This is a genomic window from Micromonospora sp. NPDC003816 (assembly GCF_042874705.1).
Lineage (GTDB): Bacteria > Actinomycetota > Actinomycetes > Mycobacteriales > Micromonosporaceae > Micromonospora.
In genome coordinates, this window is the sequence record NZ_JBIANP010000013.1 from 1 (window position 1) to 57,671 (window position 57,671).

Consider the following 57,671-nt stretch of genomic DNA (forward strand, 5'->3'; position numbering starts at 1 on the left):
GCACCGGACCAGCGGTGGTGCGGCGACATCACCTACCTGCGTGTCGGGGCCGGCTGGTTGTTCCTGGCGACGGTCATCGACATCGCCACCCGCCGTCTGATCGGCTGGTCGATCAACACCCACATGCGCACCGGCCTGGTCATCGACGCTCTCGACGCCGCAGTCGCCGCCCGTGGCGGCCGGGTCGACGGGGTGATCTTCCACGCGGACAGAGGTGCCCAATACCGCAGTGGCGCCTTCGCTGATACCTGCCGCCGTCACGGCGTGCGCCGCTCGATGGGGCGGATCGGCTCGTCGTATGACAACGCCTTGGCAGAGGCGTTCTTCGCCACTCTCAAACGTGAACTCGACGTCGACCGACGTCGCTGGGCCACCGAGACCGACGCCCGCCGCGACGTGTTCCGGTGGATCGCCTTCTACAACCACCGCCGACGCCACTCCGCGTTGAACTATCTCAGCCCTGCCGACTACGAACAGACACTCGCACCGACTACGCTGCACCAGATCGCGGCATAACCCGGTGTCCACATCCCGGGGGGAACCTCAGAAGGGCCCCTTTCTAACGCCTGCGGTAGAGAAGGGGTCCCCTATTAACACCCGGGTGCACCCGCGGCCACGACCGTGGGCGCGACCGCAGTGCCCCGCCTGGCGCCGGTAGCCTGGCGGGATGCCCGAGATGCCGAGCAAGCTGGCGGAGATCGTCGACGAGTTCGCCTCCGCACCCCGTGACGTGGTGCTGGAGATGCTGCTGGAGTACTCCGACGCGGTGCCGCCGCTGCCCGCCGACCAGACCGGGCACGAGGGCATGGAGCAGGTGCCGGAGTGCCAGACGTCGTTCTTCCTCCGCGCCGAGGTGACGCCCGAGGGCACCGTGCGCACCCTGTTCGACTGCCCGCCGGAGGCGCCCACCACCCGCGCGTTCGCCGGCATCCTCGCCGAGGGGCTGGCCGGTGCGAGCCCGGAGCAGGTGCTCGCCGTCCCGGACGACCTGTACCAGCGGATGGGTCTGGCGCAGGCGATCAGCCCGCTGCGCGTACGCGGCGGCAACGCCATCCTCGCCCGACTCAAGCGGCAGGTCCGCGAGCAGGTCGGCTGACCTGCCCTGCTCCCACGGCAGGTCCAGGCGCGGGCCGGATCACTCCATCGGCAGGTACGGGAACAGATCGGCGTACCGGCGGGTTGTCTCCGGTCATGGAGATCGACATCTACGCCGACGTGGTCTGTCCCTGGTGCTGGATCGGCCTGCGTCGCCTGGAGGAGGCCCTCGCCTCGTACGACGGTGAGGTCACCGTCCGGCATCGCCCCTTCCAACTCGACCCGTCCCCGGTGACCGCGCCGGTGCCGCTGCTCGACGCGCTGGCCGCCAAGTTCGGCGGCCCGGAGCAGGCCCAGCAGATGGCCGCCCAGGTCACCGAGATCGGTGCGAGCGTCGGGTTGGAGCTGAACTTCTCGCGGGCGATCGCGGCCAACACGTTCGAGGCGCACCGACTGATCGACTGGGCGTCCGAGCGGGGTCGCGGCACCGAGACGGTGAACGCTCTGCACAAGGCCCACTTCACCGACGGCGTGGACATCGGCGACCGGTCGGCGCTCGCCGAGATCGCCACCGGTGTCGGGCTGGACGGCGCGGAAGCCCGCCGTTTCCTCGACTCCGACGAGGGCGTCCCCGCCCTCGACGAGGAGCTGACCGAGGCGCGGCAGCTCGGCATCACCAGCGTGCCGACCTTCGTGTTCGCCGGGAAGTACGCCGTCTCCGGCGCCCAGGACCCGGCCACCCTGCTCGCCGCCCTCAGCGAGGTCGCGGAACGTGAGGCCGCCGGCTCCTGATCCATTGGCGGCGGCGATGTTTCACGTGCAACCACATCGACGTCGATCGAGGATCAGGCCAGCCTGGCCAGGTCCTCCACCACTCGCGCACCGGGCAACACGGCCAGCGCCGAGCCCGGTAGGGCGATCTTGCTGTGCCGCACACCCGATCCGATGATCACGTACGGTGCGGCCACCACCCGGGCGTCGACCAGGATCGGCCATTCCGGCGGCAACCCGATCGGGGTGATGCCGCCGTACTCCATGCCGGTCGACTCGACCGCGTCGGCCATCGGGGCGAAGCTCGCCTTGCGGACGTCGAGCGCACGCCGGGCCACGCCGTTCACGTCGGCCCGGGTGGTGGCCAGCACCACGCAGGCCGCGTACCGGACGACGCCCTCCCGCTTGCCGGCGACCACCACGCAGTTGGCCGATTCGTCGAGCCCCACCTGGTACGCGGCGCAGAATGCGGCGGTGTCGGCGAGCTCGGCGTCGATCGGCGCGACCAGCACCGCGTCGACGTCCACCGGCGCGTCGGCGGGCCACTGCGCCAGCGCGTCGGCGACCGGTGCGGCCAGCAGGTCGGGGCGATTACGGGCGGGCTCGGTGCGCAACGTTCCCATCACGGAAGCGATCGTCGCACCCGCGACGCGTGCGCTGGTCACCGAGGGCCCCGGCCAGCCGTGGAGCGACCGGCAACAGGACACGCCGGTCCCGTCGCCGGTCAGCCGTTGGTCAGGAAACCGTGCTCCTGGAGCAACGCCCGGTCCCGGGCGACGGCCATCTCCTCCGCCCGCTCCGCCTGCACGCGGCGCGCCTCGATGTCCTCCAGTGCGTGCCGGACCGCGAGCCGGATCACCCCGTAGAGGAAGACGAAGCCGCAGACGTACAGGAGACAGGTGACGACGAACGTGAGCATGAGCCGACGGTAGGACGAACGCGAACGAGAGCGACTGTCATCTTGTCGCCGTTCCCCCGTACGTGTCGGCCAGGTACTCCGCCCAGGTGCGACGACCGGTCGGGCGGGCCTCGGTGACCAGTCCACCGTCGCGCAGCTCGCGACCGAGGCGGCCGGGAAAACGCACCGGCAGCATCGGGCGGCGGGAGTTCCGCGCCTGCCGCCAGGTGCGTACCGCGTCGTCGAACCGCAGCACCTCGGGGCCGCCGTACTCCACGATGCCGTCGCGCGGACCGGCGCGCAGCAGCTCGATCAGCTTTTCCGCCACCTCACCCGGATCGATCGGCTGGGCCACCACGGCCCGGTCGGCGATCACCGGGCCGAGCTTGCTGGACATCTGCAGCAGCTCGTCGAGAAACTGCGGGAACTGGGTGGCCCGCAGCACCGTCCACGGCACCCCACCGGCGGCCACCACCTGCTCGGCGGCGAGCTTGTGCCGGTAGTACGCGTAGGGCACCCGGTCCACGCCCACGATCGATATGTAGACCAGGTGGGCCACGCCCGCTCCGGCCGCCGCGGCGATCAACCGGCCGGTGCCCCGCACGTCGATCTCGTGGGTACGCCGGGTCGGCGAGGACGCCAGGTGCAGGATCGCGTCCACCCCGGCCACCGCCGCCGCGACGCCCTCGCCGGTCGCCAGGTCCGCCACCACCCATTCGACACCCGATCCGGTACGCGTCCGCCGGCTGGTGGCCCGCACCTGGAACCCCTCGGCGACCAGCCGGGGCAGCACCGCCCCGCCGAGCCGGCCGCCCGCTCCGGTGACCAGTACCCGCATCTCAGCCTCCTTCGTCGACTACCGGGACGACGGGTCGAGACCGGCGCGACGTGACAGCTGTGGGCCACCTCACCGGATCAGATCCAGCACGGTGAGTACGACGAAGAAGGCGATCACCGCCTCGCTGACCAGCCAGGCGTGACTGTCGGCCCAGTCCCGGATCCGGGGCAGCACCGCTGCCGCCCGACGGCCGAGCAGCAGCAACGCCAGCAGCGGCAACGCCAGCAGGGTGAGGGTGAGCAGCATGAACGGCAGCAGGTGCCACCACGGCAGGCCCTGCCGGGCTGCGCTGGCACCGACCGTGAGCATGGTCAGGTCGTCGGCCGGCATGGCGAGGAAGAGCAGCAGGCCGACGCGGAGCGCGTACCGGGGAGTGGCGTGTTGGAGCCGACCCATCCAGGCGGGCGGCCCGGAGTGCCGGCGCAGGAACACCACCACCGCCAGGACGGCCAACAGCGCCAGGACGATCCAGTCGACGACCCGTTCGAACCGGCCGTCCCCGGTGTCGAGGCTGATCCGGAACAGGCGGGTGACCAGCCAGGCCAGGGTCGTACCGCCGCACACCACGATGGCCGCGCCGGCCAGGTAGCCCAGCGACGCGGCCCGGGGCCGGTCGGAGGAGGCGAAGAAGACCGCCGCCACCAACTGGGTCCCGGCGACCATGACCACGGCCAGCGGTAGGAGAGTCAGGAAGTTCATCGCGTGCCCATCCTCCCGGCTGCCTCCGCCCCGCACCTCGGATTCGGCGGATGCGCACACCCGCCGGGCTCAGGCCGCCGCGACCCGTACGCCGGGCACCACCCGACCGGCGAGCAGCGCGCCGACCAGCGCCAACCCGGCTGCCGCCGCGAGGGTCACCGCGTAACTGCCCGGGCCGGGTGCCGCGCCCGCCGCCAGCACCGCGCCCGTCAGCGCCAGCACGGCGGCTGCGGCGAGCGAGTCGCACAACTGCAACGACGAACTGTTGCGTCCCTGCTCGCCCGGGGCCGACAACTCCAGGGTCAGCACCGACAGCGACGGATACAGCAGGCCCATGCCGATCCCGGCCGCCGCCCAGCCGCACACGCCCACCCCGACCGGCACGGCGGGCAGCACCGTGAGGCCCACCACCGCGACACCGAGGGTGATGCAGGTCAGCCCGGCTCTCGGCAGGGTGGCCCGGCTGCGGGGCGCGCGGACCCGGCCCTGTAGCCACGACCCGAACGACCACGCGACCGCCCCGGTGGTCAGCACCAGGCCGGCTGCGGTGGGCGAGAATCCGCGTTCGCGGGACAGCATCAGCGGGATCACCACCTCCGCGCCGACGAACGCGCCGGAGGCCAACCCGCGCAGGCCGACCACGGTGGGTAGGCCCCGTCCGGCCCGGAGGAATCCGCCGGGCAGCAGTCGCGGAGCGCAGACCAGCAGACCGACCATGGCCGACCCGACCAACGCCACGGCGGTGACGCCGCGCTGCTGACCCCCGATGTGCAGCAGTGCGGCGCTCACCCCCGCCCCGCACGCCCAGCCGATCCGCCTCAGCGGACCGAACGCGTCGCGCGGCGACCGCACCGGCCCGTCGACGCCGGTAACCGGCCCGTCCGGTGACGGGCCCGCTTTGGTCGACGGCCCCGCTTTGGTCGACGGGCCCGCGCCGATCGACCGCAGGCCGGGATGGACCAGCAGCACCGCCGGCACCGCCACCACCGGCACCGCCAGGAAGACCCACCGCCAGCCGACGTACTCCACCACCAGGCCCGCCAGCAACGGCCCCACCAGCGACGGCACCACCCACGCGGCGGCGAACGCGGCGAAGATCCGCCGGTGCAGGTGCTCCGGGTACGCCTTCGCGACGATCACGTACAACGCGACCGACAGCAGACCGGAGCCGAATCCCTGCACGATCCGGCCCACCACCAGCGTGCCCATCGTGATCGCGCTCCCGGCGAGCAGCAGCCCGACGACGAAGCCGCCGAGACCGGACCACATCGGCAGGCGTGGTCCCCGGGCATCGCACCAGATGCCGGAGATCACCATCGCCACCACGCCCGCCGCGAACGGGCCGCCGAAGGCGATCCCGTACAGGGCCAGGCCGTCCAGGGCACGGGCCACGGTCGGCATGGCGGTGCCCACCGCCAGCGCCTCGAAGGCCAGCAACGAGACCAGCGCCACGCTGCCCACAGTCATCGCCCGCAGCCGAGCGGCGAAGATCGTTTCGTCCCTCGCCGAAGCTGGAGCCGGGGTCACATCCGGCGTCGAGGCGATGGCGGTCACCGGACGTCCTCATGGCAGGCCGGGACACCGACGGAACGCCGGAGCGACACGATGGGCATGTCGGTGAGCATGCGACCTAGACCCAGGTTCAGGTCAAGGGTGACGCCGCTTACCGTCAGGCCGACTCCAGTGCCTCCCCGATGCCCTTCGCCAGCCCTGACAGGTGCTGATCAGCAAGCAGGTGCCCGGCGGTGATCACCAACGCCAACGGCCACTCGATCACCTGGAGCGCGGTGAGCACCCCGATTCCCGCGTAGTAGGCGAGCTTGTCCGGCGGTGGTACGGCCACCATGCCGAGCCACGGGATCTCCACCCGGTGGGTGAACGCCCGCAGCGTCTCCTCCGTCCCGCTGAGTTCTCGTGTCAACGCACTCATCTCGGCCTCCCCGTGGACGACGACGCGCACCCCGGATTCCACCGTCGAGGCCGTCCATGCCCGCCGAGCCGAGAAACTTCCCCGCCCCGACGGGCATAAGGGACGCCCGGCCGGGAAGCCAGGCCGCCGGGCCCGACCGGTAGGAGGCTAGATGCGGCGACCCGTGTCCGTACCGCCGCTGGTGGGCGACGCCTCACGTAGCGTCGGTGCCGCCGCCACCCGGCTGGCCCGGGCCGTCGGGCTGTCCAGCCGTCGGGTGTGGTCCCGGCCGGGACGCCACCACATCGAGGTGCACGGCGTCTGTCAGGACGGCGGCGACACGCTGGCCCGGCAGGTCGAGGCGGCCCTGGAACGGATGCCCGGCGTGCTCTGGGCCCGGGTCAACGCCCCCTCCGGACGGGTGGTCGTCGCCGTCGACGCACCCGGGCCGAAGGTACGCCACCTGATCGCCGCCGTCGCCCGCGTCGAACGCACCTGCCCGCACGAGCCCGATCCGGAGATCCCGCCCCCGCACCCGCCCGAGGAAGGACCGCGTACCGCCCGTACCCTCGGGGCGCTCGCCTCCGACGCGCTCGGCCTGACCATCTCCGCGGCCACCCGGATCCTGCCCGTGACACCGGTGCCCGCCGAGGTGTCCGGCCTGCTCAGTGCCATCGACCTGCACCCGAAGCTGCACGCCCTCGCCGGTTTCGGCCTGCGCCGCGACCCCCGGGCCGAGGTCATCTTCCCGCTCGCCGAAGCGGTGGTGCAGGGCCTCACCGGCGGCTGGACGGGCATCGTGCTGGACGGCGCCCAACGCATCGTGCAGTGGGGCGAAGGGCTCGCCCAACTGCACGCCTGGGAGAAGGCCGAACCCCGCCTCACCGGAGAGCCGGACCGGGCGGTGGCCCGCTCACCCGTCGGCGAACGTCCCTGCCCGAAACCGGACGGCGCCCCGGAGCGGTACGTCACCCGGATGCTCGGCACCGGCGCGGCGGCCTTCGCCGCCGCCACACCCGTCGTCGGTCCGAAACGCGCCGCCGCGCTGGGGCTCTCCGCGCTACCCAAGGCACCCGGCAGCGGTCGCGAGGGGTACGCCGCCCAACTCGGCCGCATCCTCGCCAGGCGGGGCGTCATCGCGATGGACCGCAGCGTGCTGCGCGAACTCGACCGGATCGACACGCTGGTCCTCGACGCCCGGGTGCTCGGCTCCGACCGGGGCGTCCTGGCCGACCTGGCCCCGCTACCCGGCGCCGACACCTCCCAGGTCGCGGCACGGGCCTTCGCCCTGTTCACGCCGACAGCGCCGACCGACGTCCGCCGACTCGACGGATGGCGACTCGGCCCGCTCGACCGCCTCGACGTCCACGATCCCGGCGACACCGACGACAGCCGCCGACTCCGCGAACGCGGCGGCACCCTGCTCGGGCTGGCCCAGGGCGACACCCTCGCGTCCGTACTGCGGGTGGAACCGGAACCCGCGCCCGGCGTCGACACCCTGCCCACCGTCACCCGACAGGCCGGCCTGCGGCTCGTGGTGGCCGGTGACGACACCGAACGGTACGCCTCCGCCGACGCGCTCCTGCCCGGCGGCGACCGGCTGGCCGAATCGATCCGCACCCTGCAACGCGAGGGAGCGGTGGTGATGCTCGTCTCCGGCGACCGCGCGGCGCTCGCCGCGGCGGACTGCGGCCTGGGCGTCGCCGACCCGGAAGCCACCCCGCCCTGGGGAGCACACCTGCTGGTCGGCACCGACCTGCGATCGGTCGCACTGATCATCGAGGCAGCCGGGGTGGCCCGCCGGATGACCAGCCAGAACATGCGCATCGGGCTGGCCGGCAGCGGGCTCGGCGCACTCGCGGCCTTCACCGCCGACCCCGCGCTGCTGCCCGGCCGCAGCCTCGCCTCGGTCAACGGAGCGGCGGCACTGGCCTTCGCGCACGGCATGTGGCGCGCCGGCCGCCTCTCCGCCCGCACCGAGTCGACGGCCCCGGCGCTCACCGCCTGGCACCTGATGCCGGTGCCGACCGTCCTCGACCAGCTCGGAAGCGAACGCGGCGGACTGACCGACACCGAGGCCGAGCGTCGACGCGCCGCCGGGCCGGGCGAGACCTCCGGTCCCGGCGGGCTGCTGCGGGCCTTCGTCGACGAGCTGGCCAACCCGCTCACGCCGGTGCTCGCCGCCGGGGCGGTCCTCTCCGCCAGTTTCGGCTCGCTCGTCGACGCCGCTCTGGTCGGTGGCGTGGTCGGTGCGTCCGCGCTGGTCGGCGCCGTGCACCAGCGCAACACCGAGAAGTCGTTGGCCGCGCTGCTGTCCCGCGCGGCCGTCACCGCCCGGGTCCGCCGCGACGGCACGGACCGGGTGATCCCGGCCGAGGACCTCGTGGCGGGCGACGTGATCGTGCTCGAATCCGGCGACGCCGTACCCGCCGACTGCCGGGTGCTGGACAGCGTCGGGCTGGAGACCGACGAGTCCTCGCTGACCGGTGAGTCGCTGCCGGTCGCCAAGACCGACCAGCCGGTGGTGGCCGCCGCCGTCGCCGACCGCCGGTCGATGCTCTACGAGGGCACCACCATCGCCGCCGGACGTGGCGTCGCCGTCGTGGTCGCCACCGGCACCGACACCGAGGCCGGGCGCAGTCTCGCCCTCGCCCGACAGGCCCCACCCGCCAGCGGCGTCGAGGCCCGGCTCGGACGACTGACCCGGGCCGCGATCCCGCTGGCCGCCGGGTCGGCCGTGGCCGTCGTCGGTGCCGGGTTGCTGCGCGGCGTACCCCTGGCACAGACCGCCGCCACCGCCGCGAACCTGGCCGTCGCCTCCGTGCCGGAAGGACTGCCCTTCCTGGTCAGCGCCGCCCAACTGGCCGCCGCCCGGCGGCTCGCCGAGCACGGCGCGTTGGTCCGCAACCCGCGCACCATCGAGGCGCTCGGCCGGGTCGACGTCCTCTGCTTCGACAAGACCGGCACCCTCACCGAGGGCCACCTGCTGCTCGCGGGCGTCGGAGACGCCGACGGGTACGCCCCGGCGGACCAGATCGACGACCGGCTCCGGCAGATCCTCGCCACCGCGCTGCGCGCCACCCCCGCCGCCGACGACCCCGAGGAGCTGTCCATGCAGACCGACCGCGCGGTCCTGCGCGGTGCCACCTCCGCCGGCGTCCCCGAGCAGTACGCGGCACCGGGCTGGCGAGCCGTCGGCGGCCTTCCCTTCGAGCCGTCCCGGGGCTACCACGCCACGGTCGGCGAGACCGAGGGGCGGATGCTGCTCAGCGTGAAGGGCGCGCCGGAGAGCGTGCTGCCCCGCTGCGCCGCCCGCCGCACCGACGGCCGCGACGAACCGCTCGACGACGCGGGCCGGGCCCACCTGCACCGCCTGCTCGGCGAGCGCGCCGGAGCCGGACACCGCATCCTGGCCGTCGCCGAATGCGTGGTCGACGACCCCGACCTCACCGACGACGACGTACGCGGCCTGGTCTTCACCGGATTCCTAGCGATCGCCGACGGGGTCCGCGACAGCGCCGCCCCCGCCGTGCGCCGGATCCGGCAGGCCGGTGTGCACACCATCATGATCACCGGTGACCATCCGGCGACCGCCGAGGCCATCGCCGCCACCATCAGCGCGGGCGACGCCCAGCGGGTGGTCACCGCAACCGAACTCGACGCCCTCGACGACGACGCCCTCACCGCCCGGCTCGCCGCCACCGACGTGGTGGCCCGCTGCACCCCCGCCCACAAGGTGCGGATCATCCAGGCGTTGCAGAAGTGCGGCCGGACCGTCGCGATGACCGGCGACGGCGCCAACGACGCACCCGCCATCCGGCTGGCCGACGTCGGCATCGCCCTCGGCCAACGGGGCACCCCGGCGGCCCGCGCCGCCGCCGACCTGGTGGTCACCGACGACCGGCTGGAGACCATCATCGCCACCCTGGTCGAGGGCCGGGCGATGTGGTCATCGGTCCGCCACGCGCTGAGCATCCTGGTCGGCGGCAACCTCGGCGAGATCGCGTTCAGCGTGCTGACCGCCGCCGCCACCGGTCAGGCCGCGCTCAACGGACGCCAACTGCTGCTGGTCAACCTGCTCACCGACATGGCACCCGCCCTGGCCATCGCCGTCCGCCCACCCGGCGACGGCGACCACACCGACGGTCTGCTCCGCGAGGGCCCCGACAGCTCCCTCGGCGAGACCATGACCCGCGAGATCGGGCTGCGTGCCGCCGCCACCACCCTCGGCGCGACCGCCGGCTGGACGCTGGCCCGCTACACCGGCAGCCGCCGGCGCGCCGGCACCGTCGCCCTGGTCTCCCTGGTCGGCACCCAACTCGGTCAGACCGTCCTGGCCGGTGGCACCAGCCCGTCCGTACTCGCCTCCACCGCCGCCTCGGTCGGCGTCCTGGCCGTCGTGGTGCAGACCCCCGGCGTCAGCCAGTTCTTCGGGTGCACCCCGCTCGGACCGGTCGGCTGGGCCATCGCGACCGGCTCCGCACTCGGCGCCACCTTCGCCAACGGCGCCCTCACCAAGCTGGTCGCCCGCCTACCCCAGGCCGACGGCGCTCACGCTCAGGCCGGTGGCTCTCACGCTGAGGCCGGTGGCTCTCACGCTGAGGCCGACGGCGGGCGGGCCGACGGCGCTAAGACTGACAGCGCGCGGGCCGACGGTTCGTCACCGAGCCCGGCGTCGGCGGACGGTCGGGCCGCCCGGGTCGGTTCCGGCCCGCAGGAGTCGTGACCGTCAGCCGGCGGGATGCCAGGTGGCGGCGGCGCGACGCAGTCGGTCGTTGACCGCCCGCCCCACCCCGCGCTCCGGCACCGGCTCGGCGACGATCTCGGTGACCCCGGCGGCGTCCAACCGGTGCAGTGCCTCGAAGAGCCGCGCCGCCGCCTCGGTCAGGTCACCGGCGGTCGAGAGCACCTCCACCGCCGCCCAGCCGCCCGCCGGCCGATCCCGGAACGCCAGGTAGCCACGCCGAACCCCGTCCTCGACAGGCGGTGCCCCCACGTCCCGCAGACGCAGCGGCGTACGCGGCGCGTAGTGCGCGGCCAACGTGCCCGGCGCGACCGGCTGCCCCGAACTGCCCTGACGCACCGTCACCGGGCCGGTGAACCTCTCCACCTCCTCGACCGGCAACGCGCCCAGACGCAGCACCACCGGACGGTCCCCGCGAGCGTCCACGATCGTCGACTCGATCCCGCACCGGGTCGGCCCACCGTCGAGCACCACGTCCACCGCGCCACCCAGTCCGCGTACCACGTGCTCCGCCCGGGTCGGACTGAGCTGCCCGAACCGGTTGGCACTCGGCGCCGCCACCGGCACCCCCGCCGTGGCGATCAGCTGGCGCGCGTACTCGTTGTCCGGCACCCGCACCGCCATCGTCGCCAACCCGGAGGTGACGATCGGCGGGATCGCCTCCGGGCGGTCCACGATCAGCGTCAACGGCCCCGGCCAGAACCGCTCCGCCAACGCCGCCACGCCCGCCGGGACCACCCCCACCAGCGCCTCCAGGTCAGCGGCGTCGGCAAGGTGGGTGATCAACGGATCGAAGCTGGGCCGCGCCTTCGCCTCGAAGATCCGGGCCGCCGCCCGCGCGTCCAACGCGTTCGCCCCCAGGCCGTAGACGGTCTCGGTGGGAAAGGCCACCAATCCGCCGGTACGCAGCACCGAGGCGGCCTCGGTCAGGTCACCCTCGGCGGGCAGGACGCGCGGAGATCCAGTGCTCACACCGTCGACGCTAGCCTGCGCCCGACGCCTGCCCCGACATGCCCCGACTCCCCCCCGAGAAATCCGCAACGTACGCAGTGAGCGGCACCGCCCCCGGTCCCGTACCGCCGACCAAGGCGGAGTGCGCGGAGCGTCTATCGCTGGGCCGCGTGTTGCGGGATCGGGTGGTCGCGCCGTTGCTGTTCCACGCGGGTGCGGTTCGAGCCTGTCACCGACGCCGAGCGCCGGGGTATCACTGCTACCCAAAGTGCGACAATATCGTGTAGCGTTGATAACATGAGCGACAGTCCTTCGACCCGAGCGGTCGAGAGTGATGTCCGCACGAGGCTGATGCGTGCCGCAGAGCTTCTGCTGGCCTCGTCGAAAGATGGCCAGATCTCCACGCGCGAGATCTGCGCGCGAGCGGGCGTCACCGCCCCGACTCTTTACCATCATTTCGCGGACAAGGACGCGCTGCTGGATGCGGCGGTGTTGGAGGGTTTCAACGCCTATCTCGCAAGAAAGCATGCCGTCGGGTGGAGCGGTGATGTGCTCGATGACTTCCGTGCGGGATGGGACATGCATGTGTCCTTTGGCTGCGAGCATCCTGCCCACTACCGGTTGATGTTCGGCAATCCCCAGGCTGAGCAGACCGTTCCCGCGGCGTTGGTGGCGCAGGAAGAGCTCGCCCGCCAGGTCACCGAATGGGGTGTGGGCGGTTATCTCAAGGTCCCCGTCGAGGTCGCGACGCAGACGATGTCGGCTGCCGCGATCGGGGTGGTGTTGAAGCTGATCGCGCTACAGGCCGACAGCACGCACCCGATCTCGACGAACGTTCGCGACACCGTCGCCCACGCACTGTTCCATCCTCAGAACGCGCGCGACGAGGTCGCCGCAGGCACGTCACGGCACGCCCGCCTTCTCCTCGACGCGTTGCCGCCGGATTTCCTGGGGCCCTTGCGTGCGACGGAAGTCGCGCTGCTGCGCGAATGGCTCACCTCCCTCACAGACAACCCGCCACAGCGAAGGACACACACATGACCGAGAGAGCCGACGGCGGAAGATCACAGAGGTACGAGGGCAAGCAAGCGATAGTCACCGGAGGTACCCGTGGCATTGGAGAGGCCGCCGTCCGCCGACTCGCCGCCGCGGGGATGAGCGTGGTCATGGTCGGCCGTAGCGACGCGACGCTGCGACAGGCCGCCGACAGGATCCGGGCGACGGTTCCGGACGCCGACCTTCGCCTGGAGAGCGCGGACCTGTCGCTGATCCGGGAGGTCCGCGCACTGGCCGACCGACTCGCTGACAGCACGTCACCAAGTGTGGTGATCAACAACGCCGCAATAACCGCCGACATCGGCACTCGCACCGACGAGGGCATCCAACTCACCCTGGCCACCAACCACCTGGCGCCCTACGTGCTGATGCGAACCCTCGTCGAGTCCGTCAAGGAGCGCCCCGCCCGGTTCGTCGTGGTCGGCGCAAGCCCCACCGTGCTGAGGTCCTACCCGGTGGACCTGGATGATCTGCACGCACAGAACGCCCGGGCGCTCGGTCGCTTCTCCAGCTTTCGCCCCTTCGCCGCCTATGCACGCACCAAGAACATGAACACGATGTTCGTCTACAGCCTGGCGAGACGGGTGGCGGACAGTGGCATCACCGTCAACGGAGCCCACCCCGGGATCATCGCCCAGACCGGCCTCTCCCGTGACGCGCGCGGACTGGGCAAGATGCTGGACACGATGGTGAACCTCAACCCCTTGCGGAAGACACCCGACCAGGGAGCCGACAACCCGGTATGGGTCGCCACCGATCCCGGCCTGGACGGTGTGAACGGACGCTTCTTCGTGGACCGCAAACAGGTCACCACGCCCGACCACACGCGCTCCGTCGAACGCTGCGAGGCCCTCTGGGAGCGCAGCGCGGAACTGGTCGGCATGCAGCCATAGACATGGTGCTGACAGCCGACAACCACCGCGTACAGAACCCCCGGTTGAAGTGTCGACCGCGGTCGACGTCAACCGGGGTTCTTCGTCGCCCACCGGAAGGGCCTGACGACTCGTTACAGGGGCTTGGCCGTACGAATGGTGACTCGGACTGACATCAACCAAGGAAAGTGCTGGTGGAGCCCAGGGGACTCGAACCCCTAACCCCTGCCTTGCAAAGGCAGTGCTCTGCCAGTTGAGCTAGGGCCCCGTACGCGGGCTGAGGCGCCCGCCGATCGGAACGGTGACGATCAGCGCAGGTCCGGGGAGGTGGTGGCCTCGTGCCAGAGCGCGCGCTCGTCGTTCGCTTCCTTGATCTTCTTGGCCACCACGGCGGCCACACCGACGACGCCGGCCAGGATCAACAGCTTCTTGAACATGGGGCCTGCCCCTTACGCTCGACGCACCGTCGGACCATTGCGGTGGGGCTAGCTGGAATCGAACCAGCGACCTCAGAGTTATCAGCTCTGCGCTCTAACCGACTGAGCTATAGCCCCGCGTAGCGACGAGCAAGGTTAACCCATCCGCTCACGCCGCCCCAAATCGGGGTGGACCCTCGGGACTGCCCGACACCGTCGTCCTCGAAACTACCCGAGAGCCGGTGGTGAGCCCACCGAGATACCCCGGACGCCCCGGGTCGGGGCCGGAAACGGCGACCGGGCCGGCCGCGAGGAGCGGCCGGCCCGGAGGCGATGTTCCCGAGGTGTCAGTCGCGCTCGGCGAGCGTCAACTCGATGCCACCGACCAGGTCGGCGCAGACGTTGTAGACGAACGCCCCGAGCGTGGCCAGCGCGGTGAACAGGACGACGTTGACCAGACCGATCAGCGCCGAACTGAAGATCACGCCACGTGCGGTGATCTGGAAACCGCTGGTGCCCTGCCCACCACCCGCGTTGACCAGGTCACCCAGGCTGTCGTTCACGCTGGTGAAGACTCCCATCGCGTCCAGCGCGAGGTAGAGCACCGAGGTCGCGACAACGATGACGATGAACAGCACCACCGACACGGCGAACGCGAACTTCATCACGGACCAGGGGTCGATCCGCTTGAGGTTCAGCCGGGCCCGACGCGGTCCGCGCGACGCGGCCGAACTGACCGAGGTACGCGCGGCGCGTACCGCCTCACCCACCCGCGCGGCACCGACGGCCGACGAGCCGACTCCCGGGGGCAGGCCACCTCCGTTAGCCGGGCGACCCGCACCGAGCGGACGGTTGGCGTCCGGCTTCGGGCCGAGGCCGGTGATCCGTGGCTGGGTACCTGTCGTGCCGGTACTCATCGCCGGCAGCACGCCGGTGGTGCCCGGCGAGGGCTGACCTGGGCGAGGTCCGCTCTTCGTCGGGGTGGACGGCTTGCCGGCGGCGCTGGCGGCAGCTGTCGGTGTGCCCGGGGAGACGGCGGCCTCGGCACCCGGCTTGTCGCCGGACGCCTCGGCGTCCTTCTCGTCTGTGGGCTTGTCGGGCGGCGGAGCCATACCGGGTGCCCGGGTGAACTTCGGGGCAGGCGCGTCGGCGGGAACGGTCGCCCGGCCCACGGCCGCGCGGCCGGTCGCTGGCGTGCCGGTCTTCGCGGCATCCTCGTCGACCGGGTTGGCCGAGGTCCCCGCGTTCCCCGACTTCGCCTGTGTCTCCGTCATTCAACTAGTCCTGTTCGTCAGGCTCGTCGGCATTGCGAGCAATCGCCACGATAGTCACGCCATCCGGGAGGTCCATCAGCTTGACCCCCATTGTGTTCCGGTCGCGTGTACGGCGTACAGGCTTCACCGGAGTCCGGATAACGCCACCGTTGCTGGTGATGGCAAACAGCTCGTCGTCCGGGTCGATCACGACGGCACCGACCAGACCACCGCGCCGTTCGGTGATCTTCGCAGTCAGTACGCCCTTACCTCCCCGGCCCTGGACCGGGTATTCCTCGATCGGGGTACGTTTCGCGTATCCCCCGTTCGTGGCGACGAGTACGTCCAGCCCCTCGCGGACCACCTCCATGGCCAGCAGCTCGTCCTCGTCGCTGAAGCGCATGCCGATCACACCCGACGTGGCCCGGCCCATCGGCCGCAGCGCGTCGTCCGTCGCGTTGAACCGGATGGCCTGGGCGTTCTTGGAGACCAGCAGCAGATCCTCGCCGGGGTCGACCAGCGCAGCACCGACCAGCTCGTCCTCATCGCGCAGGTTGATCGCGATGATGCCGCCGGACCGGTTGGAGTCGAACTCCTCAAGCCGCGTCTTCTTCACCAGGCCGTTCTTCGTCGCCAGGACCAGGTAGGGCGCCACCTGGTAATTCGGAATCTCGATGATCTGTGCGATCTGCTCGTCTGGTTGGAACGCCAGCAAGTTGGCCACGTGCTGGCCCTTGGCCACCCTACTGGCCTCCGGAAGCTCGTACGCCTTGGCCCGGTACACGCGCCCCTTGTTGGTGAAGAACAGCATCCAGTCGTGCGTCGAGCATACGAAGAAGTGGCTGACGATGTCGTCCTGCCGCAACGTGGCACCGCTGACACCCTTGCCGCCGCGCCGCTGCGAGCGGTAGAGATCCACCTTCGTCCGCTTGGCGTACCCGGTGCGGGTGATGGTGACCACCACGTCCTCGCGGGCGATGAGGTCCTCCATCGAGACCTCGCCGTCGAAGGGGATGATCTGGGTACGCCGGTCGTCGCCCCACTTCGCGACGATCTCGCCCAGCTCCTCCGAGACGATCCGCCGCTGCCGCTCCGGCTTGGCCAGGATGTCCTTGAGGTCGGCGATCTCCAGTTCCAGCTTGGCCAGGTCATCGAGGATCCGCTGCCGCTCCAGCGCGGCGAGGCGGCGCAGCTGCATGTCCAGGATCGCGGTCGCCTGGATCTCGTCGATCTCCAGCAGCCGGATCAGGCCCTGCCGGGCGTCCTCGACCGTGGGCGAACGCCGGATCAGGGCGATCACCTCGTCCAGGGCGTCCAGCGCCTTGGAGAGACCCCGCAGGATGTGCGCCCGCTCCTCGGCCTTGCGCAGCCGGAATGCCGTCCGTCGCCGGATCACCTCGATCTGGTGCTCGACGTAGTAGCGGATGAACTGCGCCAGGTTCAGCGTGCGCGGCACCCCGTCGACCAGCGCCAGCATGTTCGCGCCGAAGGTCTCCTGGAGCTGGGTGTGCTTGTAGAGGTTGTTCAGCACCACCTTCGCGACCGCGTCGCGCTTGAGCACCAGCACGATCCGCATACCGGTACGCCCGGAGGACTCGTCCCGGATGTCGGCGATCCCGCCGAGCTTGCCCTCCTTGATCAGCTCGGCGATCCGCTCGGCCAGGTTGTCCGGGTTCACCTGGTACGGCAGCTCGCTGACCACCAGCGCCGGCCGACCGCGCTTGTCCTCCTCGACCTCGACCACCGCGCGCATCCGGATCGAGCCCCGACCGGTGCGGTACGCGTCCTGGATGGCGGACTGGCCGACGATCAGACCGTGGGTGGGGAAGTCCGGACCCTTGACGATCTCCAGCAGCGCTTCCAGCGTGGTGGCCTCGTCCGCCTCCGGGTTCTCCAGGCACCACTGCACCGCCGCACCGATCTCCCGCAGGTTGTGCGGCGGGATCTTCGTGGCCATGCCGACCGCGATGCCCTCGGAGCCGTTGATCAGCAGGTTCGGGATCCGCGACGGCAGGATGGTGGGCTCCTTGGCCCGGCCGTCGTAGTTGTCCTGGAGGTCGACGGTGTCCTCGTCGATGTCCCGCAGCATCTCCATGGCGAGCGGGTCGAGCTTGCACTCGGTATTGTGGCTGACGAACCCGTCGGAGACGAACGAGTGGTCGTCGGTGTCCACCCGGATGCTGTAGACCGGCTGCACACCCGCGTCGGTGACCCCGGCCACCTCGGCGTAGTAGAAGCGACCGTCCACCAACGGCTCGACCACGTCGAGCACCTCGGACTCGGTGATCCGGGCGGCGATCTCGTCGCGATCGCGCTCCCAGCGCTCGATCCGGTCCACGTTGTGCCGGCGCAGCCAGTCCCGCTCGGTCCAGCGGCTGGCGCCGTGCTCCCGGATGAAGTCACCGACCAGCGGCACGTGGTCGCTGGAGAGCGCCGTGCTGCTCGCCGGGACCGAGGCCAACTCCGACTCCAGCTTGGCCTGCTTGCGGCCGAGGAAGCCGACCTGGGCGGCGAAGATCCGCGCGTCCCGGCGGTTGGTCACCACGACCTTGGTCTCGCCATTGTCGTACCGGCACTGGCGGCTGACGACGCCGAACTCCAGCAGCAACTGCTGCACCTCGCGGGCGAGCCGCTCGCTGCGCGTGGAGTACGAGATCTGGATGGTGTTGCGCGGCAGCAGCGAGGAGGAACCGTCGCCCTCGAACAGCGCCTGGAGGAAGGCCCGCTTGATTGCCGCTGGCCCCTGCCAGACGAACTCCGGCACGAGCTTCGCCGCACTGCGCGCACCAACCAGCTCGCCGAGGACGCTGGCCCGGAGCGCGGAGAGGTCCTGGATGTCGAGTTCGTGCAGGACGCTCCCGGACGCGATCACCCGCTCGCTGACGTACCGACGACCGCCGACAGCGAGGTCGTACGCCGCCAGGACGCGGACGAAGAACTCGCGGTCGACGTTGTTGAAGCCCGCGCGGGTTTCGGAGACCCAGCCCTCGCTGACGAAGGCACCCGCGAGGACGGCGGCCTCGACGTGCTCCAGCATCGGGTAGCCGATCTCGTCCGGCACACTGCGCTGAAGGACCACCCGGTCGCCTTGCGAGATCTCGGCGAGCAGCTTCCAGAGCAGGGTCGGCACGCCGGCCACGTCCACCAGGCAGAGCACCGGGTGGTTGTGGGTGCCGGTCAGCTCGTACCCCTCGCGGGTGCGCAGCCGTAGCGTCGGGTGCTCGCCGGAGTGGAAGAACGCCGAGGCGCGGACCAGGTCGCCGTTGCGGTCGCGGACCTTGAGGTCGATGTCGCTCTCGCTGCTCGACGCCGCGCCCGGCACCACGTCACCGATCCGCACGCTGCCACTGGCGGCACGAATACGGACATCTGCGGTCAGACAATAACGCATAGCCGCAGCAGGGTCGTTTCCGGGCGAACCGAAGTTGCCGTTGCCGTCCACCAGCGGGTAGCGCAGCGACCAGGGCTGGGCCATCCGGACCAGGGCGTCGTAGATGGCCGAGTCCCCGTGCGGGTGGAACTGGCCCATCACGTCGCCGACGACGCGCGAACACTTGACGTAACCACGGTCCGGTCGGTAGCCCGAGTCGAACATGGCGTAGAGGATCTTGCGGTGGACCGGCTTGAGCCCGTCCCGGACGTCCGGCAGCGCCCGCCCGACGATGACGCTCATCGCGTAGTCGAGGTAGGAGCGCTGCATCTCCACCTCGAGCCCGACCGGCTCGATGCGGTCGTGGGCGACCACGGCAGCCGGCGCCTCGGGGACCTCGGGCTCGTTCGGTGTGGACTCGGGGGAATCGGTCACTGTTAACCCTTATCAGACTGAGAGTCGTTTTTGTGCCTGTGGATAACTGCTGTGGATAGCGGCCAAGTTGTGGATAACTCTGTGGACCGGCCTGCCGGACCGGAGTCCCGACCCGGCAGGCGCGCCCGTCAGATGTCCAGGAAGCGGACGTCCTTGGCGTTGCGCTGGATGAACGAACGGCGTGCCTCGACGTCCTCACCCATCAGGACGCTGAACAGCTCGTCGGCGGTGGCGGCGTCGTCCAGGGTGACCTGACGCAGCGTCCGGGTCGCCGGGTTCATCGTGGTCTCCCACAGCTCCGGGTAGTTCATCTCGCCGAGGCCCTTGAACCGCTGGATGTCGTCCGGCTTGGCGTTCGGCTTCTTCTGCTGACGCAGCGCGATCAGCCCGTCGCGCTCCCGGTCGGAGTACGCGTACTGCGCGTCGTCGCCCTTCTTGTTCCACTTGATCTTGTAGAGCGGCGGGGCGGCGAGGTAGACGTGACCGAGCTCGACCAGTGGCCGCATGAAGCGGAACAGGAGAGTGAGCAGCAGCGTCTGGATGTGCTGACCGTCGACGTCGGCGTCGGCCATCAGCACCACCTTGTGGTAGCGCAGCTTCTCCATGTCGAAGTCGTCGTGGATGCCGGTGCCCAGCGCGGTGATCAGCGCCTGCACCTCGTTGTTCTTGAGCACCCGGTCGATCCGGGCCTTCTCCACGTTGAGGATCTTGCCGCGGATCGGCAGGATCGCCTGGGTACGCGGGTCACGGCCCTGCTTGGCCGAGCCGCCCGCCGAGTCACCCTCGACGATGAACACCTCGGACTCGCGCGGGTCGGTCGACTGGCAGTCGGCCAGCTTGCCCGGCATCGAGCCGGACTCCAGCAACGACTTGCGACGGGCCAGCTTGCGCGCCTGCTGGGCGGCGATCCGGGCGCGGGCGGCCTGGGACGCCTTGGTGATGATGATCTTCGCTTCGGCCGGGTTGCGGTCCAGCCAGTCGACCAACCGGTCGTTGCAGACCCGCTGGACGAAGCTCTTCACCGGCGTGTTGCCGAGCTTGGTCTTGGTCTGACCCTCGAACTGCGGGTTGGTCAGCTTGACCGAGATGATCGCCGCGAGGCCCTCGCGGATGTCCTCGCCGGAGAGCTTCTCGTCGCCCTTGAGCAGCTTCTTGTCCGCGCCGTAGCGGTTGACCACGCTGGTCAGCGCGGCCCGGAAGCCCTCCTCGTGGGTGCCGCCCTCGTGGGTGTTGATGTTGTTGGCGAAGGTGTAGACCGATTCGCCGTACGACTCGTTCCACTGCATGGCGATCTCGAGCGACATGCCCTCTTCCTCGGCACCGAACTCGATCACCGTCTTATGCATCGGGCTCTTCGAGGCGTTAAGGTGCCGGACGAAGTCGGCGATGCCGCCCTCGTACTGGAAGGTCACCTCGCGGAGCTTGCCCTCCTCGCCCTCGGCGACCCGCTCGTCGAGCAGATGGATCTTGAGGCCACGGGTCAGGAAGGCCATCTCCTGGAGGCGGCGGTAGATGGTCTGGAAGTCGAAGTCGACCGTCTCGAAGACGTCGGGGTCGGGCCAGAAGGAGACCGCCGAGCCGGTGGTGTCGGTCGGCTCGCCCTTCTCCAGGGTGGTGGGCTTGGAGTGGTGGTACTCCTGACGCCAGACGAAGCCGTCCTTGTGGATCTCCACCGCCATCTTGGTGGAGAGGGCGTTGACGACCGAGACGCCGACGCCGTGCAGGCCGCCGGAGACCGCGTACGCCTTGCCGTCGAACTTGCCGCCGGCGTGCAGCACGGTCAGCGCCACCTCGACGCCCGGCTTCTTCAGTTTGGGGTGCAGGTCGACCGGGAAGCCACGCCCGTTGTCGGTGACCCGTACGCCTCCGTCGGCGAGCAGCACCACGTCGATCGTGTCGCAGTGACCGGCCAGCGCCTCGTCCACCGCGTTGTCGACGACCTCCCACACCAGGTGGTGCAGGCCCCGCTCGCCGGTGGACCCGATGTACATACCGGGCCGCTTACGGACCGCCTCCAGACCTTCGAGGACGGTGATCGACTCGGCGCCGTACTGCTGATTGTCCTGCGCTGCCACCCTCGGCCACTTTCTCGCGCCGTCCGCGCCGTCAGGCACGTCCGGCGCAGGTTCGGCGGACAGGACGCGACGTCGGCACGCAGACCGGCACCGGGAACAATTCCGGGTTACGGGTCGAACGCGCCGGTCGCCGCGGGTGCCCGCGGATCGCGATCGGCTCGACCCGAGTCGGACAATGATCGCGGGCCCGTGTCGGACCCGTGACCCGTCGCTCCGCACCGGGTCTTCGTCTCACACCAATCTTACTGTGCGCGGGCGACAGAACCACCACTCGGCACCCCTTCGCGGCGGCTGAGATTAACGCAGCGGGCCGAACCGCGCTGTCTGCTACTCCCCCTACACGCAAGGGCATGATCGCCGGATCCGTCGCGTGACGGCGACACGACCCGGGTGACGGCCCCGACGGTGCTACTGGCCGGTATCGCCCACCATTGGCGTTGCCGCCCTTCAGGTGGCGGGCCGGCCTTGATCTTTCACGGCCGGAACCGGACGATCGACCCGATTGACCCACCGTGCCCGTTGAGAGGTGACACCAAGATGGGGCTGGACAACGTCGCGGTCCAGTGGCCGCGGACCGGCCAGTTCTACGATCCGGTCGCGCCGGCCGACTTCGTCGACTTCGGCGAGATCGTCGACGTACCGGGGATCTCGGCGCCGACCGCCGCGCTCGCCGAACTGATCGCGAAGACAGGTACGGTCCGGGCCACCGCGTACACAGAGGTGGTCGATCTGATCCTCGGACTCGACGGTGTGCTCTACGCCACAGACGCGGCGGCGGAGGACGAGGACCCGGTCATCGACCCGGACGGGTGCGCCTGGATCGCGGGCGGCATCGAACGCTTCGTCATCACGCACCGGCCGCACGGCGAGGCGGTCACGTTCGAGTCGGTCGGCACCGTGCTGCGGTCGCTGCTCGCCGACGGTCGCCTGGCCGAGCAGCAGTTGCGGTGGCTGGACAGCCGACTGGACGCCCTGCTGGACGAGAGCGGCGCACCCCCGCAGTGGACCTTCACCTGCGCCGAGTTGAGCGTGGTGGCTGCCTTCTACCGGCGTTGCGCCGAGCGGGGCTTCGCCGTCTACGCCGAGTCGGCGGCGCCGCGCCGGGCCGCACAGTCCTGACGCGCAGGCGTACGCCGCACCTTCCGGGGTGCGGCGTACGCCACACGCATTCCGTCAGCCGTACGTGTCCCGGGGGCCACGGCCGCGTACCCGCCGTGGCCCGCGAGACCAGGATGGCGCGGCCGGGCCGTGGATGTGCAGCTTGCGCACCACGTTGTGGCCGACCTCCCGGCCGATCTGTTGCAGCAGCGACCCGGCGAGCAGGCGGAGCTGGGTGGCCCAGGCGGTGGACCTGGCCTCCACGGTCAGCTCGCCGTTCTCCAGCTTGACCGGGCGGCTGTGCTGGGCCACCTCCGGCCCGACTACCCGCTCCCAGGCACCGAAGACGGTCGCCTCGGCGGCCGGCTGCTGCCATCCGCGCGCCTTCACCAGCCGCGCCAGCACCGTGCCGAGCAGTTGCGGATCACGCGGGTCGGGCCCCGGGCCGGAGTAGCCGCGCAACCGCCGCTCGCCCGTACCCGCTCCGGCGACGCCGCGTCGGCGCGGCTTGGCGGCCTCCCGACGGGCCTTCGCCGCGTCCAGCACCGCCCGAGCGAGCTGCGGCCCGGACGCGCCGTCGTCACCGGCCGGCGGGCTTCCCGCGCCCGCCGGGCCACCGTCGGTGGCGGATCGGCCGGAGTCGTTCGAGGGCGACGCACCGGCCTCGTCGCCGCCCGTAGGGGCGGCCTTGCCCGCCGCGCCGCGCGTCGTCCGGCTCCGGGTCGCACGTCGGGGCGTTGCGGCGCCGTCGTCGGTCCCTCGGGCGCGGGAAGGTGCCGCGTCCGGACGCGGGCGCTCCGGTTCATCCGACACGACGCACCGTCCCTTCGGCCACCTCGAAGCGGACGCCGCGCAGTGCCGGCGGTACGTCGTCGGCGACCGCGCAGGTCACCAGCAACTGGCTGGCACCGTCGACCAGGCCGGCCAGCCGTTCCCGCCGTCCGGAGTCCAACTCGGCGAAGACGTCGTCGAGCACCAGGACCGGTTCGATCCCGTCGCCGCGCAGCAGGTCGTAGCCGGCGAGCCGGAGCGCGAGCGCGAACGACCACGACTCGCCGTGGCTGGCGTACCCCTTCACCGGCAGCGGGCCGAGGGTGAGGGCGAGTTCGTCGCGGTGCGGACCGACCAGGGTGGTGCCCCGCTCGATCTCGGCGGACCGGGACTCCGTGAGCGCGGCGGCCAGGATCTCGGCCAGTGCCTCCCGGTCGGTGGTCGGCTCGGCGAGTTCCACCGACGGTCGGTACGCGATGCCCGCCGCGCCGCGTCCGGCGGCCACCGCGTCGTACGCCTTGGCCACGTGCGGCGCCAGCGCGGCGACCAGTTCCAGCCGGCCGGCGAGCAGCTCGGCGCCGTGCCGGGTCAGGTGGGTGTCCCAGACGGCCAGGGTGGAGAGGTCACCGCCCCGCGAGCCACCGGTCTTGCGGGCCAGGTACGCCGTCCGCAGCAGTGCGTTGCGTTGCTTGACCACCCGCTCGTAGTCGGCGCGCACCCCCGCGTACCGGGGCTGGCGCGACACCAGCAGGTCGTCGAGGTAGCGGCGGCGTTCCGCCGGGTCGCCCCGGACGAGTTCGAGATCCTCGGGGGCGAACAGCACCAGCCGCAGCGCGCCGAGCACGTCCCGGGCGCGGCGGGCCGGTGAACGGCCGAGCCGGGCCCGGTTGGCCTTGCCCGGCACGATCTCCAGCTCGACCAGCAGTTCCCGGCCCTCGTGCACCACCGCGCAGCGGATCACCGCGGCGGTGGCACCGGCACGCACCAGCGGCGCGTCGGTGGCGACCCGGTGCGAGTCGAGCGTCGCCACGTAACCGAGCGCCTCGACCAGGTTGGTCTTGCCGACGCCGTTGGCGCCGATCAGCACGTTCGGCCCCGGTTCGAGGTCGACGCCGACCCGCTCGTACGAGCGGAAGTCGACCAGTTCGATCCGGCGGACGTACACGGGGCCGGGCGCCGGTCAGCGCTTACGGACGGCGTGCCCGCCGAACTGCTGGCGCAGTGCGGAGACGGCCTTCAGCGCCGGTGACTCGTCCTGCCGGGAGGCGAACCGGGCGTAGAGCGACGCGGTGATGACGTGGAGGGGTACGGCGAGCCGGACCGCCTCGTCGACCGTCCAGCGTCCCTCGCCGGTGTCCTCGGTGTAGTCGCTGAGCTGGTTCAGCTCCGGGTCCTCGTCCAGCGCCCGGTCGAGCAGGTCCAGCAGCCAGGAGCGCACCACGGTGCCCTCGCGCCAGGACTTGATGACGCCCGGTACGTCGGTGACCAGCTCCGAGGCGGCCATCAGCTCGAAGCCCTCGGCGTAGGCGTGCATCAGGCCGTACTCGATGCCGTTGTGCACCATCTTGGCGTAGTGGCCGGCGCCGACCGGGCCGGCGTGCACGAAACCGAACTCGCCCTCGGGCTTGAGCGATTCGAAGATCGGCTTCAGCCGCTCGACGTGCTCCTCGGCACCGCCGACCATCAGGCCGTAGCCGTTCTCCCGGCCCCAGACCCCGCCGGAGACCCCGACGTCGACGTAGCCGATGCCGCGCTCGTTGAGGCGCTCGGCGCGCAGGGCGTCGTCGCTGAACCGCGAGTTGCCGCCGTCGATGATCAGGTCGCCCTCGCCGAGGACCTCGGCCAGTTCGTCGATCGTGGCGTCGGTGACGGCGGCGGGCACCATCACCCAGACCGCTCGGGGCGCATCCAACTTCTCCGCCAGCTCGGCCAGGCTGGTGACGTCACTCAGCTCCAAGTTGTGGTCGAGACCGACCACCTCGTGACCGGCAGCGCGCAACCGCTCGCGCATGTTGCCGCCCATCCGGCCGAGTCCTACCAGGCCGAGCTGCATCGGTTCTTACCTTTCGTGGGTTTCGGGTGTGCTCTGCCGATCAGCGGGACACGCGGATCGGCATGATGAGGTACCGGTACCCAGGGATGAGCTCGCCATCCTCACCGGCGGGGGAAATCACCGCCGGCTTGAAGGCGTCGACGAACTGCAACACGGCGAACTGGGACCCGAGGTTTGCCAGTCCGTCGATCAGGTACTGCGGGTTGAAGCCGATGGTGAGCGGCTCGCCGGTGAAGGTGGCCTCCATGGCCTCGCTGGCCCGGGCCTCCTCGGTGCCGCCGGCCTCGACGACCAGCCCGTCGGTGCTGAAGCTGAGCAGCACCGGGGTGGTCCGCTCGGCGACCAGCGCGACCCGCTTGACGACCTCGATGAGCGTGCTGACGGCCACCCGGGCGTCGGCGTTGTGGGTGGCCGGGAAGAGGGACCGCACCGGCGGGTAGTTCGCGCCGTCCAGCAGGCGACTGGTGGTCCGCCGGGTGCCACCGGAGAAACCGATCATGCCTTCGCCGGCAGCGCCCTGGGAGAGGGCGAGGACGACGTGGCCGCCGAGCGGCCCGAGGGTCTTGGCGGTGTCGTTGAGGGTCCGCGCCGGCACCAGCGCGTTGATGCTGATGTCCGCGTCGTCCGGGTTCCACTCCATCTCACGCAACGCCAGCCGGTAGCGGTCGGTGGCGAGCATGGCCAGCGTGCCGCCGGAGAGCTCGACGCGTACGCCGGTCATCATCGGCAGCGTCTCGTCCCGGCTGGCGGCGACCGCCACCTGGGCGACCGCGGCGGCGAAGGCGGCGGCGTCGACGGTGCCGGCGCTCTCCGGCATCTCCGGCAGGGTCGGGTAGTCCTCCACCGGCATGGTGGGCAGGGTGAACCGGGCGCTGCCGCAGACCAGTTCGAGGTGGGCCCCGACCGCGGCGATGTCCACCGGCTTGGCCGGCAGTGCCTTCGTGATCTCGGCGAGCAGGCGACCGGAGACCAACGCGGCGCCGTCGGCGTCGCCCTGCACCTCCACCGTCACCTGGCTGGAGACCTCGTAGTCGAAGCCGGAGACCTGCAGGCTGCCCTCGGTCACCCGGAGCAGCACCCCGGCCAGCACCGGTACGGACGGCCGGTTGGGCAGGCTCTTCGCGGTCCAGGCCACGGCCTCGGCGAGCGCGTCGCGCTCCACTCGGAACTTCATCAATGCCTCCGCGTCGACGTCGACGTCGTCAACTCTCTCATGCCGGCCGCTACCCGCCGACCCACCTGGCGTGCGGGTACCCATCGAACCTTAGGGCGCGAGGGTATCGGCTGTGCGCCCGACCCCGGCGATCGAGTCGATGCTGACGGGTGCCCCCGGCAGCTTCGGCCCGATCCACAGGAAGTCCAACGGTGATGATTGGTTTTCGTTCTTTTAGAAGAGATAACCCATCGTCTTCATCGCACCTGTGCAAACTGTGGAGAACTCGCGTCGACGCAGGTCAGAGTGGTTATCCACCGGTGGGTTAGCTGTGGAGAACCTGGGGTACAACCGGCCTGTCGGTCCACAGGCCCCCGTCGTGCACCGCGTTGTCCACCGTCGTCCACCGGTTGTCCACCGGTAATCCACCGACTTTCTCCCCAGTCCTGTGGACAACGGAGACGGCCTCGGACCCCGTCATCCCCAGAACCTTCAACAGGGCGTCCACAGGCGGGCCGTCGTCGGTGGACAGAGCGACGAGTTGTCCCCAGTCGCCCACAGGCGTCCACAGGGTTGTCCCCAGGGTTTCTCCACAGCCTGTGGGTAACTGGGTGCCGACCGTCCGTGGTTATCCACCGGCGGTGGACAACGAGCTGTGGACAACGAGCGCGAGCCGGAGCGGACACGCCTCCGAGGGTGTGGTCTACACCTCGTCGAGGGTCCACGGTCGATACCGAAAAGAGACCCGGCCGAGGCTCCGGCCGGGTCGTGGAAACCGCTGTGGGACGCGCGTACGCCTCAGGTGTTCTGCTTGATCCGGTTGGTCAGCTCGGCGATCTGGTTGTAGAGCGAACGCCGCTCGGCCATCTGCTGACGGATCTTGCGGTCGGCGTGCATGACGGTGGTGTGGTCCCGGCCGCCGAACGCCTGCCCGATACGGGGCAGCGACAGGTCGGTCAGCTCCCGACACAGGTACATGGCCACCTGGCGGGCGTTGACCAGTACCCGGGAACGGGAGTGCCCGCGCAGGTCCTCCAGGCTGACGCCGAAGTAGTCGGCGGTGGCGACCATGATCTGGTCGGCGGTGATCTCCGGGCCGGCACCGTCCGGGATGAAGTCCCGCAGCACCTCCTCGGCCAGCGACAGCTCCACGCTCGACCGGGTCAGGCTGGCGAAGGCGGTGACCCGGATCAGGGCACCCTCCAGTTCCCGGATCGAGTTCGAGACCCGGGAGGCGATGAACTCCAACACGTCCGGCGGGGCGTACAGCCGCTCCTGGGCCGCCTTCTTCTGCAGGATCGCGATCCGCGTCTCCAGGTCCGGCGGCTGGATGTCGGCGAGCAGGCCCCACTCGAACCGGGTCCGCAGCCGGTCCTCCAGCGTCGCCAACTGCTTCGGCGAGCGGTCGGAGGTGATCACGATCTGCTTGTTGGCGTTGTGCAGCGTGTTGAACGTGTGGAAGAACTCCTCCTGGGTGCGCTCGCGGTTCTCCAGGAACTGGATGTCGTCGATCAGGAGGATGTCGACGTCGCGGTAGCGGCGCTGGAACGCACTGGTCTTGTCGTCCCGCAGCGAGTTGATGAAGTCGTTGGTGAACTCCTCGGTCGAGACGTACCGGACCGAGCGGGCGTTGCCCAGCGTGGTGGCGTAGTGCCCGATGGCGTGCAGCAGGTGGGTCTTGCCCAACCCCGAACTGCCGTAGATGAACAGCGGGTTGTACGCCTTCGCGGGCGACTCGGCCACCGCCACGCTCGCCGCGTGCGCGAACCGGTTCGAGGAACCGATGACGAACGTCTCGAACATGTACTTCGGGTTGAGCCGGTTGCCGCCGCTGTCCGCGCCGGTCGGCAGCCGGCGGTCGTCACGTCCGACCGGGCGGTGGTCGGGACTGCCTCGACCGGGCCCGCTGTCGGTGCCGCCGTCGTTCGGCATGGCCCGGATCACGTGCTGGTCACGGGGGGAGACGCCGTGGTCCTCGCCGTACCGGCCGGCGAAGCCGCGTGGGCCGTTCGGCGGCGGGTCCAGACGACCGGTCTGCTCGGTGAAGCCGAGTCGGTCGGCGGGCCGTCGGGGCACCTCGGTCGGCCGGTCGTGCTGCCGGTCGTGCTGTCGGGTCGGCTCACCGAAGGCGTGGCCGAAGAGCGCCTCCTGGCCGTCGACCATCGCGGGACCGGTACGTCCGCCGCCGTCCGCCGGTGGCACCTCCGCCACGGGCCGGTCGAACCGGCCGGGCTGTGGCTGTTCCGGGATCAGGGGGAGCTGTTGCCGACCGGTGTCACCGGCGGGGCCTCCGTCCGGTCCGCGAGCGTCGTAGTCGACTGGGCCGTCCGGGACGCCGATGCCGGACTCCGGGACACTGCGGTAGACGGTGCCGGTGGGATGTCCGTCCTCGGGTACGCGGACGGTCACGGCGACCTGGATCGGTCGACCCAGCCGTCGGGTGAGCGCCTCGGTGATGGCCGGGCGCAGCCGGGACTCGATCACGTCGCGGGTGAACGCGTCCGGCACCGAGAGCAGCACGGTGTCCTCGACGATGGCCCGCAACCGGGTCAGCCGCAGGTACGCCCGCTGCTGCGCGGAGATGATCTCGTCGGCGAGCTCGTCCGTGGTCGCCGTCCACACCGCGGCAAGGTCGGTCGTACCGGCCACCGTCGTGCCACCCCCTCGCCTCTGCTCCCCGGACGCCGCCGTCTCCCGGCTGTCCGGATGCCGGGTACCGAGCGGTGTGACCTCTCACCCACCCGGACGCCGAACCGGTCGTCCTCCACAAGTTATCCACAGCCTGTGTACCGACCGATTGTGGCCGCCCGCCGGGCGCGGGTCGGACCTGCCCCCTGCCGTGGCCGGGGGCTGAAGCGGGTTCACCGTGCCGAACGATTGACTACCGTGTCCGGTCTTGCCTGGCGGCGACATCCCGGAACTGGAGACGCTGACCGCAATCGGGCACGGTAACAGCGATGTCGCCGCATCATCAACCGTCGACGGGCCTGGCGCGTTGTCGGCATCAGCGAAATCCCCCGCTTTCGGGCGGTTGTCGCCGCAGGTGAAGGCCCGACTACGCCGGTTTGACGGTGATTGCCCCCCGCCCTAGGGTGGAGGGGCTGCTCTTACGCCCTCTGCTAGGGTGATGGGTGCTTGCTGCCCATGGTCGCGCCCCGTAACGCCGGGGTGACAAGCCACTCGGGCAGCGCCGATCGGGGCCACCGCAGCGGCGGCCTGGACCACCACGACCCGGACGATCCATGTGTCCGGGCGTCCGACAACGGAGAGCCTGACGTGAGCAAGCGCACCTACCAGCCGAACAACCGCCGGCGCGCGAAGACCCACGGCTTCCGGCTGCGCATGCGCACCCGGGCCGGCCGCGCCATTCTTTCGACCCGTCGCGCCAAGGGCCGCACCCGCCTGTCGGCCTGAGGCCGACAGGGTCCGCTCCGGGGACGGCAGTCGTGCTGGCGGCCGCGCAACGACTGCGGCGCAGCATCGACTTCGCCGCAGCGGTTCGCGGTGGCCGACGAGCCGGTCGGGGCACGCTCGTCGTGCACCTGACCCTGCCGGTCACACCCGGAGCCGCAGACGTAGCGCCGGAGCCGGCGCGGGGCGGTGCGGAGTCTTCCTCCGCACCGGTGTCCCGCGCCGGCTTCGTGGTTTCCAAGGCGGTCGGGCCCGCGGTGGTCCGTAACCGGGTCCGTCGCCGACTGCGGCATCTGACCCGGGAACGGCTCGCCGCCCTGCCGGCCGGGAGCACCCTCGTCGTACGCGCTCTGCCGGCCGCCGCCGACGTGACGTACCAACGGCTCGGTGCGGACCTGGACGCGGCGCTCGCCGCCGCCCGGGCCGGCCGGGAACGGCGGCCACGGTGAGCTCAGAGCCCAGGTCGCCGCGCCCGGCTACCACCGGTGCCCGGGTGCTGACCCTGCCCGTCATCGCGTACCGTCGGTGGATAAGTCCGGCGTTGCCGGCCCGCTGTCGGTTCTACCCGTCGTGCAGTGCGTACGCCCTGGAGGCGATTGCCCGGCACGGCGCGCTGCGGGGAGCCGGTCTGACGGTCCGGCGACTGTCGCGCTGCCACCCATTCCATCCTGGTGGATACGACCCGGTACCGGAGCCGGGTAGCCGCCGACCTGCCGACGTGACTGGAGCCGAGAATTGAGTCTCGACTGGATCTACTACGCGATCTCGTGGATCCTGCTGGCCTGGCATTCGGCCTGGGAGGCCATCGGGATTCCCGACGCCACGGTCCTCGGCACGAACTGGGCCTGGATTCTGGCCATCGTCTTCCTGGTGGTCACCGTCCGGGTGATCCTGTTCCCGGTCTTCGTCAAGCAGATCAAGTCGCAGCGGGCCATGCAGGCGCTCCAGCCGCAGGTGAAGGCGCTGCAGGAGAAGCACAAGGGTGACCGGGAGACGCTCCAGAAGGAGATGATGGAGCTCTATCGGAAGGAAAAGGCCAACCCGTTGATGGGCTGCCTTCCGATGTTCCTCCAGATCCCCGTCTTCCTCGGCCTGTTCCACGTCCTGCGTCGCCTCAACCCGGACCCGGCGAAGAACAACAAGGACATCTACGGCTGGACGGTCGACCAGTTCAACAGCGCCTCGGACGCGACCCTCTTCACCGCGCCGATCGCCAGCAAGTTCGGCTCCACCGCAGCGGAGTTGGCGCAGCTCGGTGCCAACGGCACCGTCGTGAAGATCATGGCCGGTGTCCTGGTGCTGGTGATGATGGGCACCACCTACCTCACCAGCCGCCAGATGATCCTCAAGACCGGCTGGGCCGAGGACCCGCAGCAGCGCATGATCCAGCGTCTGATGCTCTACGGCATCCCGCTGTCGCTGCTCATCTCCGGCGCCATCTTCCCGATCGGTGTGATCATCTATTGGGTCACCAACAACCTCTTCACCCTCGGCCAGCAGCAGTGGGTACTGCGGAAGTTCCCGCCGCCGGTGACCGCCACCAGCAAGCCGGCCACCACGACCGCCGCCGCGCGGAACGGCGCGCAGCCGGCCAAGAACCGTGGTCTGTTCGGCCGCAGCAAGCCGGCCGAGGCGCCGCCCGCGCCGGCCGCTCCGAAGGTCGCCGGCCCGAAGCCGGGTGCGAAGCCGGCCAACCCGAAGAAGAGTCGCCCCGCCAAACGGCAGGGCTGAAACGTCCGGGCCGCCGTCGGGAGACCGACGGCGGCCCGTTGCGCGACGTGCTGCCGCCGAGAGGCTGGCGCCGGAGCGTGGAAGCGCCGCCTACGACGTGGCGAACGGGCGACACTGCCCTACAGACGTGCCCGTGGGCACCGGCGACGTCCCGCCGGCCGCGGGAAACCAGCGGACCCGAGGTCCGGCCGAGTGAGTACGGAGATGACACCGTGACCGACACCAGCATCCCCCGCGCCGACCAGCCCCTGGACGACGAGGAGCCGACGGCGGCGGCTCCGGTCGACGGCGAGCCGGAGGAGACCGACGCCGAGAAGGCGCCGAGCAAGGCCGCCGGTGAGAGCGACCTCTTCCGGCAGAGCGAGATCGCAGCCGACTACGTCGAAGGGCTGCTCGACATCCTCGACTACGACGGCGACATCGACGAGCTGGTGTCGGGCGGCCGTCCGGTGGTGGAGGTCGTCGGCGGCCGGCTGCAGAACCTGGTCGGCCAGCGCGGCGCCACCCTGGAGGCACTCCAGGAACTGGCCCGGCTCGCCGTCTTCCGGCAGACCGGCTCGCCCAGCCGGCTGCTGCTCGACGTCGGCGGCTACCGGGCCAACCGGCGCAAGGAACTCGCCGCAGTGGCGCGCAACGCGGTCGAGAAGGTCAAGGAGCACGGCGAAGCGGTACGCCTGGAGCCCATGTCGGCCTTCGAGCGAAAGTGCGTCCACGACGTGGTGAACGCGATCGACGGTGTGGAGAGCGAGTCCGAGGGCGTCGAGCCCAGCCGTCGCATCGTCGTCCGGCCCGCGGGCTGACGAGTGACCGCAGACGACGCCAGGGGCGTTACCCCGTCCGGCCCGGGTGGTACGCCGCCCGGGCCGGCGGCTGTCCCGCCCCGGCTGGACCTGTCCCCGGGGTCCGCCGCCGACCGTCCCGACCCCACTACGGCGGTGCTGCCGCCCGACCTGGCCGAGGCGGCCCGGCGTCTCTTCGGTGACCGGCTCGACCTCGCCGCCGCCTACGCCGAACTGTTGGCCACCGACGGCGTGGTACGCGGTCTGATCGGCCCTCGGGAGACGCCCAGGCTCTGGGACCGCCACCTGTTGAACTGCGCCGTGGTCGGCGAACTGATCCCGCAGGGTGCGACGGTCGTCGACGTCGGATCGGGGGCCGGCCTGCCCGGTCTGGTGCTCGCCATCGCCCGGCCGGACCTCACGGTGACGCTCGTCGAACCACTGGCTCGGCGGGTCGTCTTCCTCGACGAGGCCGTGGAGTCGCTCGGTCTGACCACCTCGGTGCGCGTGTTCCTTGGGCGAGCCGAGGAGGCAGTCGCCGAACCGGAGTTGCCGCCCAGTGACGTGGTCACCGCCCGGGCGGTAGCGCCACTGGACCGACTCGCCGGCTGGTGCCTTCCGCTGGCTGCGCCCGGCGGACGCCTGATCGCACTCAAGGGCGCCTCAGCCGCCGACGAGATCGCCGAGCACGCCGAGGCGGTGCACCGCCTCGGCGGCGGGGAGCCGGTGCTGCGCCACTGCGGCGAGGGCGTCATCACGCCACCGACCACTGTGGTCGATATCGTCCGTGAACGGGTGGTCGCTCCGCCCGCCAAAACGACCCCCAAGAAGTCCCGCTCCCGCCGCCGCTAACCGCCTGCGGGTAAGGAAGGGCCCCTTTCTAACGCCTGGTGCATAGGAAGGGTCCCTTCCTAACCCTCCAGCCGCCGGAGGGCGGTGCCGGGCGCTCGGCGGGCGACAGCCAGTGGCGAAGAAGCGGGTCGGACAGTGCTGTCCGGTGCCTCCGTCAATCCGCCACCTGTCCCGGGTTGTGTCATCGTGATCGGCGGGTTGCGAACCCGACGTGGACCCGCCACGCCTCTGCGCCGTAGGCTGACCGCGCGTCGATAGTGTGGAGCGGGCGGCGATGGTCTCCTCCGTGGGCCGGCCGCTCCCGCCGGGCGGTACCTCTGCGAGGACAACGCGAAGGGCCCGGGTGACGGGTGCAGACCGACCATCCGAAGCGGGCAGGGATGACAGGTGCATGACGACGGCAGGTACGACGATCCGCGCGTGACCGGGTCAGCGGGCGACCCTGTTTCACGTGAAACCGACTACCCGAACTGGCGCTCCCACGGAGGCGCGCAGGACCCGCCGGAGTCCATGCGGGACATGCCGACGTCTGGCGTACCGTGGTCCCCGAGCCCGGAATTCTCGTCCGGTCGGGACGCGTCGGACGGGGCCGGTCGACCCGTCAACGCCACCCCTGACGCCCGCGTGATCCCGATCCGCCGCAACACCTCGGCCGCCGCGCGGTTCGAGGCGGCGACATATCAAGCGGCTCCTGGAGTGGTGCCCGACCCCCGTCCGGCCCCCGACACGCCCACCCCGTCGGCCGGGCCCTACGAGCCGGCCGATACCGAGGCCGCGTACGTTTCACGTGAAACTCCGACGCGCGAAGAGGATGATCCACCGTTGGCAATGGAGGCGATGCGCGCCGTGCAGATCCTGAACCCCAGTGGCGAGGTGACCATGCCTCGGCCGGAGCGGACCCGGGTCATGTGCGTCGCGAACCAGAAGGGCGGCGTCGGGAAGACCACGACGACGGTGAACCTTGCGGTGGCCTTGGCCCTGCACGGCAACCGGGTGCTCGTGGTCGATCTCGATCCGCAGGGCAATGCCTCCACGGGGCTGAACGTGCCGCACCACACCGGCGTACCGGACGTCTACGACTGTCTGATCAACTCCGTCCCGCTGGCGGACGTGGCTCAGGCGGTCGAGGGCATCCCCAACCTCTGGTGCGTACCGGCCACCATCGATCTTGCGGGCGCGGAGATCGAGTTGGTCTCGGTGGTGGCCCGTGAGTCGCGGCTCTCCCGCGCGATCGAGGCCTACCCCGGTCACTTCGACTACGTCTTCATCGACTGCCCGCCGTCGCTCGGCCTGTTGACCGTGAACGCGTTGGTCGCGGCCCAGGAGGTGCTCATCCCGATCCAGTGCGAGTACTACGCGCTCGAAGGGCTGAACCAGCTCATCAACAACATCAACCTGGTACGCCAGCACCTCAACCCGCGCCTTGAGGTCTCCACGATCCTGCTCACCATGTACGACCGGCGTACCCGACTGGCGGACGCGGTCGAGCAGGACGTGCGGAACCACTTCGGCGACAAGGTGCTCCAGGCGGTGATCCCGCGCAACGTACGCGTTTCCGAGGCGCCCAGCTACGGCCAGTCGGTGGTGACCTACGATCCCGGATCACGGGGGGCGACGAGTTACTTCGAGGCCGCCCAGGAGATCGCCGAGCGTGGGGTCAAGGAGCCGGTGAGCCGGAATGCGTAGTGCGGTAGAGGCGCTGGGAGGCGTGGCATGAAGAACCGTCCTCGGGGCGGTCTGGGTCGGGGCCTGGGGGCACTCATCCCGACCGGGCCGGTACAGGAGCCGGAGGCTGCCGGCGTCGGCGCCATCGCGAACGGGGTGGTCGGAGCGCCGGAGGCATCCGCGCCGCCCGTACCCGAGAAAGCGCCGCTTCCCGTAGTAGCGCCGGATCCGGTCCCGGTCCTCAGCCCGGTGCCCGGCGCCCGGTTCGCCGAGATCTCGGTCGACTCGATCGTGCCCAACCCGAAGCAACCCCGGCAGGTCTTCGACGAGGAGGCGCTGGAGGAGCTGAAGACCTCGATCCAGGAGGTGGGTTTCCTCCAGCCCATCGTGGTGCGGCAGCTCGACGACGAGAAGTTCGAGCTTGTCATGGGCGAGCGGCGGTGGCGGGCCGCCCAGGCAGTCGGCCGCGAGAACATCCCGGCAATCGTCCGCGACACCCGCGACGACGCGATGCTGCGGGACGCCCTGCTGGAGAACATCCACCGGGCCAACCTCAACCCGTTGGAAGAGGCCGCCGCCTACCAGCAGCTCCTGGAGGAGTTCGGGGCTACCCACGAAGAGCTGGCGCGCCGCATCGGACGCAGCCGCCCGCAGATCTCGAACACCATCCGCCTGCTCAATCTCCCCGCCCAGGTGCAACGGCGAGTGGCCGCCGGAGTGCTCTCCGCCGGTCATGCCCGGGCACTGCTCAGCCTTGAGGACGCGGAGACGCAGGAAAAGCTCGCGTTGCGCATCGTGGCAGAGGGGCTGTCGGTCCGCGCCACCGAGGAGATCGTCGCGCTGACCCTCAGCGAAGGCCCGAGCAAGACGGAAGCGGCCAAGCGCCGGCCGAAGCCCGTCGCTCCTGCCCTGAACGACCTCGCAGACCGGCTCTCCGATCGGTTCGACACCCGAGTGAAGGTCGACATCGGGCGGAGCAAGGGCAAGATCACGATCGAGTTCGCCACGGTCGACGACCTGGAGCGGATCGTCGGCATCATCGGGGTCGAGGGCGAGGAAGCACAGAACTGAGCCACTCTCGTCCGACCGACGGCCGCGCCCCGAGGGGGTGCGGCCGTTCTTCTATGGCCGCCGGGGTGATCGAGGCCAGCCGGTGCCGCCAGGACCTCAAGCCCCACGACACCGCCCCTCACGGCCCGTCTGAGGCCAGCGAGGCCGTTGCGGGTACGCTCGCCGCGTCTCAGCCCAGCCAAGAGCCGTTGAGCGCCGGACGAGAAGGCCGAGGGAGCCCGACCATCGGGTTCAGGCCGACGGAGTGGCGCCAAGGCGAGGAACCGTCACCGGACAGGTGGAGGTTCGGAGCGGAGGCTTGGTCGTGGAGAGGCTCGTGGCGGTCCGCCGGATGTTCTCGGGCGATGACAAGCCTCGGGTACGGGCGGACGAACGAATGAACCTCCACGGACCAGGCTCGGCGCAATCGCCTCGACCACAGACGTGCCGGTGGTCGTTTCACGTGGAACAAGGTCGTAGTGGGGAGTAGGCGGGCGGACGAGGCGCTCGACGCACAAGCGGGCATTCAGAGTCCGCTACATGCTCGACGGCCGTGCACCGCCAAGTCGGCGCAAGCCTTTCGTGCCCTTGGGAAAGAGGGAGGCAAGAGGCCAACTCGTTCTCCGGAGGCGGCGCGAACGTCTCGGCGTGCAGTCACGGTCCTGCTCTCCGGTCACCGCGCTGTTCGGTCGTGAGGAGCTGACCGCTAGCTTTTCTGTCATCGCTGTCGGCCCGTCCGGGCGAGTTTCGCCCTCCTGGTTCGTGCATGGTCGCGGGAGTGCAGGGGCTCCGGCGTCGGCTGAAGATCGCACGTGACTCCGCGCGCGCCAAGACCGTTTCACGTGAAACGGGCTGCTGGCGCCTGCCGGGCGGTTCGCGGGGCTATGGCGACGGTCTTCGCGTTGGCTGCGGACCGGGTGCCGGCGCCTTGGTGCTGCGGCCAAGTGCTCATGACTCGATACACCGCAGATGACAGGAGGTTGTGATCTGCGTCCGTGATGACTAGCGGCGGGCCGGAGCACGTGGGCCCGGGCATCGCTGAAGACTTCGGCCGCCCGGTTCGCAGCGGCGGGTGGCCGAGACCAAAGTGACCTCGGAGCCGAAGCGGGTAGCGCCGTCCAAGGGGAAGGGGGCACCCCTGCCCACCGAAGGAAGCCGCCCGGCCTTCGCGCACCCATCAAAGCGATCCCGTCAGGCTGCGTCCGAGAAACTGAATGAGGGGCCGATCCGCAAGCGTCTTGCCCATCGGATCGGCTGCCGACTGCTGGCCAGACTCGCGCCTGCTTGGCGAATGACGTCGCCCGGTCCGCCCGCCCCATCCGCGTCCTGTCGGACCGCCAACCCGGCCCCGGCTCGCCCGTCGGCGTGCCCATCTGCCCGTCTGTCGACCGCCTGCTGGCTCGCCGGCCCGCCCGTGCTTCCGCCGGCCCCGCCGGCTGGCCCCGCCGGCTGGCCCGGCCCGCTGGCCCGGCCCGCCGGACAGGTCCACCCGGGCGACTGGGCGTTGCTGTCGGACAGACCACTGGGCGCGCCCGCCCGGCTCGTCGATTGACATGTGCCCACCGGCTCGGTCCTCGCCCACACGCCAGACCGCTTGGCTCACAAATCGGCTCGCCACCGCTCGGCTCGCCACCGCTCGGCTCGCCACCGCTCGGCTCGCCAGCGCGCCCACTCACGGGAGAACGGAGACAGGGGTAGCCGTGCCACGAAGGGCCGACGAAGGACTCTGTTGCGTGGGGCATGCGGCTTCAGAAGCTCCGGCGACATCGACCCACTGAGGCCAGGGACCGCCCTGCGACCTCCGATGGCATCGCCGTTTCACGTGAAACGGGCGACAGCAGGAACGGCCGGAAGCGGCTTGAAAGTTATCCACACCGGTTTTCCACAGGCCGGCGCCGTTTCACGTGAAACCGAGGGTCAAAACCCTTGCCGAACTGGGGATGACGACAGTTGCAGGCCGACGTGCAAGCCTGTGGATAACTCTGGGGAAAGTGGGAGTGTGTGCTGCTGTCGCGATCCGAGCCGCTGCGGAATCGAACATGCTTCGGGTAGGGACACTGGTGCCGTACTCGGTTAGGGTCAGCCTCGTGCACGACACCCCTCCCTCAGTCCCGGACTTCACCCAGTGGCCGTCTTTCCCCTTCGAAGGTGACCTGCAAGTCAAGCGACTCGACGAGCCGGTCGCGGTGGAGCCGCCCCGCAAGGGCGAGGCGCACCGTGAATGCACCGCATGTCAGGCGCCCGACGAGGCGTACATCTGGGTGGGTGAGAGGTGGCGCGTACGAGCGATGGACCGTCCCACCGGCCTGCCGATGGTGCTCATCCTGGAGTCCCGGTCGCACCTCGATCTCGGCGACCTGCCCAACCTGCTCGCGGCCGAGTTGGGGGTGATGACGGTACGGCTGGAGCGCGCCATCCGCTCGCTCGACGGGGTGGCCCGGGTACACGTCAACAGGTGGGGCGACGGATCGGCGCACCTGCACCTCTGGTTCCTTGCCCGACCGTACGGGCGGCTGCAACTACGCGGGACGTTTCTTTCCCTCTGGGATTCGATCCTGCCGCCGATCTCCGAGGACCAGTGGCGGGAGAACCTGGCTCTGGTAGCCGCCTGGCTCGCGGAGTTCGGCGGCCGACCGTTGGCCGAGCCGCCCCGCATCCAGTGGCAGGCGCCGTCCAGCCTCGCCGCCCAGGCGGCACCCGCTGCGGAGAGTCGCCAGCCGAGCGAGGGTGGGTCGCTCCTGGACGTCATCGGCGAGACGGCCGAGCCGCCGGACGTGCTCCAGGTCGACGACGACTCTCCCACCGATCGGACGAGCGGTCCGTCCGGCACCACGCTTCCCGAGCAGGCCGTCGAGGAACAGGCCGAGGAAGCACCGGCCGGGAAGCCCGCGGACGCCGAGTACGAGGACGTCGAGTACGAGGACGTCGAGGGCAGGAACGTCGAGGGCAAGGACGCCGGGTCGACCGCCGCGGCCGACGATCCGGCCGCAGCCCGCCCGGCGCCCGATCAGAAGCCCCACGACAGGGGTGCTGGGACGCCGCCGGTGGAGTCGGCCACCAGCGCAGGAACGGCAGCGCCGGCCCCTGGCCGGGAAGGTACCCGCCCGGCCCAGTGATCCCGCCCGCGCGAAGGGCTCGTCCAGGTGGGCCAGGACGTCAGCAGGCCGGAACACCAGGCAGGCAGTGACCACAACCAGGCAGGCAAAGGGAGATCGCGGCACCCCGGCAGCGGCGCTCAGCGTGGCGCTGAGGGGACGTACGGCTGATCAGCAGTCCCGAGGGTGCCGGCGGATCGGCGGAGCCGTCAGGAGGCTCTCAGCGGGTGGCGGCTCGGGCGACCAGGTCGGCGATCACCTGGCCGAAGTCCAGCCCGGCCGCCTGGACCGCGAGCGGCAGCAGCGACGTCTCGGTCATCCCCGGGGAGACGTTGACCTCCAGCACGTGCGGCTGACCGGCCGGGTCGACGATCAGGTCGACCCGGCTGAGGTCCCGTAGGCCGAGTGCGGTGTGGGCGGCCAGCGCCACTTCCGCCACCGCGTCGGCCACCGCCGCGTCCAGCCGGGCCGGCGTGTGCCAGGTCGTCCGGCCTGCGGTGTAGCGGGCGGCGTAGTCGTAGACGCCGTTGCGGGGCACGATCTCGACCGGCGGCAGAGCCTGCGGGCCGTCGCCCAGGTCGATGACGGAGACCGCGACGTCCATGCCGGCCACGTACCGCTCGACGAGCGCGGTCGAGTCGTACGCGAAACAACCGACCATGGCGGCCGGCAGGGACGCGGCGTCCCGGACCACGGCGGCGCCCAGACCGGAGCCGCCCTGCGCGGGCTTCACCATCAGCGGCAGTCCGAGCCGGGCGACGATGCGGTCGAGTACGGCCACCGCGCCCAACTCGCTGAACCGGTCGTGCGGCAGGGCCACCCAGTCCGGGGTGGCGATACCGGCTTCGCGTAGCACCGTCTTGGCCGACGGCTTGTCCCAGGCGAGCCGTGAGGCACGGGCGTCGCACCCGACGTACGGCACGCCGCAGAGGTCGAGAACGCCACGGAGTGAGCCGTCCTCGCCGGTGGCGCCGTGCAGGGCGATCACCACGGCGTCCGGCGGATCGGAGTCCAGCGCCGGCAGCAGGGCCACGTCCGCGTCACGCAGCTCGGCCTCCATGCCGACGGACCGCAGCGCGTCGAGCACCCGGCGGCCGGAACGCAGCGACACGTCCCGTTCGTACGACAGGCCACCGGCGAGCACGAGGACGTGGAGGTCGGTGGTGGCGGGACCGGACACGACGGTTTCTCTGGCAGCGGTGGCACCCATGCCGGGCATCATGCCAAGTCGGGACCCGGGGTGTCGGAGCCGGCCCGACCTCGCCGCGCGTCCGGCGCGCCGACCGCCCCGAACACCCGTCGCATGGCGATGTCCTGCTCCATCACGCTGGCCAGTCGACGGACCCCCTCGCGGATCCGCTCCGGGGGCGGGAACGAGAAGTTGAGCCGCATGTGACCGTTGCCGGTGCCGTCGGCGTAGAAGCCGGTGCCGGGCACGTACGCCACCCGGGCGGCGATGGCCCGGGGCATCATCGCCTTCGAGTCCAGGCCCTCGGGCAGCGTGGCCCAGACGAAGAGACCGCCGGCGGGAACGGTCCAGCTCGTCCCGGTCGGCATCAGGTCCGCCAGGGCGGTCAGCATCGCGTCCCGCCGTTCGCGGTAGACCTCCCGGTAGACCTTCAACTGCTCCCGCCACGGCATGGTGCTCAGGTAGGTGCTGACGGCGGCCTGTGCGTACGCGCTGGGGCAGAGGATCTGCGCCTCGCTGGCGATGACCAGCTTGTCGCGGACCGCGTGCGGGGCGAGGATCCACCCGACCCGCAACCCGGGGGCGAACGTCTTGGAGAACGTGCTGAGGTAGAAGACCCCGTCTCGGCGGCGGGCGCGCAGCGGTGCCGGCGCCTCGCTCTCGAAACCCAGCTGGCCGTACGGGTCGTCCTCGATCACGAGCAGGCCCGCGCGCTCGCAGATGTCGAGGACCCGCTCCCGGCGTTCCTCGCTCAGCGTCACACCGGCCGGGTTCTGGTAGGTGGGGATGGTGTAGAGGAACTTGACCCGCCGCCCGGTCCGGGCCTGCTCGGCGATGGCGATCTCCAACGCCTCGGGGATGAGGCCGTCGTCGTCCATGGGGACGTGGACGACCTGTGCCTGGGCGGCCTGGAACACTCCGAGCGCGCCGACGTAGGTCGGTCCCTCGGCGAGCACCACGTCACCCGGGTCGAGGAAGAGCCGGGCCACCAGGTCGAGCGCCTGCTGGCCGCCGACCGTCACGACCACGTCCTCGGGCGAGGCGCCGCAGGCGGCGTCGATGCCGGAGAGGGCCATTACCTCGCAGATCCGTTCGCGCAACTCCAGCGTGCCCTGGCCGATGCCGTACTGGAGGCTGGTGGTGCCGTGCTCGGCGGCGAGTCGGCCGAGCATCTCGCCGACGGCGTCCAGCGGGAGCGCGGCGATGTAGGGTGCGCCGCCGGCGAGCGAGACCACCTCCGGACGGCTGGCGACCGCGAACAGTGCGCGGATCTCCGAGGCGGTCATGCCCCGCACCCGGCGGGCGTACCGGTCGGTGTAGTCGTCGAGTGTCGTGCCGGTCATGACATCACCTCGATGCTGCTCGGACAGCTCCCGTCCCGGGATACCCAGGACACCGGCGACCATGGCGACACGGCGCGCCGAGTGTCGATGGTAGCTGCCATACACCGCCACGAGCGCCCTCGATTACGCGCGTCCACATGCCGGACCGGTGTCGACCGTGCCTGAGGAGGGCATTTGCGCGTCCCCTCCCGCGTCGCCGATCGGCGGCGTACGATCGCTCGTCGGGGGCAGGGGATGCGGCGGTGCCGTCCGGGCCGGTCCCGAGTCTGAGCCTAGTGTGGGGAAGCGCCAATGTCGCGACGTCTGGTCAGTCTGACCCTGGACACGCTGGAGGACCTGCCCCGTCCGTGCCGGCAGTGCGTCTACTGGGAGCTTGATCCGGTTTCCGCCGATCGCGCCTGCGCCGCCGGCGACCCGGGGTTGGAGAAGGAAGCCTGGGTCTCGCAGACCCTGCTGGAGTGGGGTTCCTGCGGCAAGCTGATCTACGTCGACGGCATGCCCGCCGGTTTCGTCATGTACGCCCCGCCCGCCTACGTGCCGCGCTCGATGGCTTTCCCGACCTCTCCCGTGTCGGCCGACGCGGCGCTGCTGACCACCGCCAACGTGGTGCCGGCGTTCGCCGGTGGCGGGTTGGGCCGGATGCTGGTGCAGGGGGTCGCCCGCGACCTGACCAAGCGGGGCATCAAGGCGATCGAGGCGTTCGGTGACGCCAAGTTCGGTGACGCCGCCGATCCGGCGGGGGCCTGTGTCGCTCCCGCCGACTTCTTCCTCTCGGTGGGGTTCAAGACCGTGCGGCCGCACCCCCGTTACCCGCGCCTGCGGCTGGAACTGCGGACGGCGTTGAGTTGGAAGTCCGACGTCGAGTACGCGCTGGAGAAGCTGCTCGGCTCGATGAGCCCGGAGTCGCTGCTGCGGCCGGTCCGGCCCGCCCCGGCGACCCGATCCACGGCGGGCTGACGGCCGCACCCGGCCGCTCAGTCGACCACGGTGCCCGCGGCGACCGCCGCCCGCAGCTCGCTGACGTCGATCGAGCCGGTCGGCACGTCCCGCTCGATCGGCAGGTACATCCGTTGCACCGCCGCCACGATCGCCTCGACCAGCCGGTCCCGGAACCGGGGATCGATCAGCCGGGCCCGGTCGGCCGGCGAGGTGAGGTAGCAGACCTCGACGCGTACCGCAGGCATCCGGGTGATTCGCAGCAGGTCCCACGCCTTCGCGTGGGTACGGCAGTCCCGCAGCCCGGTACGCGCGACGATCTCCCGCTGGACCAGCCCGGCCAGCCGCTCGCCGGTCGCCGACGTCACTCCGTTGTCGGTGCCGTAGTGGTAGGTGGCGACGCCTTCGGCCTCCGGGTTGGCGTGCCCGTCGACGTGCAGCGAGACGAACACGTCCGCACCGAGCGAGTTGGCCAGTTGCGCCCGGTCGATGTCGGGCAGGCAGGTCTCCGACGCGGGTCCCCGGGTGAGCTGCACGCGTACGCCCGACGCGGCGAGTCGACCTTCGAGCCGGCTGGCCAGGTCGTGCACCAGGTCCGCCTCGGTCCAGCGCAGCGGGCCGTCGGGCACCACCACGCCCGGGTCGGTGCCGCCGTGCCCAGGGTCGATGACCACGGTGCGACCGACCAGGGCGGGCCCGGACTGTCGGATCGCGTCGGATTCGCGTAGCCACTGCGGGCGACCACCGACCACCTTGCGGCCGAGCCGGCGCAGCGCGTCCATCGTCTGTGGGCCGCAGGTGCCGTCCGGTGCCAACCCCATCTCGCGCTGGAACTGGGCCACCGCCCGCGAGGTACGGATCCCGTAGATGGCGTCGGCACGGCCGGTGTCGTACCCCATCTCCAGCAGGCGTTCCTGCAACGACCGGACGTCTTCGCCGGTGAGCGGCACCGGAACGGCGTGGTAGAGGGTGCGGGCGCCGAGGCGCCAGCGGGCCGCGTCGAGTGCCCGCCAGGTCTCGGCTCCGACCCGGCCGTCGACGCTGAGCCCCCGGGACTGCTGGAAGGCCCGTACGGCCCGCTCGGTGGCGGCGTCGAACTCGTCGCTGAACGGACCGGTGGCCTTGGAGAGAAGGTCGAGGCTGGTCAGCACTGCTCGGATCTCGATCACGGCGGGTCCCCGGTCACCGGGACGGATCGGACGCACGTTCGGCCCCCTCTGCACGATCGGTGGCTTACCGGGCCCTGTGTCGGCACGCGTGGCAGTGCGACGGGGACCCAGGTTGCTCACCGGCGTCCGGCGGCCCCCGAGTTCGAGGTTAGGCGCTGGGCGTTCGGTGCGGGTGCGGGCGGGGAAAAACGCGTCGACCCCGTCCGGGCAGGTCCCGGGACGGGGTCGACGATCGCGCTGTATGGGGTCAGAGCGCCGATTCGATCAGCTTGACCAGCTCACCCTTGGGCTTGGCGCCCGCGATCGACTGCACCGGCTCGCCGTTCTTGAAGACGGTGAGCGTCGGCACCGACATCACCCGGTAGGCGCGGGCGGTCTCCGGGTTCTCGTCGATGTTGAGCTTGACGATGCTGACCTGGTCGCCCATCTCGCCCGCGATCTCCTCCAGCAAGGGCGACACCTTGCGGCACGGTGCGCACCACTCGGCCCAGAAATCCACCAGGACCGGCTTGTCGGACTTGAGTACGTCTGCGGCGAAACTAGCGTCGGTAACCGACTTGGTTGCTCCCACTGTGTGACCCTTCCTCCGGGATGTGTCTGTTCAGCCCTTGGGCAGCGTGGCGATGAAGCGTTCCGCGTCGAGCGCGGCGGCGCAGCCGGTGCCGGCTGCGGTGATGGCCTGCCGGTACGTGTGGTCGACCAGGTCACCGGCGGCGAAGACGCCCGGGAGACTGGTCCGGGTGCTGGGGGCCTGGACCTTGACGTAGCCCTCGTCGTCCATCTCGACCTGATCCCGGAACAGTTCGCTGCGCGGGTCGTGCCCGATCGCCACGAACACGCCGGTGACGTCGAGAACCTTGGCCTCCCCGGTGTGCACGTTGCGTACCCGTACCCCGGTGACCTTGCCGTCCGCGCCGAGGATCTCCTCGGTCACGGTGTTCCACTCGACCTTGATCTTGTCGTTGCCCAGCGCGCGCTCCGCCATGATCTTGCTGGCCCGGAACGAGTCGCGGCGGTGGATGATGGTGACCGACTCGGCGAAGCGGGTCAGGAAGCTGGCCTCCTCCATCGCCGAGTCGCCGCCACCGACGACCACGATGTGCTGGTTGCGGAAGAAGAAGCCGTCACAGGTGGCGCAGGACGAGACGCCGTGGCCCAGGTACTCCTGCTCACCCGGTACGCCGAGCGGGCGCCAGGCGGAACCGGTGGCGAGGATGACGGCCGAGGCGCGGTAGGCGCTCTCACCGATCCAGACGGTGCTCACCGCGCCCGGTTGGCCGGTGTCGGCCAGCTCGACCCGGGTGACGTCGTCGGTCAGGAACTCGGCCCCGAACCGCTCGGCCTGCTTGCGCATGTTGTCCATCAGCTCGGGACCGAGAATGCCGTCCGCGAAGCCGGGGAAGTTCTCCACCTCGGTGGTGGTCATCAACGCGCCGCCGGACTGTACGCCCTCGATGACCAGCGGCTTGAGGTTCGCCCGTGCCGCGTAGACCGCTGCGGTGTAACCGGCCGGCCCGGAGCCGATGATGATCAGGTTGCGGACCTCGTCCACTGCCATCTCCCAATCGTGTTGAGCGTCGCCACCGGCGTCATCCGCCGATACCGAACCGAGTGCCGACGCGGCGGCATCTGACCTGCAGAACGTCATCGTACGAAGCGGAGATTCCCGAGCCGGTCATCCGGTGGGTCACGTCACTTGGTCGGCCAAACGTCCAGTGGCCGCGATTCACCCTACCCGCGATCGGTAGCGGGTGTCCGAGCCGGATCCTGGGATTCCGCACTCCGGCCCGCTGACCCAGGCCCACTGCACGCCGGCGGCGTCGGTGAAGCGCACCACCAGAGCCGGGAGCCCACCGAAGCGGGCGTAGTCGACGACGTCGAAGACCAACGGCTGGACTCCGTGCTCGACCCCGATGTCGGCCAGGCAGGCGCTCAACGCCGCCTGGTCGCCGAGCCGGCTGAGTTCACCGGGTACGGCGAGCCGGTTGTCGCTCTCCGTGCCGTACGTGGGCTCCGTGCCGTCCCCGGGGCCATTCATCACCGTCGGCCCGGTGAGGCTCTCCGGCGTGTAGTCGGCCCCGCTGCGGACCGGTGGACTGCCGATCCGGAACGGGGTGGGGGCCGATGCGGCGCCACGGTCCGGTGACGCGGCCTCCGGTGCCTGCCCGGCCGGGTCCTCCGAGTACGCCTGCGGCGCGGCCGGGCTGGTGCCGCGATCGCTCAGGGCCGTGCCGGCCGTCGAGTCCCCGGCCTGATCGGGCCGGGACAGTTGCAGGGCACCGAGGCCGACCACCGCTGCGGCGGCCAACGCGACCGGTCCGGCCAGCCGGGCCCAGCGGCGCCTACGCCGACCCGGATGGCTCGGTGCGCCGCGTTCCTGGCCCGGCCGTGGGCTGCCGCCGGGCCGTCGGGTGCCGCCGACCGGCTGGGCCGGCACCGGCGAGGGCTTCGTCGAGGCGTGGTCGTCGACATCCGTGGTCACCGCGTCGTCGGTGTCCTCCTCGGGGACGCCGAGCGAGAGCGCGGCGGTCGGGAGGTCGGCGTCGCGCAGCGCGGCGAGGATCCGGTCGCTGACCGCAGGCGGCATCTCGACCGCCGGCACGCCCCAGTCGACCAACTCGTCCCGGACCTCGTCGACGGCGGGGGCGAGTCGGGCGTGCGCCCGCGCCCAGTCCGGGTCCTGATCGACGAGGCGGGCGACCTCGGCCTGCTGCGGGGTGCCGTCCAGCGCACCGCCGAGGTAATCGGCGAGCAGGTCGAGGTCGACCCCGCTGAACTCCCCGGCACTCACGATTCCTCCTGGTTGGCATCCGGACGATGGTGTCCCGACCTCGATCGGACGCCGTGCGGGGCTCCGGGGTTCCCCCGGGTGATTCGCGGCACCTCACCGGCACCGGCGGGAGCCGGTTCGCTGCCGGTCCGCAGGTGCCCGAGCAGGAGTGCCAACCGGGCGCGACCTCGGGCGCACCGGCTCTTCACGGTGCCCTCGGCGACGCCGAGGATCCGCGCGACCTCCGCGACCGGGTAGCCCTGCACATCCACCAGGACGAGGGCGGCCCGCTGCTCGGTCGGGAGGGTGGCCAGGGCTTCCCGGACGACCATCGCGGTGTCGTGGTCGCGTACCGGTGCGGTCGGTTCGGGGCCACCGGCGCCGCCGCCGGTGTCGGGGTCGTGCGTCCCGTCGGGTAGCGGCACCGTGGGGTGGGCCTGCCGACGACGGATGCGGTCGAGGCAGGCGTTCACCACGATCCGGTGCAACCAGGTGGTGACGGCGGCGTCGCCCCGGAACCGCGCCGCGGCCCGGTGGGCCGACAGCATCGCGTCCTGGAGCGCGTCGGCGGCCTCCTCACGGTCGCCGAGGGTACGCAGGGCGACCGCCCAGAGCCGGTCCCGGTGCCGCAGGAACAGCGTGGCGAACGCGTCCCGGTCACCGTCGGCGTGGGCGCGGAGCAGGTCGATGTCGCTGACCACCCCGTCCAGCGGTACGCCGGCAGCGTCCCGGCCGGATACCTCCATCACCGGGTCCGCTGGACGTGCCGCTCCGGTGGAGACCAGCTCATGACCCCTGGACCGTGATCTCCTGGACGCCGACCTTGAAGCCACCGTTGTTCGGCGGCAGTTCGGTGATCCAGAACATGAGGTAGCGGTACTTCTGGTCGGCGTCGAAGCCGTTGAAGGTCATCGTGGTGCCGTCGTGCTCCTCGAAGGGCTGCCCGATCGGGCCGTTCTTGAACGCGTCCACGATCTGGCGGTCACCCGCGCTGGTCGAGGGGGCTTGGACGGTGCCGGTGAGCAGTGATGCGGAGGCGCCGGTGCTGGAGAGGTGGACCTGCACCGACTTGACGGTCCGCTCGGTGCCGAGGTCGACCCAGACCCCCATGCCTTCCTTGAGGTTGCCGAAGTTGCTCCGGTTGTAGGTCTCCGTCGACCAGCCCTGGTCCCGGTCGCCGTCGAAGACCTTCTCGGCGTCACGGACCTCACTGCGATCGTTGCTGTCCGGGTCGATGATCCGGGCGGCGCTGATCTTGAGATCCTGCACGGCGGCCGGCGGCGGTGGTTCCTCGCTCGTCGCGGCGCTGGACGTGGGCGCGGCGACCGGGTCGGTCTGTGGGCTGTCGTCGTCACCGCCGAGGGCGCTGATGCCGACGAGCAGGCCGACCAGAGCCACCACCAGCACACCGGCGATGCCCAGCGCCACCTTCCGGCCGCCGGCGGCGGCCAGCGGCGAGGGCTCGTCACCGGACTCACCGGCGAAGCGCAGTGGGCCGCTGTTGTCGAGGTAGTCGTCGTCGGCGGGTACGTCGAGTCGGGCCAGTTCGGCGGCGAGCACGTCCGAGGAGGGCGGGGCGATCCCGCCGTCGAGCAGGTCCGTGGTGAGGTCGTCGAGGTAGGCCGGAACCCCGGCCCGGACCTGACGGGGAGCCGCCACCACGCCGTTGGCGTCGCGTACCGCGTCCGGGATGGCCGCTCGACCGTGCCCGGCGGTGGCACCGCGCAGCGGCGCCTCGTTGTGCGGCCAGTAGCCGGTCAGCGCGTAGTAGAGGACTCCGCCGACCGCCCGGACGTCACTCTCCTGGCTGTCGTCACCGTCGGTCCGCGCGTCGGCCAGCACCACGCGGCCGTCGTCGCTGATCATCACCGTGCCGGGGTGCACGTTGCCGTGCACCATGCCGGTGGCGTGCACGGCGGCCAGCGCGCTGGCGACCGCACTGCCGACGGCGGTGGCCCGGGCGCCGTCCAGCGGCCCGTCCGCGACCAGTTCCCGTAGGGACCGCCCGTCGACCCACTCGCGCACGACGTAGGCCCGGTCGGCCTCGTCGATGGCGTCGTAGACGCCGGTCAGGTTGGGGTGGATGACCCGGCTCGCGGCGACCGCGGCCTGGAGCATCTCGGTGGCGGAGTCGCCACCCGGGTAGCGCATCACGACCGCGACGGGTCGGCGGAGCACGACGTCGACACCGCGCCAGACCAATCGGCCCGCGCTGTCGTTGTTGATGTGCTCGACCAGTTCGTACCGCTCGGCGAGGATCTCACCGGCTGTCGGAGCACCGAAGGTCATGACCGGCGGAGTGGTCTCGTCCGCGTCCTGACCCTCGCCGACCTGGGTCACCCGTCCTCCCTCGGTGATCGTGCCGATCGATGGACCCGCGCTGCTGGGCATCTGACTTCCCGCTCCACCTTCGTGTGGCACCGGACGGACCGGTCCCGCGATGTGACGCGCGCCGGTCCTGCCGTACCCGTCGAGAGCGACCTTACCTGGGTTGGCCCGCTCCCCGACATGTCATCTTCCCGCCGTTGCCGGCCGGGGAGTTCGCAGTCAGGCGGACTCGTCCCGTTGCGACCGATGTCAGTCACGTTGCCGGCACATGTACTAGCCAATCTAGAGGTCGTCCGCATCCGGCTGTCGCAGGGGCGGTACCGGATGTGACGGCGGGTGGGACGTAACAGGGTTCCCGTCGAACGGCTGACCATACTCGGCCTTCCGGTTGGTTATCCACAGGCCGATCCGGTAGGTGAGCGGCGAATCGCGGAGTTATCCACAGGTGCATCCCCAGCCTGGTGATCCCCGGTCACGCTCAGTGCAGCGGCGTCAGGCGTCGGCGATCACCGCCCGAGACGCCTGCGGACCATCCCCAGCACTTCGGTGATCTCGGAGATGCGCAGCACCGTGGCCAGCCCGAGATAGGTACCGCCGATAACTGCGCCACCCACCACGAGTTGCACGACGGCCTCCAGCCGAGTCGGCGTGTCGCCTCCCGGTAGCAGCGCGACCACCAGCAGGCCGGCCACCGCTGCTCCCACCGCCGCGACCGCCACCCGGCCGAGGGTTCGCAGGATCGCGCCCAGCCCGATCCGCCCCACCCGGGGCCGCAGCAGCCACGCGGAGATGATGGCGGCGGCCAGGTAGGAGACGGTGTTGCCGATCATCATCCCGGCGCCCGCGAAGCTCGCCGAGAAGATCAGGAACAGCGCGATCTGTACGCCGATCCGCAGCGCCACCACCGGAATGTTGATCAGCGCCGGGGTGCGGGTGTCGGGGAGTGCGTAGAAGGCGAAGGTGAAGAGCTGGCTGATCGCGAACGGCACCAGGGCCAGCGCGGCGGCGAGCAGCACCAGGGACGTCGCGGTGGCGTTGTCCTCGTCGAACGCGCCCCATCGGAACAGGGTGAACGCGATCGGGGTGGCGAGCACGGCGTAGCAGACCGCGATCGGCGCGAGCACCGCCGAGACGGTGCGGGTGCCCCGGGACAGGTCCGCGGCGAGGTCGGCGTACCGGCCGTCGGCGGCAGCGGCGCTCATCCGGGGCATCAGCGCCGTGATGATCGATACGGCGATGATGCCGTGCGCGGTCATCAACAGCAGGAACACGTTGTTGTAGATCAGCGGACCGGCGGAGTTCTCCTTGCCGGCGCGGTTCAACAGGTTGAACAGCACGATCAGGCCGATCTGGCTGACCGCGACGTAGCAGATCATCCACGCCCCGAGCCGGCCCAGTTCGGCGAGCCCGAGCCTGCGGAAGTCGAAGCGGAGCTTCCATCGGAAACCGACCTTGCGCAGCGCCGGCATCAGGCCGGCGACCTGGACGGCGACGCCGAGCAGGGTGCCGCCACCGATCAGCAGGACCCGGCCGGTGGTCATGTCGTCCGGGCCGACGATCTCGGCGCCGAAGATCCCGATGTAGAGGCCGGCGGTGCCGATGACCACCAGGTTGTTCAGGATCGGTGCCCACATCGGTGCGGCGAAGTGGCCCCGGGTGTTGAGCACGGCGCTGATCAGTGCGCTCAGGCCGGAGAAGAAGATCATCGGCAGCATGAGCCGGGCCAGCCCGGTGACCAGGCCGGAGTAGCCGGGCGCGGACTCGCTGGCACCGTAGAGCCAGGTCAGCGGTACGGCGAGGGCGACCGCGAGCAGGGCGGCGGCACCGAGGGCCAGCAGCGCCAGAGTCAACAGCCGTTGGGTGTACGCCTGGCCGCCGTCGCTGTCCGCCTTGCGCCGGCGTACCAGCACCGGGATCAGCACGCTGGTCAGGATGCCGCCGAGCAGGAACTCGTAGACCATTCCCGGCAGGATCTGCGCGGTGGTGTAGGCGTCGCCCACCAGCGCCCCGCCGAGCGCCGCGCCGATGACCAGGTTGCGGAGGAATCCTGTACCCCGGCTGACCAGGCTGCCGATCGCCATGACCGCGCTGTTGGTGGCGGCGCTGGCCTCGGCGACCTGCTCCTGGGGGGGCGCGACCGACTCGACGGCCGGCTGGTTCAGCGGGTCGGCGGAGATGAACGTGGCACCGTCGTCCGGCCGACCGCCGGGCGCGCCGCCCTGCGCGGCGTTCGCGCTGCGGTAGAGCCCGCCGCTCATGCTGTGCCTCCCAGGGGTACGCCGGAGCCGTACCGGCCCCCACGTCACAGACCTTAGTCAACCCCGGCCGGTTACCCGCGCCCGGCGGATGAGATGCCGATCTGGACCGATAGGCTGCTGGTCCGATGTCCGAAGCCGCCGCATCCCACACCACCGACCGCCGCGAACTCACCGCCGCGCAGCGCAACGCCGTCGCCGAACTCCTCCGGGTCTCGCCGGTCGCCGACGAGTTGGGTCGCCGGTTCGCCGCCGCCGGCCACGAACTGCACCTTGTGGGCGGTTCGGTCCGCGACGCCCTGCTCGGTCGGCTCGGTGACGACCTCGACTTCTGCACCGACGCCCACCCGGACCAGACGCTCGCCGTCGTGCGCGGCTGGGCCGAGGCGGTCTGGGAGACCGGCCGGGAGTTCGGCACCATCGGTTGCCAGCGAGACGGCCTGCGGCTGGAGATCACCACCTTCCGCGCCGAGTCGTACGACCAGGTCAGCCGCAACCCGGTGGTCCAGTACGGCAGCAGCCTGGTCGAGGACCTGCGGCGGCGCGACTTCACCGTCAACGCGATGGCGGTGAGCCTGCCCGAGCACCGGTTCACCGACCCGTACGGCGGGCTCGCCGACCTGGCCGCGAAGGTGGTGCGTACCCCGGGCACGCCGGCCGAGTCGTTCGGCGACGATCCGCTGCGGATGCTGCGGGCCGCCCGGTTCGCCGCCCAGCTCCGCTTCGCGGTCCACCCGGACGTGCAGGCGGCCATGAACCGGATGGCGGCGGACCTGGACCGGATCACCGCCGAGCGGATCCGTGACGAGTTCACCAAGCTGCTCACCGCGGCTGACCCGATCACCGGGCTGCGACTGCTGGTGGACTCCGGGCTGGCCGAGCGCTTCCTGCCGGAACTGACCGGTCTCAAGCTGGAGATCGACGAGCACGCCCAGCACAAGGACGTCTACGAGCACACCCTGACGGTGGTCCGTAACGCGATGTCGTACGAGCAGGACGGGCCGGACTTCGTCCTGCGGATGGCCGCGTTGATGCACGACGTCGGCAAGCCGGCCACCAAGTCGGTCGGTACGGACGGACGGGTCAGCTTCCACCACCACGAGGTGGTCGGTGCCCGGCTGACCAAGGCGCGGATGAAGGCGCTGCGCTACCCGAAGGACGTCACCGCCAAGGTCACCACGCTGGTGGCGCTGCACCTGCGGTTCTACGGCTACGGCCGGGGCGAGTGGACCGACTCGGCGGTACGGCGGTACGTGACCGACGCCGGCGACCTGCTGTCCCGGCTGCACAAGCTGACCCGGTCCGACTGCACCACCCGCAACCGGCGCAAGGCCGCCCAGCTCGCCGCCGACTACGACGCGCTGGAAGAACGGATCACCCGGATCGAGGCCGAGGAGGACCTGGCCCGGGTCCGGCCCGATCTGGACGGTAACGCGATCATGGAGTTGCTCGGCGTACCACCGGGGCCGATCGTGGGCCGCGCCTGGAAGCACCTCAAGGACCTGCGCCTGGAACACGGGCCGCTGGACCGCGACACCGCCGAGGCCGAGCTGCTGCGCTGGGCCCGCCAGGAGGGCATCGTCGGCTGACCGCCGACCGCCGTCGTCCTGCCGCCGTGTGGCTGTGAAACACCACCGCCCGACCCGACGTCCACCGTGGCTCGTTCCGTCGGGGTAGGACGCTACGACGAAACGCCGACGTTTCGACCGAAAGGTTGAGACAGGTCGTTGCGTCGGTCGTACATGATGTTGCTACGTCTCTTCGCTCGCGGGTCTCCTGCCGAAGCGAGACGATCCACTGTCCGTCCGACCTGCCCACCCGGCACGGTCGACACAACGGGGAGATCACTTAGTGAAATACCGTGGCGTACTGCGCCGCTCGGCGGCGGCCGGGCTCGCCCTCGCGACCGCCTCCTCCATCATCACCGTCGCCACCGGCCAAGCCGCGTTGGCGACCACCCCTGACGAGCCCGCGCGGGCCGAGGTGCGTGGCACCGAACGCTCCGACGTCGTTCCCGGCCGTTACATCGTCGTACTGAAGGACCAGCGGGCCACCTACACCTCGGTCCGGACCATCGCCGCCAAGCTCATCCGGGACAACGGCGGCAACGTCCGGCAGGTCTTCGGTACGGCGCTGCCCGGCTTCTCGGCCTCGATGAGCAAGCAGCAGGCCGACAAGGTGGCGGCCAACCCGGCCGTGGCCTACGTGGAGCCGGTGCGCCGGGTGTCGGCCAGTGCCACCCAGAGCAACCCGCCGTCGTGGGGTCTCGACCGGCTCGACCAGGCGTCCGCGAAGCTGAACAAGAGCTTCAAGTACCCGAACACGGGCAGCAACGTCACCGCGTACATCGTGGACACCGGCATCCACACCAAGCACCAGGACTTCGGTGGCCGGGCCAGTATCGGGTTCGACTACTTCGCCGAGCCCGTCGACCCCGGGACGGAGCCGGATCCCACCACGCCGGTGCCTCCGACGGAGGAGGACTGCGACGGCCATGGCACGCACGTGGCCGGCACCGTCGGCGGCGCCAAGTACGGCGTGGCGAAGCAGGTCAAGCTCGTCGGCGTACGGGTGCTCGACTGCGACGGTTTCGGCACCACGGACAGTGTCATCGCCGGCATCAACTTCGTCACCGAGGACGCGATGAAGAACGCGCCGAGGCGTGCCGTCGCCAACGTGAGCCTCGGAGGCAGCGTGTCGGCGGCGATCGACGCGGCCGTGCGGAAGTCCGTCGACTCGGGCGTCACCTACGCGATCGCGGCCGGCAACGAGTCGCAGAACGCCTGCAACGTCTCCCCGGCGCGGGTGCCGGACGCCATCACGGTGGGTGCCACCGACCGGATCGACATGCGCGCGTGGTTCTCGAACTACGGCAAGTGCCTCGACGTGTTCGCCCCCGGCGTCAGCATCGTCTCGGCCCGGCACGACAACAACACCGGCAGCGTCGGGATGAGCGGCACCTCGATGGCCGCCCCGCACGTGGCCGGTGCGGCTGCCCTGCTGCTGCAGAGCAACCCGACGTGGAATCCGAAGCAGGTTCGCGACCGGATCGTCACCACCGGCATCGCCGGTGCGGTGTACGACCCGAAGGGTTCGATGGACCGGCTGCTCACCGTCGGCTCGGTCACCCAGGCCCGGAACTCGTACGGCCTGAAGGCCAGCTCCAACGGCAAGTTCGTCACCGCGGCCAGCACCAAGAAGGCACTGGTCAACAACGGGTCCAGCCTGGGCACCGCGCAGCGGTACGACGTCGTCAACGCCGGTAGCGGGCTGGTCGCGCTGCGCTCCAAGAGCACCGGCCGGTACGTCGTCGCGCCGAGCAAGGGCACCAAGCCGCTGATCGCCAGTCACAAGACGATCGTCACGGCGGGCAAGTTCACGATCGTGCACCACACCGACGGGACGGTCAGCCTCAAGGCCAAGGCCAACGGCAAGTACGTCACCGCGGCGAAGTCCGGCAAGTCGTCGCTGAAGGCGAGCAAGACCAGCGTCGGCTCCACGGAGAAGTTCACCTTCGACGCGCCGGCCCCGGTGGTCACCATCAAGGCCAAGGCGAGCAACCGGTACGTGGTCGCGGGCAGCAAGCCGCTGATCGCCACCAGCAAGTCGGTCACCAAGTCGACCAAGTACCAGATGGTCAACCGGGGCGATGGCCTCTTCTACCTGAAGGCACTGGCCAACAACCGGTACGTGATCGCGGCGAGCAAGGGCACCAAGCCGCTGATCGCCAACAGCAAGTCGACCGGCTCGTACCAGACGTTCTACTTCCTGGACTACAACGCGGACGGCTCGATCTACCTCGGTGGTTGGGACGAGCAGGCCGTCACCGCCGGCAAGGCCGGTAACAAGCAGTTGATTTCGAGCAAGAACATCGACTGGAGCAGGGAAGACCTGGGTCTCGGCAACGGCGAGAAGTTCTTCTTCGCCGTCGCCTGATCTCTCGTACCATCCGGCGCCCGCCGGAGCGTCCCCAGGGACGCTCCGGCGGGCGCCGGCCGTTGCGCTGTGCACAGGATCGCCCGATGCCCCTCGATCCCGGATCGAGGGGCATCGGACGTGGTGGGACACCACTCGATCCCGGTTCGAGCGCGATCGTGGTCGCGGTGGGCGGCTGGGGGACAATGGCGGGATGCGTTGGACCGTGCTGGATTCGCCGATCGGGGACTTCTCCGTGGCCACCGAGGGTGACAGCGTGTGCGGGACGCACTTCGCGGCGGTGGCGGGCGCGCCGAGGGAACCGGTCGACGAGGTGTCCCGGCGGGCGGTGGCGGAGCTGCGCGCGTACTTCGCCGGTGAGGCGACCGAGTTCGGTGTGCCGGTGCGGGTGCCCCGAGGCTCCGAGTTCGAGCGGGCGGTGTGGCGGGAGATGACCCTCATCCCGTACGGCGAGACGATGACCTATGGCGAGGTAGCCCGGCGGTTGGGGGATCCCGGTGCCGCCCGCGCGGTCGGGGTGGCCTGCAACCGCAACCCGGTCCCGGTCATCGTGCCGTGCCACCGGATCATCGGAGCCGGCGGCAAGCTGGTCGGCTTCGGCGGCGGTCTGGACCGCAAGGTCAAGCTGCTGGAGCTGGAGGCCCGCGTGGCCCTGCAACGCGCCTGGTCCTGACAACCGCCTCGATCGTGGCACTGTAGGAAGTCGACACGCCGGGCCGAGAGCAGCCACAGTGCCACGATCCGAGTGCCGCCCGGGACGACGTGAAGGGCCGGGTCCACGTGGACCCGGCCCTTCACGGTGCTGCTGGTGGTCAGCGCGTCAGCGCTCGACCTCACCGGTGATGAAGCCCTCGACGGCGGCGTGCGCCTCGTGGTCGGCGTACTGCACCGGCGGGGACTTCATGAAGTACGACGACGCCGACAGGATCGGGCCACCGATCTTCCGGTCCATGGCGATCTTCGCGGCCCGGACGGCGTCGATGATGACGCCGGCCGAGTTCGGCGAGTCCCACACCTCGAGCTTGAGCTCCGCGTTGAGCGGGGCGTCGCCGAAGGAGCGACCCTCCAGGCGGATGTACGCCCACTTGCGGTCGTCCAGCCACGGCACGTGGTCCGACGGGCCGATGTGCACGTCGCTCTTGGCCATCTCGTGCGGCACCTGGGAGGTCACCGACTGGGTCTTCGAGATCTTCTTCGAGACCAGGCGGTTGCGCTCCAGCATGTTCATGAAGTCCATGTTGCCGCCGAAGTTGAGCTGGTACGTACGCAGCAGCTCGACGCCCCGGTCCTCGAAGAGCTTCGCGAGGGCCCGGTGCACGATGGTGGCGCCGACCTGGCTCTTGATGTCGTCACCGACGATCGGCAGGCCGGCGTCGGTGAACTTCTGCGCCCACTCCGGGTCCGAGGCGATGAAGACCGGCAGGGCGTTGACGAACCCGCAGCCCGCGTCGATGGCGGCCTGGGCGTAGAACTTGTCGGCCTGCTCCGAGCCCACCGGCAGGTAGGAGACGACCACGTCGACCTGCGCGTCGCGCAGCGCCTTGGCCACGTCGACCGGCTCGACGTCCGACTCCTTGATGATCTCGCGGTAGTACTGCCCGAGGCCGTCGAAGGTCGGGCCACGCTGCACGGTGACGCCGGTCGGCGGCACGTCGCAGAGCTTGATGGTGTTGTTCTCGCTGGCGACGATCGCCTCCGCGAGGTCCATGCCCACCTTCTTGGCGTCGACATCGAACGCCGCGACGAACTGCACGTCAGAGACGTGGTAGTCGCCGAAGGTGACGTGCATGAGACCCGGGACGCGGTCGTTCGGGTCGGCGTTCCGGTAGTACTCGACGCCCTGTACCAGGGACGAGGCGCAGTTACCCACACCGACGATGGCGACGCGGACGGAGCCCATCGCGTGTGCCTCCTTCTTCTTGGTCACGGCCGCTCTGTCCTGGTCTCTCCAGGCGGAGGCGGGCTGTTGTCATCTCGTCGGCCGCCGGCCGTCCCGTCGTGCGGGACCGTCGGGGCACGGCCGGAGCGCTCGTTGGCGATGAGCTCCTCCAGCCACCGGACCTCACGCTCACAGGCATCCAGGCCGTGGCGTTGCAGCTCCAGGGTGTACGCGTCGAGGCGCTCGGCCGCCCGGCCCAGCATGTCGCGAAGGCCCTCGCGACGTTCCTCGATCGTGCGGCGCCGACCTTCCAGGATGCGGAGTCGGGTCGCCCGGTCGGTTCGGGAGAAGAACGCGAAGTGCACACCGAAACCGGTGTCGCCGTAGGTTTCCGGCCCGGTCTGCGCGATGAGCTGAGCGAAGCGTTCTTTTCCTTCCGCGGTGATGGTGTAGACCACCCGACCTCGTCGGCTGGTCAGCGCGGGAACCTCCTCGGCGGTGGCGGGTGTCTCGGCGGCCTCGGTGATCCATCCCGCCGCCTGCAACCGGCGCAGGGTCGGGTAGAGCGAGCCGTAGCTGATCGCAGCACGGATCGCCCCGAGCTTGGCGGTGAGCTCCTTGCGGAGCTCGTAGCCGTGCATCGGGGCCTCCTGCAACAGGCCGAGGATGGCGAGTTCGAGCACGGCCATCCTTCCTTTACCCTGTGCGTGGAGCGCTAACCGCCGCGATGTATCGGGCCGATACATCGAACCGTAGCGTCTCACACCTCGGCGGGCAAACTCCTCGCTCCGAGGTCCCCTCATCACGGATCGTCACGGTGGTCGCCCCGCCAGACGAGACCGCGTACCCTTTGCCGCATGCGTACGCAGCGCCAGGTCGTCGACTA

Annotated in this window: 48 protein-coding genes and 2 tRNA genes (1 of these 50 running past the window's edge); 21 read left to right on the forward strand and 29 right to left on the reverse strand. The window is 70.6% G+C overall.

Annotated elements, in window-relative coordinates; all coding sequences use genetic code 11:
* The 3 genes from ACFYTT_RS27325 to ACFYTT_RS27335 all read left to right on the forward strand — a co-directional run.
* A partial coding sequence (locus ACFYTT_RS27325) for an IS3 family transposase (RefSeq protein WP_387263408.1) occupies positions 1-516 on the forward strand: 516 nt, incomplete at its 5' end.
* Positions 517-667: 151 nt separating this feature from the next.
* Positions 668-1,096: a SufE family protein gene (locus ACFYTT_RS27330; RefSeq protein ID WP_131052535.1), complete on the forward strand. Its 429-nt coding sequence runs from the start codon at positions 668-670 to the stop codon at positions 1,094-1,096.
* Positions 1,097-1,134: 38 nt separating this feature from the next.
* On the forward strand, positions 1,135-1,827 hold the full coding sequence (locus ACFYTT_RS27335; protein ID WP_387263557.1) for a DsbA family protein: 693 nt from the start codon (positions 1,135-1,137) through the stop codon (positions 1,825-1,827).
* A 53-nt stretch (positions 1,828-1,880) separates the two neighbouring features.
* On the opposite strand, the gene ACFYTT_RS27340 is transcribed toward ACFYTT_RS27335, so the two are convergent.
* The 6 genes from ACFYTT_RS27340 to ACFYTT_RS27365 all read right to left on the reverse strand — a co-directional run bounded on the left by ACFYTT_RS27340 (position 1,881) and on the right by ACFYTT_RS27365 (position 6,171).
* Positions 1,881-2,429 (reverse strand): YbaK/EbsC family protein, encoded by a 549-nt coding sequence (locus tag ACFYTT_RS27340; RefSeq protein ID WP_131052551.1) that lies wholly within the window; start codon positions 2,427-2,429, stop codon positions 1,881-1,883.
* A 101-nt stretch (positions 2,430-2,530) separates the two neighbouring features.
* Positions 2,531-2,725 (reverse strand): hypothetical protein, encoded by a 195-nt coding sequence (locus ACFYTT_RS27345; RefSeq protein WP_131052533.1) that lies wholly within the window; start codon positions 2,723-2,725, stop codon positions 2,531-2,533.
* A gap of 37 nt (positions 2,726-2,762) precedes the next feature.
* Complete coding sequence (locus ACFYTT_RS27350) at positions 2,763-3,542, reverse strand: SDR family oxidoreductase (protein WP_387263411.1); 780 nt, start codon at positions 3,540-3,542, stop codon at positions 2,763-2,765.
* Between the two features lie 69 nt (positions 3,543-3,611).
* A complete protein-coding gene (locus ACFYTT_RS27355; protein WP_176092186.1) occupies positions 3,612-4,241 on the reverse strand; it encodes a GAP family protein in 630 nt (209 codons plus the stop codon).
* Positions 4,242-4,310: 69 nt separating this feature from the next.
* Positions 4,311-5,708 carry an MFS transporter gene (locus ACFYTT_RS27360; protein ID WP_176092185.1) on the reverse strand — a complete coding sequence of 466 codons (1,398 nt, stop codon included), beginning with the start codon at positions 5,706-5,708 and terminating at the stop codon, positions 4,311-4,313.
* A 202-nt stretch (positions 5,709-5,910) separates the two neighbouring features.
* Positions 5,911-6,171: a hypothetical protein gene (locus tag ACFYTT_RS27365; protein ID WP_131052530.1), complete on the reverse strand. Its 261-nt coding sequence runs from the start codon at positions 6,169-6,171 to the stop codon at positions 5,911-5,913.
* A gap of 151 nt (positions 6,172-6,322) precedes the next feature.
* Between ACFYTT_RS27365 and ACFYTT_RS27370 the strand changes: the two genes are divergently transcribed.
* The gene (locus ACFYTT_RS27370) at positions 6,323-10,876 is read left to right on the forward strand and encodes an HAD-IC family P-type ATPase (RefSeq protein WP_387263415.1); all 4,554 of its coding nucleotides are present in this window, start codon (positions 6,323-6,325) and stop codon (positions 10,874-10,876) included.
* 3 nt (positions 10,877-10,879) lie between these two features.
* Here the strand turns inward: ACFYTT_RS27370 and ACFYTT_RS27375 are convergent, their stop codons facing one another.
* On the reverse strand, positions 10,880-11,866 hold the full coding sequence (locus ACFYTT_RS27375; RefSeq protein ID WP_387263418.1) for an L-threonylcarbamoyladenylate synthase: 987 nt from the start codon (positions 11,864-11,866) through the stop codon (positions 10,880-10,882).
* A gap of 276 nt (positions 11,867-12,142) precedes the next feature.
* On the opposite strand from ACFYTT_RS27375, the gene ACFYTT_RS27380 reads away from it, so the two are divergent.
* Positions 12,143-12,886 (forward strand): TetR/AcrR family transcriptional regulator, encoded by a 744-nt coding sequence (locus tag ACFYTT_RS27380; protein WP_387263421.1) that lies wholly within the window; start codon positions 12,143-12,145, stop codon positions 12,884-12,886.
* Entirely contained in the window at positions 12,883-13,794 is a 912-nt protein-coding gene (locus ACFYTT_RS27385; protein ID WP_387263424.1) for an SDR family NAD(P)-dependent oxidoreductase, read from the forward strand. The genes ACFYTT_RS27380 and ACFYTT_RS27385 overlap by 4 nt, the downstream gene beginning before the upstream one ends.
* Positions 13,795-13,965: 171 nt before the next feature.
* On the opposite strand, the gene ACFYTT_RS27390 is transcribed toward ACFYTT_RS27385, so the two are convergent.
* From ACFYTT_RS27390 to gyrB, 6 genes are all read right to left on the reverse strand, one after another.
* Positions 13,966-14,041: transfer RNA gene (locus tag ACFYTT_RS27390), tRNA-Ala, on the reverse strand.
* Positions 14,042-14,081: 40 nt separating this feature from the next.
* Entirely contained in the window at positions 14,082-14,210 is a 129-nt protein-coding gene (locus tag ACFYTT_RS27395; protein WP_217705935.1) for a DLW-39 family protein, read from the reverse strand.
* Positions 14,211-14,253: 43 nt separating this feature from the next.
* A tRNA-Ile gene (locus ACFYTT_RS27400) sits at positions 14,254-14,327 on the reverse strand.
* A gap of 209 nt (positions 14,328-14,536) precedes the next feature.
* Positions 14,537-15,463 (reverse strand): DUF3566 domain-containing protein, encoded by a 927-nt coding sequence (locus ACFYTT_RS27405; protein WP_131053422.1) that lies wholly within the window; start codon positions 15,461-15,463, stop codon positions 14,537-14,539.
* Positions 15,464-15,467: 4 nt separating this feature from the next.
* On the reverse strand, positions 15,468-19,247 hold the full coding sequence (gyrA, locus tag ACFYTT_RS27410; RefSeq protein ID WP_387263428.1) for an intein-containing DNA gyrase subunit A: 3,780 nt from the start codon (positions 19,245-19,247) through the stop codon (positions 15,468-15,470).
* A gap of 128 nt (positions 19,248-19,375) precedes the next feature.
* Positions 19,376-21,322 carry a DNA topoisomerase (ATP-hydrolyzing) subunit B gene (gyrB, locus tag ACFYTT_RS27415; RefSeq protein ID WP_131053424.1) on the reverse strand — a complete coding sequence of 649 codons (1,947 nt, stop codon included), beginning with the start codon at positions 21,320-21,322 and terminating at the stop codon, positions 19,376-19,378.
* 537 nt (positions 21,323-21,859) lie between these two features.
* On the opposite strand from gyrB, the gene ACFYTT_RS27420 reads away from it, so the two are divergent.
* The gene (locus ACFYTT_RS27420; RefSeq protein WP_131053425.1) at positions 21,860-22,441 is read left to right on the forward strand and encodes a hypothetical protein; all 582 of its coding nucleotides are present in this window, start codon (positions 21,860-21,862) and stop codon (positions 22,439-22,441) included.
* Between the two features lie 54 nt (positions 22,442-22,495).
* Here ACFYTT_RS27420 and ACFYTT_RS27425 read toward each other — a convergent pair whose 3' ends face one another.
* The 5 genes from ACFYTT_RS27425 to dnaA all read right to left on the reverse strand — a co-directional run bounded on the left by ACFYTT_RS27425 (position 22,496) and on the right by dnaA (position 29,046).
* The gene (locus tag ACFYTT_RS27425; protein ID WP_357214375.1) at positions 22,496-23,233 is read right to left on the reverse strand and encodes a DciA family protein; all 738 of its coding nucleotides are present in this window, start codon (positions 23,231-23,233) and stop codon (positions 22,496-22,498) included.
* Positions 23,223-24,356 carry a DNA replication/repair protein RecF gene (recF, locus tag ACFYTT_RS27430; protein ID WP_131054419.1) on the reverse strand — a complete coding sequence of 378 codons (1,134 nt, stop codon included), beginning with the start codon at positions 24,354-24,356 and terminating at the stop codon, positions 23,223-23,225. Before recF ends, ACFYTT_RS27425 begins: the two co-directional genes overlap by 11 nt.
* Positions 24,357-24,371: 15 nt before the next feature.
* Positions 24,372-25,244, reverse strand: coding sequence for a phosphogluconate dehydrogenase (NAD(+)-dependent, decarboxylating) (gene gnd, locus ACFYTT_RS27435; RefSeq protein ID WP_131054418.1), 873 nt, complete (start codon positions 25,242-25,244; stop codon positions 24,372-24,374).
* Positions 25,245-25,284: 40 nt separating this feature from the next.
* The gene (gene dnaN, locus ACFYTT_RS27440; protein WP_131054417.1) at positions 25,285-26,418 is read right to left on the reverse strand and encodes a DNA polymerase III subunit beta; all 1,134 of its coding nucleotides are present in this window, start codon (positions 26,416-26,418) and stop codon (positions 25,285-25,287) included.
* Between the two features lie 777 nt (positions 26,419-27,195).
* On the reverse strand, positions 27,196-29,046 hold the full coding sequence (dnaA, locus tag ACFYTT_RS27445; protein WP_387263432.1) for a chromosomal replication initiator protein DnaA: 1,851 nt from the start codon (positions 29,044-29,046) through the stop codon (positions 27,196-27,198).
* 627 nt (positions 29,047-29,673) lie between these two features.
* Between dnaA and rpmH the strand changes: the two genes are divergently transcribed.
* The 9 genes from rpmH (at position 29,674) to ACFYTT_RS27490 (ending at position 39,001) form a co-directional block, all read left to right on the forward strand.
* Positions 29,674-29,811 (forward strand): 50S ribosomal protein L34, encoded by a 138-nt coding sequence (gene rpmH / locus ACFYTT_RS27450; RefSeq protein ID WP_067300964.1) that lies wholly within the window; start codon positions 29,674-29,676, stop codon positions 29,809-29,811.
* 32 nt (positions 29,812-29,843) lie between these two features.
* Complete coding sequence (gene rnpA, locus ACFYTT_RS27455) at positions 29,844-30,257, forward strand: ribonuclease P protein component (protein WP_131054415.1); 414 nt, start codon at positions 29,844-29,846, stop codon at positions 30,255-30,257.
* Between the two features lie 44 nt (positions 30,258-30,301).
* Positions 30,302-30,547, forward strand: coding sequence for a membrane protein insertion efficiency factor YidD (yidD, locus tag ACFYTT_RS27460; protein WP_217706055.1), 246 nt, complete (start codon positions 30,302-30,304; stop codon positions 30,545-30,547).
* A complete protein-coding gene (yidC, locus tag ACFYTT_RS27465; protein ID WP_387263435.1) occupies positions 30,544-31,539 on the forward strand; it encodes a membrane protein insertase YidC in 996 nt (331 codons plus the stop codon). The genes yidD and yidC overlap by 4 nt, the downstream gene beginning before the upstream one ends.
* Positions 31,540-31,751: 212 nt before the next feature.
* Positions 31,752-32,339 (forward strand): R3H domain-containing nucleic acid-binding protein, encoded by a 588-nt coding sequence (locus ACFYTT_RS27470; protein ID WP_131054412.1) that lies wholly within the window; start codon positions 31,752-31,754, stop codon positions 32,337-32,339.
* 90 nt (positions 32,340-32,429) lie between these two features.
* A complete protein-coding gene (gene rsmG / locus ACFYTT_RS27475) occupies positions 32,430-33,170 on the forward strand; it encodes a 16S rRNA (guanine(527)-N(7))-methyltransferase RsmG (protein WP_387263560.1) in 741 nt (246 codons plus the stop codon).
* Positions 33,171-33,557: 387 nt separating this feature from the next.
* Positions 33,558-34,856: a ParA family protein gene (locus tag ACFYTT_RS27480; protein ID WP_303393510.1), complete on the forward strand. Its 1,299-nt coding sequence runs from the start codon at positions 33,558-33,560 to the stop codon at positions 34,854-34,856.
* A 27-nt stretch (positions 34,857-34,883) separates the two neighbouring features.
* The gene (locus tag ACFYTT_RS27485; protein WP_387263437.1) at positions 34,884-35,906 is read left to right on the forward strand and encodes a ParB/RepB/Spo0J family partition protein; all 1,023 of its coding nucleotides are present in this window, start codon (positions 34,884-34,886) and stop codon (positions 35,904-35,906) included.
* Between the two features lie 2,066 nt (positions 35,907-37,972).
* Positions 37,973-39,001 carry a hypothetical protein gene (locus tag ACFYTT_RS27490; protein WP_387263440.1) on the forward strand — a complete coding sequence of 343 codons (1,029 nt, stop codon included), beginning with the start codon at positions 37,973-37,975 and terminating at the stop codon, positions 38,999-39,001.
* Positions 39,002-39,200: 199 nt separating this feature from the next.
* Here ACFYTT_RS27490 and ACFYTT_RS27495 read toward each other — a convergent pair whose 3' ends face one another.
* Positions 39,201-40,190 carry a D-alanine--D-alanine ligase gene (locus ACFYTT_RS27495; RefSeq protein WP_357214360.1) on the reverse strand — a complete coding sequence of 330 codons (990 nt, stop codon included), beginning with the start codon at positions 40,188-40,190 and terminating at the stop codon, positions 39,201-39,203.
* An 8-nt stretch (positions 40,191-40,198) separates the two neighbouring features.
* Entirely contained in the window at positions 40,199-41,512 is a 1,314-nt protein-coding gene (locus tag ACFYTT_RS27500) for a PLP-dependent aminotransferase family protein (protein ID WP_387263442.1), read from the reverse strand.
* 291 nt (positions 41,513-41,803) lie between these two features.
* Between ACFYTT_RS27500 and ACFYTT_RS27505 the strand changes: the two genes are divergently transcribed.
* Positions 41,804-42,469 carry a GNAT family N-acetyltransferase gene (locus tag ACFYTT_RS27505; protein ID WP_131052118.1) on the forward strand — a complete coding sequence of 222 codons (666 nt, stop codon included), beginning with the start codon at positions 41,804-41,806 and terminating at the stop codon, positions 42,467-42,469.
* A gap of 17 nt (positions 42,470-42,486) precedes the next feature.
* On the opposite strand, the gene ACFYTT_RS27510 is transcribed toward ACFYTT_RS27505, so the two are convergent.
* The 7 genes from ACFYTT_RS27510 to murJ all read right to left on the reverse strand — a co-directional run bounded on the left by ACFYTT_RS27510 (position 42,487) and on the right by murJ (position 50,973).
* Entirely contained in the window at positions 42,487-43,653 is a 1,167-nt protein-coding gene (locus ACFYTT_RS27510; RefSeq protein ID WP_387263445.1) for an N-acetylmuramoyl-L-alanine amidase, read from the reverse strand.
* A 211-nt stretch (positions 43,654-43,864) separates the two neighbouring features.
* Complete coding sequence (trxA, locus tag ACFYTT_RS27515; protein WP_117228228.1) at positions 43,865-44,188, reverse strand: thioredoxin; 324 nt, start codon at positions 44,186-44,188, stop codon at positions 43,865-43,867.
* Positions 44,189-44,218: 30 nt separating this feature from the next.
* Positions 44,219-45,169, reverse strand: a complete 951-nt coding sequence (gene trxB, locus ACFYTT_RS27520; protein ID WP_131052124.1) for a thioredoxin-disulfide reductase — start codon at positions 45,167-45,169, stop codon at positions 44,219-44,221.
* Positions 45,170-45,343: 174 nt separating this feature from the next.
* Positions 45,344-46,408 (reverse strand): hypothetical protein, encoded by a 1,065-nt coding sequence (locus ACFYTT_RS27525; protein WP_131052116.1) that lies wholly within the window; start codon positions 46,406-46,408, stop codon positions 45,344-45,346.
* Positions 46,405-47,133 (reverse strand): RNA polymerase sigma factor SigM, encoded by a 729-nt coding sequence (gene sigM / locus ACFYTT_RS27530; protein ID WP_131052115.1) that lies wholly within the window; start codon positions 47,131-47,133, stop codon positions 46,405-46,407. The genes ACFYTT_RS27525 and sigM overlap by 4 nt, the downstream gene beginning before the upstream one ends.
* A 40-nt stretch (positions 47,134-47,173) precedes the next feature.
* Positions 47,174-48,778 carry a protein kinase family protein gene (locus tag ACFYTT_RS27535; protein ID WP_131052114.1) on the reverse strand — a complete coding sequence of 535 codons (1,605 nt, stop codon included), beginning with the start codon at positions 48,776-48,778 and terminating at the stop codon, positions 47,174-47,176.
* Between the two features lie 443 nt (positions 48,779-49,221).
* On the reverse strand, positions 49,222-50,973 hold the full coding sequence (murJ, locus tag ACFYTT_RS27540; protein ID WP_387263450.1) for a murein biosynthesis integral membrane protein MurJ: 1,752 nt from the start codon (positions 50,971-50,973) through the stop codon (positions 49,222-49,224).
* Between the two features lie 125 nt (positions 50,974-51,098).
* On the opposite strand from murJ, the gene ACFYTT_RS27545 reads away from it, so the two are divergent.
* The 3 genes from ACFYTT_RS27545 (at position 51,099) to ACFYTT_RS27555 (ending at position 55,579) form a co-directional block, all read left to right on the forward strand.
* Complete coding sequence (locus ACFYTT_RS27545; protein WP_131052112.1) at positions 51,099-52,559, forward strand: CCA tRNA nucleotidyltransferase; 1,461 nt, start codon at positions 51,099-51,101, stop codon at positions 52,557-52,559.
* Positions 52,560-52,821: 262 nt separating this feature from the next.
* Positions 52,822-54,906, forward strand: coding sequence for a S8 family serine peptidase (locus ACFYTT_RS27550; RefSeq protein ID WP_387263455.1), 2,085 nt, complete (start codon positions 52,822-52,824; stop codon positions 54,904-54,906).
* Positions 54,907-55,099: 193 nt separating this feature from the next.
* A complete protein-coding gene (locus ACFYTT_RS27555) occupies positions 55,100-55,579 on the forward strand; it encodes a methylated-DNA--[protein]-cysteine S-methyltransferase (RefSeq protein WP_176095596.1) in 480 nt (159 codons plus the stop codon).
* 147 nt (positions 55,580-55,726) lie between these two features.
* On the opposite strand, the gene ACFYTT_RS27560 is transcribed toward ACFYTT_RS27555, so the two are convergent.
* Together ACFYTT_RS27560 and ACFYTT_RS27565 are read right to left on the reverse strand one after the other, a co-directional pair.
* On the reverse strand, positions 55,727-56,806 hold the full coding sequence (locus tag ACFYTT_RS27560; RefSeq protein ID WP_131052123.1) for an inositol-3-phosphate synthase: 1,080 nt from the start codon (positions 56,804-56,806) through the stop codon (positions 55,727-55,729).
* Between the two features lie 23 nt (positions 56,807-56,829).
* Positions 56,830-57,468 (reverse strand): PadR family transcriptional regulator, encoded by a 639-nt coding sequence (locus ACFYTT_RS27565; RefSeq protein ID WP_131052109.1) that lies wholly within the window; start codon positions 57,466-57,468, stop codon positions 56,830-56,832.
* Between the two features lie 174 nt (positions 57,469-57,642).
* On the opposite strand from ACFYTT_RS27565, the gene ACFYTT_RS27570 reads away from it, so the two are divergent.
* On the forward strand, positions 57,643-57,671 hold the beginning of the coding sequence (locus tag ACFYTT_RS27570) for a DUF5318 domain-containing protein (RefSeq protein WP_131052108.1). It continues 427 nt past the right edge of the window; the window shows 29 of its 456 coding nt (coding positions 1-29); the start codon lies at positions 57,643-57,645; its stop codon lies off the right edge, out of view.

Excerpts from the sequence above, each read along its gene's own strand:
- dnaN (WP_131054417.1), bottom strand. The coding sequence starts at position 26,418 with ATGAAGTTCCGAGTGGAGCGCGACGCGCTCGCCGAGGCCGTGGCCTGG.
- ACFYTT_RS27420 (WP_131053425.1), top strand. The coding sequence starts at position 21,860 with ATGGGGCTGGACAACGTCGCGGTCCAGTGGCCGCGGACCGGCCAGTTC.
- ACFYTT_RS27360 (WP_176092185.1), bottom strand. The coding sequence starts at position 5,708 with ATGACTGTGGGCAGCGTGGCGCTGGTCTCGTTGCTGGCCTTCGAGGCG.
- ACFYTT_RS27555 (WP_176095596.1), top strand. The coding sequence starts at position 55,100 with ATGCGTTGGACCGTGCTGGATTCGCCGATCGGGGACTTCTCCGTGGCC.
- ACFYTT_RS27405 (WP_131053422.1), bottom strand. The coding sequence starts at position 15,463 with ATGACGGAGACACAGGCGAAGTCGGGGAACGCGGGGACCTCGGCCAAC.
- murJ (WP_387263450.1), bottom strand. The coding sequence starts at position 50,973 with ATGAGCGGCGGGCTCTACCGCAGCGCGAACGCCGCGCAGGGCGGCGCG.
- ACFYTT_RS27495 (WP_357214360.1), bottom strand. The coding sequence starts at position 40,190 with ATGGGTGCCACCGCTGCCAGAGAAACCGTCGTGTCCGGTCCCGCCACC.
- ACFYTT_RS27485 (WP_387263437.1), top strand. The coding sequence starts at position 34,884 with ATGAAGAACCGTCCTCGGGGCGGTCTGGGTCGGGGCCTGGGGGCACTC.
- ACFYTT_RS27395 (WP_217705935.1), bottom strand. The coding sequence starts at position 14,210 with ATGTTCAAGAAGCTGTTGATCCTGGCCGGCGTCGTCGGTGTGGCCGCC.
- ACFYTT_RS27340 (WP_131052551.1), bottom strand. The coding sequence starts at position 2,429 with ATGGGAACGTTGCGCACCGAGCCCGCCCGTAATCGCCCCGACCTGCTG.
- ACFYTT_RS27345 (WP_131052533.1), bottom strand. The coding sequence starts at position 2,725 with ATGCTCACGTTCGTCGTCACCTGTCTCCTGTACGTCTGCGGCTTCGTC.
- ACFYTT_RS27330 (WP_131052535.1), top strand. The coding sequence starts at position 668 with ATGCCCGAGATGCCGAGCAAGCTGGCGGAGATCGTCGACGAGTTCGCC.
- ACFYTT_RS27545 (WP_131052112.1), top strand. The coding sequence starts at position 51,099 with ATGTCCGAAGCCGCCGCATCCCACACCACCGACCGCCGCGAACTCACC.
- sigM (WP_131052115.1), bottom strand. The coding sequence starts at position 47,133 with ATGGAGGTATCCGGCCGGGACGCTGCCGGCGTACCGCTGGACGGGGTG.
- ACFYTT_RS27535 (WP_131052114.1), bottom strand. The coding sequence starts at position 48,778 with ATGCCCAGCAGCGCGGGTCCATCGATCGGCACGATCACCGAGGGAGGA.
- ACFYTT_RS27560 (WP_131052123.1), bottom strand. The coding sequence starts at position 56,806 with ATGGGCTCCGTCCGCGTCGCCATCGTCGGTGTGGGTAACTGCGCCTCG.
- ACFYTT_RS27355 (WP_176092186.1), bottom strand. The coding sequence starts at position 4,241 with ATGAACTTCCTGACTCTCCTACCGCTGGCCGTGGTCATGGTCGCCGGG.
- ACFYTT_RS27350 (WP_387263411.1), bottom strand. The coding sequence starts at position 3,542 with ATGCGGGTACTGGTCACCGGAGCGGGCGGCCGGCTCGGCGGGGCGGTG.
- ACFYTT_RS27505 (WP_131052118.1), top strand. The coding sequence starts at position 41,804 with ATGTCGCGACGTCTGGTCAGTCTGACCCTGGACACGCTGGAGGACCTG.
- ACFYTT_RS27365 (WP_131052530.1), bottom strand. The coding sequence starts at position 6,171 with ATGAGTGCGTTGACACGAGAACTCAGCGGGACGGAGGAGACGCTGCGG.
- ACFYTT_RS27380 (WP_387263421.1), top strand. The coding sequence starts at position 12,143 with ATGAGCGACAGTCCTTCGACCCGAGCGGTCGAGAGTGATGTCCGCACG.
- ACFYTT_RS27385 (WP_387263424.1), top strand. The coding sequence starts at position 12,883 with ATGACCGAGAGAGCCGACGGCGGAAGATCACAGAGGTACGAGGGCAAG.
- ACFYTT_RS27500 (WP_387263442.1), bottom strand. The coding sequence starts at position 41,512 with ATGACCGGCACGACACTCGACGACTACACCGACCGGTACGCCCGCCGG.
- gnd (WP_131054418.1), bottom strand. The coding sequence starts at position 25,244 with ATGCAGCTCGGCCTGGTAGGACTCGGCCGGATGGGCGGCAACATGCGC.
- ACFYTT_RS27370 (WP_387263415.1), top strand. The coding sequence starts at position 6,323 with ATGCGGCGACCCGTGTCCGTACCGCCGCTGGTGGGCGACGCCTCACGT.